This window comes from Acidovorax sp. GW821-FHT11A03 (assembly GCF_058809075.1).
The window spans coordinates 55694-110987 of record NZ_JBXASG010000013.1 but is presented as its reverse complement, the minus strand read 5'-3'; the positions used below and the strand labels follow the sequence as shown (position 1 = coordinate 110987).

General features: G+C 68.4%; 53 protein-coding genes and 2 riboswitches (2 of these 55 cut by a window edge). Of the genes, 30 read left to right on the top strand and 23 right to left on the bottom strand.

Annotation, left to right across the window (positions count from 1 at the left end; translation table 11 throughout):
• From AC1RVY_RS26225 to AC1RVY_RS26215, 3 genes are all read right to left on the bottom strand, one after another.
• Positions 1-30, bottom strand: partial view of an NAD(P)-dependent oxidoreductase gene (locus AC1RVY_RS26225; protein WP_492809059.1) — the 5' end (the start) only. Its footprint begins 915 nt before the window's first position; 30 of the gene's 945 nt are visible here — the first part of the coding sequence; its start codon is at positions 28-30; its stop codon lies beyond the left edge, outside the window.
• Complete coding sequence (locus AC1RVY_RS26220; protein ID WP_492244835.1) at positions 27-713, bottom strand: RraA family protein; 687 nt, start codon at positions 711-713, stop codon at positions 27-29. Before AC1RVY_RS26220 ends, AC1RVY_RS26225 begins: the two co-directional genes overlap by 4 nt.
• A gap of 273 nt (positions 714-986) precedes the next feature.
• A complete protein-coding gene (locus AC1RVY_RS26215) occupies positions 987-1994 on the bottom strand; it encodes a Bug family tripartite tricarboxylate transporter substrate binding protein (RefSeq protein WP_492809056.1) in 1008 nt (335 codons plus the stop codon).
• 133 nt (positions 1995-2127) lie between these two features.
• Between AC1RVY_RS26215 and AC1RVY_RS26210 the strand changes: the two genes are divergently transcribed.
• From AC1RVY_RS26210 to AC1RVY_RS26200, 3 genes are read left to right on the top strand one after another with little or no spacing between them, the layout of a single operon-like run.
• Positions 2128-2943, top strand: coding sequence for an IclR family transcriptional regulator (locus tag AC1RVY_RS26210; RefSeq protein WP_255594671.1), 816 nt, complete (start codon positions 2128-2130; stop codon positions 2941-2943).
• 52 nt (positions 2944-2995) lie between these two features.
• Positions 2996-3577, top strand: a complete 582-nt coding sequence (locus AC1RVY_RS26205) for a peroxidase-related enzyme (protein WP_218295207.1) — start codon at positions 2996-2998, stop codon at positions 3575-3577.
• Positions 3578-3581: 4 nt separating this feature from the next.
• A complete protein-coding gene (locus tag AC1RVY_RS26200; protein WP_492809054.1) occupies positions 3582-4292 on the top strand; it encodes a hypothetical protein in 711 nt (236 codons plus the stop codon).
• A 24-nt stretch (positions 4293-4316) separates the two neighbouring features.
• On the opposite strand, the gene AC1RVY_RS26195 is transcribed toward AC1RVY_RS26200, so the two are convergent.
• Entirely contained in the window at positions 4317-4736 is a 420-nt protein-coding gene (locus tag AC1RVY_RS26195; RefSeq protein ID WP_492255281.1) for an acyl-CoA thioesterase, read from the bottom strand.
• A gap of 142 nt (positions 4737-4878) precedes the next feature.
• Positions 4879-5661, bottom strand: coding sequence for an SDR family oxidoreductase (locus tag AC1RVY_RS26190; protein ID WP_218295210.1), 783 nt, complete (start codon positions 5659-5661; stop codon positions 4879-4881).
• Positions 5662-5801: 140 nt separating this feature from the next.
• Between AC1RVY_RS26190 and AC1RVY_RS26185 the strand changes: the two genes are divergently transcribed.
• Positions 5802-7502 carry an electron transfer flavoprotein-ubiquinone oxidoreductase gene (locus AC1RVY_RS26185; RefSeq protein ID WP_218295211.1) on the top strand — a complete coding sequence of 567 codons (1701 nt, stop codon included), beginning with the start codon at positions 5802-5804 and terminating at the stop codon, positions 7500-7502.
• 70 nt (positions 7503-7572) lie between these two features.
• On the opposite strand, the gene AC1RVY_RS26180 is transcribed toward AC1RVY_RS26185, so the two are convergent.
• The 7 genes from AC1RVY_RS26180 to AC1RVY_RS26150 form a co-directional block, all read right to left on the bottom strand.
• Complete coding sequence (locus tag AC1RVY_RS26180) at positions 7573-9234, bottom strand: methyl-accepting chemotaxis protein (protein WP_492809051.1); 1662 nt, start codon at positions 9232-9234, stop codon at positions 7573-7575.
• A gap of 101 nt (positions 9235-9335) precedes the next feature.
• Positions 9336-12998, bottom strand: a complete 3663-nt coding sequence (locus AC1RVY_RS26175; RefSeq protein ID WP_492809049.1) for a hydantoinase B/oxoprolinase family protein — start codon at positions 12996-12998, stop codon at positions 9336-9338.
• Between the two features lie 18 nt (positions 12999-13016).
• A complete protein-coding gene (locus tag AC1RVY_RS26170; protein ID WP_218295214.1) occupies positions 13017-13979 on the bottom strand; it encodes a TRAP transporter substrate-binding protein in 963 nt (320 codons plus the stop codon).
• An 82-nt stretch (positions 13980-14061) separates the two neighbouring features.
• Positions 14062-15372 (bottom strand): TRAP transporter large permease, encoded by a 1311-nt coding sequence (locus AC1RVY_RS26165; protein ID WP_218295215.1) that lies wholly within the window; start codon positions 15370-15372, stop codon positions 14062-14064.
• Positions 15373-15383: 11 nt separating this feature from the next.
• Positions 15384-15932, bottom strand: coding sequence for a TRAP transporter small permease subunit (locus AC1RVY_RS26160; protein WP_492809073.1), 549 nt, complete (start codon positions 15930-15932; stop codon positions 15384-15386).
• Between the two features lie 67 nt (positions 15933-15999).
• Positions 16000-16968: a TRAP transporter substrate-binding protein gene (locus AC1RVY_RS26155; RefSeq protein WP_218338719.1), complete on the bottom strand. Its 969-nt coding sequence runs from the start codon at positions 16966-16968 to the stop codon at positions 16000-16002.
• A 15-nt stretch (positions 16969-16983) separates the two neighbouring features.
• The gene (locus AC1RVY_RS26150) at positions 16984-17784 is read right to left on the bottom strand and encodes a putative hydro-lyase (protein ID WP_492809071.1); all 801 of its coding nucleotides are present in this window, start codon (positions 17782-17784) and stop codon (positions 16984-16986) included.
• Positions 17785-17829: 45 nt separating this feature from the next.
• On the opposite strand from AC1RVY_RS26150, the gene AC1RVY_RS26145 reads away from it, so the two are divergent.
• Complete coding sequence (locus tag AC1RVY_RS26145; RefSeq protein WP_492809046.1) at positions 17830-17973, top strand: hypothetical protein; 144 nt, start codon at positions 17830-17832, stop codon at positions 17971-17973.
• Positions 17974-18119: 146 nt separating this feature from the next.
• Here the strand turns inward: AC1RVY_RS26145 and AC1RVY_RS26140 are convergent, their stop codons facing one another.
• Positions 18120-19058, bottom strand: a complete 939-nt coding sequence (locus AC1RVY_RS26140; RefSeq protein WP_255590818.1) for a LysR family transcriptional regulator — start codon at positions 19056-19058, stop codon at positions 18120-18122.
• Positions 19059-19358: 300 nt separating this feature from the next.
• The gene (locus AC1RVY_RS26135) at positions 19359-19817 is read right to left on the bottom strand and encodes an Lrp/AsnC family transcriptional regulator (RefSeq protein WP_218338721.1); all 459 of its coding nucleotides are present in this window, start codon (positions 19815-19817) and stop codon (positions 19359-19361) included.
• A 448-nt stretch (positions 19818-20265) separates the two neighbouring features.
• On the opposite strand from AC1RVY_RS26135, the gene AC1RVY_RS26130 reads away from it, so the two are divergent.
• The 10 genes from AC1RVY_RS26130 to AC1RVY_RS26085 all read left to right on the top strand — a co-directional run bounded on the left by AC1RVY_RS26130 (position 20266) and on the right by AC1RVY_RS26085 (position 32480).
• Positions 20266-21240 (top strand): TRAP transporter substrate-binding protein, encoded by a 975-nt coding sequence (locus AC1RVY_RS26130; RefSeq protein ID WP_218295219.1) that lies wholly within the window; start codon positions 20266-20268, stop codon positions 21238-21240.
• A gap of 205 nt (positions 21241-21445) precedes the next feature.
• Entirely contained in the window at positions 21446-21958 is a 513-nt protein-coding gene (locus AC1RVY_RS26125) for a TRAP transporter small permease (protein ID WP_218295220.1), read from the top strand.
• A complete protein-coding gene (locus tag AC1RVY_RS26120; protein WP_218295221.1) occupies positions 21955-23250 on the top strand; it encodes a TRAP transporter large permease in 1296 nt (431 codons plus the stop codon). Before AC1RVY_RS26125 ends, AC1RVY_RS26120 begins: the two co-directional genes overlap by 4 nt.
• Positions 23251-23280: 30 nt before the next feature.
• A riboswitch (glycine riboswitch) is annotated at positions 23281-23378 on the top strand.
• A gap of 13 nt (positions 23379-23391) precedes the next feature.
• A riboswitch (glycine riboswitch) is annotated at positions 23392-23513 on the top strand.
• Positions 23514-23559: 46 nt separating this feature from the next.
• Positions 23560-24693 (top strand): glycine cleavage system aminomethyltransferase GcvT, encoded by a 1134-nt coding sequence (gene gcvT / locus AC1RVY_RS26115; protein WP_492809042.1) that lies wholly within the window; start codon positions 23560-23562, stop codon positions 24691-24693.
• A gap of 84 nt (positions 24694-24777) precedes the next feature.
• Positions 24778-25152: a glycine cleavage system protein GcvH gene (gene gcvH / locus AC1RVY_RS26110; protein WP_218295223.1), complete on the top strand. Its 375-nt coding sequence runs from the start codon at positions 24778-24780 to the stop codon at positions 25150-25152.
• Between the two features lie 70 nt (positions 25153-25222).
• Positions 25223-28132 (top strand): aminomethyl-transferring glycine dehydrogenase, encoded by a 2910-nt coding sequence (gene gcvP / locus AC1RVY_RS26105; protein ID WP_492809040.1) that lies wholly within the window; start codon positions 25223-25225, stop codon positions 28130-28132.
• Positions 28133-28306: 174 nt separating this feature from the next.
• Positions 28307-28711 (top strand): FKBP-type peptidyl-prolyl cis-trans isomerase, encoded by a 405-nt coding sequence (locus tag AC1RVY_RS26100; RefSeq protein WP_218338724.1) that lies wholly within the window; start codon positions 28307-28309, stop codon positions 28709-28711.
• Between the two features lie 8 nt (positions 28712-28719).
• On the top strand, positions 28720-29781 hold the full coding sequence (locus AC1RVY_RS26095) for a MerR family transcriptional regulator (protein WP_492809038.1): 1062 nt from the start codon (positions 28720-28722) through the stop codon (positions 29779-29781).
• A gap of 49 nt (positions 29782-29830) precedes the next feature.
• On the top strand, positions 29831-31120 hold the full coding sequence (locus AC1RVY_RS26090) for an acyltransferase family protein (protein ID WP_492809036.1): 1290 nt from the start codon (positions 29831-29833) through the stop codon (positions 31118-31120).
• On the top strand, positions 31110-32480 hold the full coding sequence (locus tag AC1RVY_RS26085) for an MFS transporter (protein ID WP_255590821.1): 1371 nt from the start codon (positions 31110-31112) through the stop codon (positions 32478-32480). Before AC1RVY_RS26090 ends, AC1RVY_RS26085 begins: the two co-directional genes overlap by 11 nt.
• 108 nt (positions 32481-32588) lie before the next feature.
• Here the strand turns inward: AC1RVY_RS26085 and AC1RVY_RS26080 are convergent, their stop codons facing one another.
• Positions 32589-33251, bottom strand: coding sequence for an NAD(P)H-dependent oxidoreductase (locus AC1RVY_RS26080; protein WP_492809033.1), 663 nt, complete (start codon positions 33249-33251; stop codon positions 32589-32591).
• 357 nt (positions 33252-33608) lie between these two features.
• On the opposite strand from AC1RVY_RS26080, the gene AC1RVY_RS26075 reads away from it, so the two are divergent.
• Both AC1RVY_RS26075 and AC1RVY_RS26070 read left to right on the top strand, forming a co-directional pair.
• Entirely contained in the window at positions 33609-35825 is a 2217-nt protein-coding gene (locus AC1RVY_RS26075; protein ID WP_492809031.1) for a hybrid sensor histidine kinase/response regulator, read from the top strand.
• Positions 35812-36525 (top strand): RluA family pseudouridine synthase, encoded by a 714-nt coding sequence (locus tag AC1RVY_RS26070; RefSeq protein WP_492255266.1) that lies wholly within the window; start codon positions 35812-35814, stop codon positions 36523-36525. Before AC1RVY_RS26075 ends, AC1RVY_RS26070 begins: the two co-directional genes overlap by 14 nt.
• A 24-nt stretch (positions 36526-36549) precedes the next feature.
• Here AC1RVY_RS26070 and AC1RVY_RS26065 read toward each other — a convergent pair whose 3' ends face one another.
• The gene (locus AC1RVY_RS26065) at positions 36550-37443 is read right to left on the bottom strand and encodes an EamA family transporter (RefSeq protein ID WP_492255265.1); all 894 of its coding nucleotides are present in this window, start codon (positions 37441-37443) and stop codon (positions 36550-36552) included.
• A 77-nt stretch (positions 37444-37520) separates the two neighbouring features.
• On the opposite strand from AC1RVY_RS26065, the gene AC1RVY_RS26060 reads away from it, so the two are divergent.
• The 4 genes from AC1RVY_RS26060 to AC1RVY_RS26045 all read left to right on the top strand — a co-directional run bounded on the left by AC1RVY_RS26060 (position 37521) and on the right by AC1RVY_RS26045 (position 41261).
• Complete coding sequence (locus tag AC1RVY_RS26060) at positions 37521-38036, top strand: MarR family winged helix-turn-helix transcriptional regulator (RefSeq protein WP_218295240.1); 516 nt, start codon at positions 37521-37523, stop codon at positions 38034-38036.
• Positions 38037-38064: 28 nt separating this feature from the next.
• The gene (locus AC1RVY_RS26055; RefSeq protein ID WP_492809028.1) at positions 38065-38826 is read left to right on the top strand and encodes an SDR family NAD(P)-dependent oxidoreductase; all 762 of its coding nucleotides are present in this window, start codon (positions 38065-38067) and stop codon (positions 38824-38826) included.
• Between the two features lie 93 nt (positions 38827-38919).
• Positions 38920-40104 carry a beta-ketothiolase BktB gene (gene bktB / locus AC1RVY_RS26050; RefSeq protein ID WP_218338730.1) on the top strand — a complete coding sequence of 395 codons (1185 nt, stop codon included), beginning with the start codon at positions 38920-38922 and terminating at the stop codon, positions 40102-40104.
• Positions 40105-40277: 173 nt separating this feature from the next.
• The gene (locus AC1RVY_RS26045) at positions 40278-41261 is read left to right on the top strand and encodes a tripartite tricarboxylate transporter substrate binding protein (RefSeq protein ID WP_218295243.1); all 984 of its coding nucleotides are present in this window, start codon (positions 40278-40280) and stop codon (positions 41259-41261) included.
• Between the two features lie 198 nt (positions 41262-41459).
• Here the strand turns inward: AC1RVY_RS26045 and AC1RVY_RS26040 are convergent, their stop codons facing one another.
• The 3 genes from AC1RVY_RS26040 to AC1RVY_RS26030 form a co-directional block, all read right to left on the bottom strand.
• Positions 41460-41897 (bottom strand): universal stress protein, encoded by a 438-nt coding sequence (locus tag AC1RVY_RS26040; RefSeq protein ID WP_218295244.1) that lies wholly within the window; start codon positions 41895-41897, stop codon positions 41460-41462.
• Between the two features lie 123 nt (positions 41898-42020).
• Entirely contained in the window at positions 42021-42800 is a 780-nt protein-coding gene (locus AC1RVY_RS26035) for a 2OG-Fe dioxygenase family protein (RefSeq protein WP_218295245.1), read from the bottom strand.
• 109 nt (positions 42801-42909) lie between these two features.
• Positions 42910-43404 carry a hypothetical protein gene (locus AC1RVY_RS26030; protein WP_218338732.1) on the bottom strand — a complete coding sequence of 165 codons (495 nt, stop codon included), beginning with the start codon at positions 43402-43404 and terminating at the stop codon, positions 42910-42912.
• 266 nt (positions 43405-43670) lie between these two features.
• Between AC1RVY_RS26030 and AC1RVY_RS26025 the strand changes: the two genes are divergently transcribed.
• The 3 genes from AC1RVY_RS26025 (at position 43671) to AC1RVY_RS26015 (ending at position 45756) form a co-directional block, all read left to right on the top strand.
• Entirely contained in the window at positions 43671-44045 is a 375-nt protein-coding gene (locus AC1RVY_RS26025; protein WP_218295247.1) for a PilZ domain-containing protein, read from the top strand.
• Positions 44046-44249: 204 nt separating this feature from the next.
• Positions 44250-44543: a DUF2249 domain-containing protein gene (locus AC1RVY_RS26020; RefSeq protein WP_218295248.1), complete on the top strand. Its 294-nt coding sequence runs from the start codon at positions 44250-44252 to the stop codon at positions 44541-44543.
• A 22-nt stretch (positions 44544-44565) separates the two neighbouring features.
• Positions 44566-45756: an NnrS family protein gene (locus tag AC1RVY_RS26015; protein WP_492809024.1), complete on the top strand. Its 1191-nt coding sequence runs from the start codon at positions 44566-44568 to the stop codon at positions 45754-45756.
• Positions 45757-45861: 105 nt separating this feature from the next.
• Here AC1RVY_RS26015 and AC1RVY_RS26010 read toward each other — a convergent pair whose 3' ends face one another.
• Both AC1RVY_RS26010 and AC1RVY_RS26005 read right to left on the bottom strand, forming a co-directional pair.
• On the bottom strand, positions 45862-46953 hold the full coding sequence (locus AC1RVY_RS26010) for a helix-turn-helix transcriptional regulator (RefSeq protein ID WP_218295250.1): 1092 nt from the start codon (positions 46951-46953) through the stop codon (positions 45862-45864).
• Between the two features lie 265 nt (positions 46954-47218).
• Entirely contained in the window at positions 47219-47500 is a 282-nt protein-coding gene (locus AC1RVY_RS26005; RefSeq protein ID WP_492809021.1) for a hypothetical protein, read from the bottom strand.
• Between the two features lie 325 nt (positions 47501-47825).
• Here AC1RVY_RS26005 and AC1RVY_RS26000 point away from each other — a divergent pair, with 325 nt between their 5' ends.
• Positions 47826-47948 carry a hypothetical protein gene (locus AC1RVY_RS26000; RefSeq protein ID WP_255590824.1) on the top strand — a complete coding sequence of 41 codons (123 nt, stop codon included), beginning with the start codon at positions 47826-47828 and terminating at the stop codon, positions 47946-47948.
• A 241-nt stretch (positions 47949-48189) separates the two neighbouring features.
• Here AC1RVY_RS26000 and AC1RVY_RS25995 read toward each other — a convergent pair whose 3' ends face one another.
• Both AC1RVY_RS25995 and AC1RVY_RS25990 read right to left on the bottom strand, forming a co-directional pair.
• Complete coding sequence (locus AC1RVY_RS25995; RefSeq protein WP_492809019.1) at positions 48190-49287, bottom strand: helix-turn-helix transcriptional regulator; 1098 nt, start codon at positions 49285-49287, stop codon at positions 48190-48192.
• A gap of 37 nt (positions 49288-49324) precedes the next feature.
• Positions 49325-50446 (bottom strand): helix-turn-helix transcriptional regulator, encoded by a 1122-nt coding sequence (locus AC1RVY_RS25990; protein WP_492809017.1) that lies wholly within the window; start codon positions 50444-50446, stop codon positions 49325-49327.
• A gap of 312 nt (positions 50447-50758) precedes the next feature.
• On the opposite strand from AC1RVY_RS25990, the gene AC1RVY_RS25985 reads away from it, so the two are divergent.
• The 5 genes from AC1RVY_RS25985 to AC1RVY_RS25965 all read left to right on the top strand — a co-directional run.
• Complete coding sequence (locus AC1RVY_RS25985; RefSeq protein WP_369644013.1) at positions 50759-51193, top strand: hypothetical protein; 435 nt, start codon at positions 50759-50761, stop codon at positions 51191-51193.
• Between the two features lie 237 nt (positions 51194-51430).
• A complete protein-coding gene (locus tag AC1RVY_RS25980; protein WP_492809015.1) occupies positions 51431-52681 on the top strand; it encodes an IPTL-CTERM sorting domain-containing protein in 1251 nt (416 codons plus the stop codon).
• A gap of 74 nt (positions 52682-52755) precedes the next feature.
• Complete coding sequence (locus AC1RVY_RS25975; RefSeq protein ID WP_492809013.1) at positions 52756-54303, top strand: IPTL-CTERM sorting domain-containing protein; 1548 nt, start codon at positions 52756-52758, stop codon at positions 54301-54303.
• Positions 54304-54748: 445 nt separating this feature from the next.
• A complete protein-coding gene (locus tag AC1RVY_RS25970) occupies positions 54749-55060 on the top strand; it encodes an HU family DNA-binding protein (protein ID WP_492809011.1) in 312 nt (103 codons plus the stop codon).
• 145 nt (positions 55061-55205) lie between these two features.
• Positions 55206-55294: the 5' end (the start) of a DMT family transporter gene (locus AC1RVY_RS25965; RefSeq protein ID WP_492809009.1), read on the top strand. The gene runs 823 nt beyond the window's last position; only the first 89 of its 912 coding nucleotides appear in the window; its start codon is at positions 55206-55208; the stop codon falls past the right edge of the window.

Genomic DNA, 55294 nt, shown 5'->3' with positions numbered 1-55294 from the left:
CGTGACGATGATGGTGGGGTTGGTGCTCACAGCGACTCCCCTTCCTGGAGGACACCTGCCGCACGCAGCGCGGCGGGCAGCCACTTGGAGGCCGTGTCGCCCCGGGCGATGGCGTCGATGCGGGCGGCCTCGTCGGCCACCTTCTTGTCGGCCAGGGCCATCATGCCGGGGGCCTTGGCGCGCTCGATCACGACCACGCCGTCGGCATCGCCCACCACCAGGTCGCCGGGGTTCACCGTGGCGCCGCCGGCGGAGATGGGGTGGTTGATGCGGCCGGGCACGTACTTGGTGGGCCCGGCGGGGTTGAAGCCCGCGCTGAACACGGGGAAGTCCAGTTCCAGGATCTCGAGCTTGTCGCGGATGGCCGCGTCCACGATCACGCCGGCCAGGCCGCGCTTCTTGCAGGCGCTGAGCATCAGCGTGCCCATGAGGGCGGCGGTCAGGTCGCCCTTGCCGTCGATCACCAGCACGTCGCCCGGCTGGGCCAGCGCGATGGCGGCGTGGATCATGAGGTTGTCGCCGGGGCGCACTTCCACGGTGAAGGCCGGGCCGGCCACCTTCATGCCCTGGTGCACCGGGGCCACGCGGCCATGCATCGTGCCGCGGCGGCCCGCCACGTCGGCCAGGATGGCGGCCTGGAAGGTCGCGGCTTTGTGCACGACCTCGGCGCTCACGCGGTCGATGTCACGAATGATGTCGGGGGGTTGGCTCATGGTGAATTCCTTGTAGAGAGCACGAAAAACGGTGGGGCCTGCGCGGCTGCGGCGGTGGCACGGTGTCAGCTGCGCAATGCCCATGCCGCAGCGCGACCGCGGACGTGGAGCGGCTGCAGGCAATGCGGTTGGAAAAAGATGGACGGGCGACGTGTGGGGCCCGGGCGTGGGGCGCGCTTGGCATTTCAACGGATCGCTGGGCGGGGAGCCGCAGGCAGTGCGGTACACGGCAAGGCTCCCCAAGGAGACAGGCCTGTTGAAGGCAAAGCCGTATCAGTCCAGGCTGGCGCCCGAGTCCTTGACGATCTTGCCCCAGCGCGGCACTTCGGTGCGCAGCAGCTGGCCGAACTGATCGGCCGAGCCGCCCAAGATATCGCCGCCTTCGGAGCGCAGCTTCTCGGCCACTTCAGCGTGCTGCAGTGCCTGGTTGATGGCCTTGTTCAGCTGCGCCACGATGGGTGCGGGCGTGCCGGCGGGCGCCAGGATGCCGAACCAGGTCACGGCCTCGAAGCCCTTGTAGCCGGACTCGGCCAGCGTGGGCACATCCGGCAATTGCGACGAGCGCTTGGCCGACGTGATGGCCAGCACCTTGAGCTTGCCGTTGCGCACCTGGCCCAGCAGCGTGGGCACGGACGACATGTACAGATCGATCTGCCCGCCCATCAGGTCGGTCATGGCCTGGGCCGCGCCCTTGTAGGGGATGTGGCGCAGCTTGATGCCCGCCGCGTTCTCGGCCAGCTCGCCGGCCAGGTGGGCCACCGTGCCGTTGCCCGAGTAGCCCAGCGTGAGTGCGTCAGGCTTGCCCTTGGATGCGGCCACCACGTCGGCAAACGTCTTGTAGGGCGAATTGGCCGGCGCGGCGATCACGATGGGCGACGACGACACCAGCGCCACGGGCACCAGGTCCTTGATGGGGTCGTAGGGCAGCTTGGGGTACAGCGTGGGGTTGATCGCCAGGTTGCTGGTCTGGCCCATGACCAGCGTGTAGCCATCGGGGGCCGACTTGGCCGCGGCGTCCACGCCCAGGTTGCCGCCCGCGCCGGGGCGGTTGTCCACGATCACGTTCCACTTGTTCTGGTCCGTGAGCTTTTGCGCCACGGTGCGCGCGATCATGTCGGTGCCGCCGCCGGGCGGGAACGGCACGATCAGGCGGATGGGCTTGTTCGGGTAGGCGGCCTGCGCCAGGGCTGCGCCTGCGGGTGCGGCCAGGGCGGCAAGGCCCAGCACCGCGTGGCACAGGTGCGCGCCGACGGCACGCGAAAGCGATGAAAAAGCTGGCATGGATTTGTCTCCGTTTATGGTGGTGCTTCACGCCGGTCCGCAGAACCTGCGAGGGCCCGGCGCCGTGGCCGCGACTTTACGCAGACGTTTCAACCCATACAATGCAGTTGCATACAGTGAAACGAATGGCACCATGAGCAACAGCCCCCGCCAGCCCGCACACCCTCCGCTGCCCCGCGCGCCCCAGCCTGCCGCACCGGCCTCCGCAGGCGAGGCCGAGCCCTCCGGGGGCGTCATCGCCGTCACCCGGGCCCTGCAGGTGCTGGAGGCCTTTGCCCTGGGCGAGTCCAGCCTGCCGCTGGCCGAACTGAGCCGCCGCTGCGGCCTGCACAAGACCACAGTGCTGCGCCTGGCGCGCACGCTGGCGCAGTCGGGCTTCATGGTGCAGCGCGAGGACGGCGACTGGCGCCTGGGCCCGGCCGCGGGCTGGCTGGGCGCGCGCTACCAGGCGGGCTTCGATGTGCAGAACGTGCTGGAGCCCGCGCTGCGCGAACTGACCCACGCCACGGGCGAAAGCGCGGCTTTCTACGTGCGCGAGGGGAACGTGCGGACCTGCCTGGTGCGCGTGGAGGGCCCCCAGGCGCTGCGCCACCACGCCCGCATGGGCGAAGGCCTGCCGCTCGACAAGGGCTCGCCGGGCCGCGTGATCCTGGCGTTCTCGGGCGAGCCGGGCAAGGCGTACGAAGACATCCGCAGGAAGGGCTACCACTGGTCCATCGGCGAACGCGAGCAAGGCGTGGCCACGGTGTCGGCGCCGGTGTTCGGCATGCACTGGCGCCTGATGGGCTCGGTGTGCATCTCCGGCCCCGCATCGCGCCTGCCGGCCGAAAAGCTCGAAGCCCTGGCCCAGACGGTGATCGGCGCCGCGACGCAGCTGTCGTATGCGCTGGCGGGCAACACGGCAGCGCCCGCGCAAAGCCCCGTGCGCGCCACGCAGTGGCATCCCTGAATCCCGGATACTGATGCCTGCCACCTACTGAAAAATCGACAAGGAGACCCCTGTGACCCGCTACCCTGTGCCCTCGCTCGACAGCCTGCCCGAAGACATCCGCGTCCGCATCCTCGAAGTGCAGGAGAAGGCTGGCTTCATCCCCAACGTGTTCCTGGCGTTTGCCCGGCGCCCGGCCGAGTGGCGCGCGTTTTTTGCGTACCACGATGCGCTCATGCTCAAGGAAGAAGGCAGCCTCACCAAGGGCGAGCGCGAGATGATCGTCACCACCACCAGCGCCGCCAACCAGTGCCTGTACTGCGTGGTGGCGCATGGCGCCATCCTGCGCATCTACGAAAAGAAGCCTTTCCTGGCCGACCAGGTGGCGGTCAACCACCGCAAGGCCGACATCACGCCGCGCCAGCGCGCCATGCTCGACTTCGCGATGAAGGTCTGCGAACGCTCGCACGAGATCGAGGATGCCGACTTCGCCGCGCTGCACGCCCACGGCTTCGACGACGAGGACATCTGGGACATCGCGGCCATCACCGCGTTCTTCGGCCTGTCCAACCGCATGGCCAGCTTCGCGGGCATGCTGCCCAATCCCGAGTTCTACCTGATGGGCCGCGTGCCCAAGGCCAAGCCGGCCGCCTGACGCCATGCGCGCCGCGCCCGGAGCCTTGCTGCTGGCACTCGCCTTCACGGCGGGTGCGGCGCGGTGCGCCGGGTTCGGGCCTCCCGCCGGAACGCTGGCCGTGCACCCACTGCCCTTGGCCGTGCCCCCCGGTGCGCTGTCGCCGCTGCTGTCGTCCACGCTCTACCGCAGCGGGGACGAGGCACCGGCCTACTACCTGGGCGCGGGCGTGGGCATACCACGGCTGCAGATCGCGGACTCCCCCGGCGCCACGGCATGGAAGGTGGTGCCTGACACGGACTGCGCCCACCTGGAACCGGTGCCCGTCGCAGCGCTGCAGGCACCGGCCGTGCAGCCCGTCATGGTGCGGCAGAACCCGCTGCCCATGGACTGCGCGGCCGTATTCGAGGGCAGTTGCACCAGCCGCGACGGCCAGCTGCGCATCGCCACCACGTTCCAGGGCACGCACCGCAAGGCCCGCGTGGGCGGCGGCTTCTTCGGCACCGAAGGCCGCATCGACAGCACTTTCTATACGGGCGTGCGCACCCTGGCCATCGAACACCGGCCAACGGGCCGGATGCTGCGCATGCAGGAAAGCCTGTCCGACACCAATGGCTACAGCGCACCACAGACCGCGGTCCGCTACCTGCCCGAGTTGCGGCGGGTGCTGCTGCTGGGCGCAGCGCAGGAGCGCGGCGTGCCGCTGGCCCACTGCATCGCGCTGCCGGCCGATTGAGCCCGCGGGCCGTCCGCCACCGCCTCAGCTGACCATCGCCCGCATCCAGTCAGGCAGTTCCGTGGCCTTCTGCTGCGGAAAATCCACCCAGATCGTCGTGGCGCCGCCCGCGGCGCAGACCACGCCCGGCTGGTCCGCCCGCTCCATCGTGCCCCAGGTCTCGAACGTGGTGCGGCCCGGATCGCTCACATAGAGCTTGAGCAGCACGTCGGCCGGGTATTCGAGCTGGCGGTAGAAGTTGCAGAAGGCGTTGACGATCACCGGGCCCTGCCCGCGCGGGTCGGGGTTGCAGCCCACGGACACCATCCAGTCGATGCGCGCCGTTTCCAGGTAGCGGAAATACACGGTGTTGTTCACATGGCCCATGGCGTCCATGTCGCCCCAGCGCACGGGAAAGCGCATTTCATGGACGAGTTTCTTGACCTCAGGGATTTCGATCTTCATCGTTGACTCAGTTGTTTGCACGATCACGGCCTACGCAGCTGGCGCGCCCCACCCAACACCCATGCCACCGTGGAACTGGCCCCGCCAGACCGCGGGGTGGAGTCTCCCTCAGGGAGAAGGCGCGCAGCGACTCAGGGGGAACCTATACCGCAAAACCGTCGTCCGCCGCAATGACCGCGCCGTTGATGAAATGGCTCTGGTCGCTGGCCAGCATCACCAGCAGCGCGTCCAGGTCTTGCGCGTTTCCCACGCGCTTGCGGGGCAGCATGTCGATGAGCTTCTTGCCCTGCTCGGTGTTCCAGTGGTGGTGGTTGATCTCGGTGTCGATGTAGCCGGGGCAGATCGCGTTCACGTTGATGCCGAACTTGCCCCACTCCATGGCCATGGCCTTGGTCATCTGCACCACGGCGGCCTTGCTCATGCAGTAGGCGCCGATCTGCGGCAGCACCTTGAGTCCGGCCATCGAGGCGATGTTGATGATGCGCCCGCCCGTGAAGCTGCCTGGCGCGGCGCCGCGCGAGCGGGCCAGCATGCGCTTGCCCACCTCCTGCGCGACGAAGAACGCACCCTTCACGTTGGTGTCGAAGATGAAGTCGTAGTCCTCGGGCGTCACGTCCTGGATGCGCTGCGTGGTGCTCACGCCCGAGTTGTTCACGAGGATGTCGATGGAGCCCATCTCCGTCTCGGCATGCGCCACGGCGGACTTGATCGAGGCATGGTCCGTCACGTCGAGTTCGATCACATGGGCATCGCCGCCCTCGCCTTCGATGCGTGCGCGCAGTTCCTTGAGCTTTTCGACCCGGCGGCTGGCCAGCACGACACCCGCCCCTGCACGCGCCAGCGTGCGCGCAAACTGTGCGCCCAGGCCGCTGGAGGCGCCCGTGATGAAGGCCACGCGGCCGGACAAGTCGATGCTGTAAGCCATTTAGAGTTTCCCCACTGATCAAAATAGAACGGTCGTTCGATTGTCTCTATTCCGTGAATACAATCAGTCGCCAGCCAGACAGGGCATTGCACCCTGCTCTGTAGAAAATAGCCCATTATCAAACGCCCGACGAGAAGCCCATGACAAACGAAGAAATCATCGCCCAGTATGGTCCCCGTGAATCGATGGAATACGACGTGGTGGTCGTTGGCGGCGGCCCCGGCGGCCTGGCCACCGCGATCCGCCTGAAGCAGTTGGCCGCTGAAAAAGGCCAGGATGTCTCGGTGGTGGTGCTGGAAAAAGGCTCCGAGCCCGGCGCGCACATCCTCTCGGGCGCCATCATGGACCCCAAGGCGCTCTCCGAGCTGATTCCCGACTGGAAAAAGCGCGGCGCCCCGCTGAACCAGCCGGTGACCGATGACGCCTACATCTTCCTGTCGGAAAAGTCGGGCTTTCGTGTCCCCAACGTCTTCCTGCCGCCGTTCGCGCAGAACCACGGTAACTACATCGTTCGCCTGGGCGACGTGACCAAGTGGATGGCCGAGCAGGCCGAGGCGCTGGGCGTGGAGATCTTCCCCGGCTTCGCAGCCGCCGAGGTGCTCTACAACGACAACGGTTCCGTCAAGGGCGTGGCCACCGGCAACATGGGTGTCGGCAAGGACGGCGAGCCCACCGAGAACTTCCAGCTGGGCATGGAACTGCTGGGCAAGTACACCGTGTTCGCCGAAGGCGCACGCGGCCACCTGGGCCGCCAGCTGATCGCGCGCTACAAGCTGGACGCAGACCGCGACCCGCAAAGCTTCGGCATCGGCGTGAAGGAGCTGTGGGAGATCGACCCCAAGAAGCACCAGCCCGGCTTCGTGATGCACACCGCCGGCTGGCCCATGGAGAACGATACCTACGGCGGCGCGTTCCTGTACCACCTGGACGACAACAAGGTCGCGCTCGGTTTCGTGACCGGCCTGGGCTACCAGAACCCCTACCTCAGCCCGTTCGAGGAATTCCAGCGCTGGAAGACGCACCCGAACGTCCGCTACTACTTCGAGAACGACAAGGGCGAGATCACCGCCAAGCGCCTGTCGTATGGCGCGCGCGCCATCAACGCCAGCGGCATCAACGCCCTGCCCAAGACCATCTTCCCGGGCGGCGCGCTCGTGGGCTGCAACGCGGGCTACCTGAACGTGGGCCGCATCAAGGGCAGCCACGCCGCCATCAAGACCGGCATGCTGGCCGCGGAGGCAGCCTACGACGCCATCGTGGCCGGCCGCCAGCACGACGAACTCAAGGCCTACCCCGAGGCATTCGAGGCCAGCTGGCTCTACACCGAGCTGAACAAGGACCGCAACTTCAAGAACTGGTTCAAGTACGGCCTGACCACGGCCACGCTGATGAACGGTTTCGAGCAGTTCGTGCTGCGCGGCCACATCCCCTGGACCCTGCACCGCGACAAGCCCGACCACGCCTACCTGAAGCCCGCGGCAGAGTGCAAGCCTATCGTCTACCCCAAGCCCGATGGCAAGCTCACGTTCGACCGCCTCTCCAGCGTGTTCATCAGCAACACCAACCACGAAGAGAACCAGCCGGCCCACCTCACGCTCAAGGACGCGAGCGTGCCGGTCAACATCAACCTGGCCAAGTACGCCGGCCCCGAGGCCCGCTACTGCCCGGCGGGTGTGTACGAGTTCGTGCCCGACACCGCCAAGGGCGGCGATGCGCAGCGCCTGCAGATCAACGCGCAGAACTGCGTGCACTGCAAGACCTGCGACATCAAGGACCCGACGCAGAACATCGTGTGGGTCACGCCCGAGGGCGGCGGCGGCCCCAACTACTCGGGCATGTAACTATAAAAATCATAGCGCCTTACGCTTGATGGGCCTGCGCTGCAGGCCTTTTTTATTGGATTTTCCAAACTCAAACCGCTGCACGAACGAGCTGGAACTGCCCCATGGCCTGCGCCAGCCGGTGCGCCTGGTCCTGGAGGCTCTGCGCGGCCGCCGCGCCCTCTTCCACCAGCGCGGCGTTCTGCTGCGTCATGTGGTCGAGCTGGTCCACCGCCTGGCTCACCTGGCCGATCTGCGTGCTCTGTTCGGTGCTGGCCTCGTTGATCTCGGACATCAGCGCGGTCACGCGCTCCACGCTGCGGACGATGTCGTCCATGGTGGAGCCCGCGGTCACCACCAGCCTCGCGCCGTCGCTCACCTTGTCCACGCTGTCGGCGATCAGCGCCTTGATCTCGCGCGCCGCGTTGGCGCTGCGCCCGGCCAGGCCCCGCACCTCGCTGGCCACCACGGCGAATCCGCGGCCCTGCTCACCGGCACGGGCCGCCTCCACCGCCGCGTTCAACGCCAGGATGTTGGTCTGGAACGCGATGCCGTCGATGATGCCCACGATGTCGGCGATCTTCTGGCTGCTGGCATTGATCTCTTCCATCGTCGTGACCACCTGGCCGACCACCTCGCCACCTTTGCTGGCCACCCCCTTGGCATTGCGCGCCAGCGCATGGGCCTGGCCGGTGCTGTCGGCATTGGCCGCCACCATCTGCGCCAGCTGGGCAATGCTCGCCGCCGTCTGCTGCAGGCTGCTGGCCGCATGCTCGGTGCGCGCGCTCAGGTCGGTGTTGCCCGCCGCCACCTCGGAGCTGGCCACGTGGATGGAATCGCCCGCGTCGCGCACCTCGGTCACCACATAGTGCAAGGACTCGACCATGGCGTTGAGCGCGGTGAGCAACTGCCCGATCTCGTCCGTGCGGCGGGTCTCCAGGTGCACCGTGAGATCGCCGTTCGCCACCTGCGCGGCGGCCTCGCACGCCTGGCGCAGCGGCAGCACGATGGAGCGCCGCAGCAGCCACCCGAACAACCCCGACAGGCCCACCACCACCAGCACGGCGATGGCGCTGATCCATTGCGCGCGCAATGCGTCGGCGACCATGGTGTCGGCCGCCGCCAGCGATGACTGCTCCGACGCATCGAGCAACAGGTCGATCGCCTGCAGGTAGCGCGTGAGCGCTGCGGCATGGTCCTGCAGCTCCTTCTGGCTGATCACCTTGGACTCCAGGGCGTTCTGCACCAGCGTGTCGCGCAGTGCCGCGTATTGCTGGCGCTGCGCCTGGGCCGCCGCCCACAGGGGCTTGGTGTGCTCGGCGGTGGAAGCACCGGCCAGCGCCGCCTCGATGCGCCCGCGCATGGCGTCTTCATCCGCCAGCTGCTTGCGCAGCTCGGCCACCAGGGGGAAAACGTCGGACGACACCGTGGCGCGCAGCGCGATCTGGCCGATGGTGACGGACTGCGTCTTCCAGTCGCGCACCGAGCGCTCGATGGGCAGCTGCTCACCCGCAAGCAGAGCGGCCTGGCGGCGGGTGCCCTCGCCTGTCATCCAGGTCATCGCACCCAGCAGGGCCACCGCGCAGCCCAGCAGGCCAAAGCTGGTGGCGAGCTTCTGGCCCACGCTCAGGTTGCGCCGCCGGGGGGGCGCCGCGGTGCCGCCGCCGGCGGTGCGCGCCGACGCCTGGGCCCGTGGCGAAGCCCTTGCCTGGGCGGGCAATGCCGACGCGGTGGTGGCAGGCAGATAGCTCATGAAAATCCCTTCCCTGGTTCAACATGCGCCCCACGGGGGCGGCTGGCGTGCAGGAACGCAAGCGCCGTGCCTGCCCCTGGCCGCTGCGTTCCTGCCCCGGCTCAATGCGCCGCACATTCCCCATAGCCGCCGCCGCCGGGCGTGGAGATCTCGAACACATCGCCCGGCTCCATGAGCGCGGCGCCGATGTGGCCCAGTTCCTCAACCTGACCATTGGCGCGCAGCACCCGGTTGGACCCGGCGCGGCCCGGCTGGCCGCCTGCCATGCCAAAGGCGGGATTGAGCCGGCCGTTGGACAGGATGCTGGCGGTCATGGCCTGCAGAAAGCGCACGCGCCGCACGCCGCCATCGCCGCCGGCCCAGCGCCCGGCGCCGCCGGACCCGCGCTGGATCTCGTAGCTGTCGAGCACCACCGGGAAGCGGAACTCCAGCACCTCGGGGTCGGTCAGGCGCGAGTTGGTCATGTGGGTCTGGACCACGCTGGTGCCGTCGAACCCGCGCACCGTGCGGCCCGAGGCATCGAACACCGCGCCCGCGCCGCTGCCGCCGGCGATGGTTTCGTAGTACTGGTACTGCGCGTTGCCAAAGGTGAAGTTGTTCATGGTGGGCTGGCTGCCCGCCATCACGCCCAAGGCGCCGAACAGCGCATTGGTGATGCAGGTGGAGGTCTCCACATTGCCCGCCACCACCGAGGCCGGCGGGTTGGGGTTGAGCATGGAGCCCTGCGGGATGAGGACCTGCAAGGGCTTCAAGCACCCGGCATTGAGCGGAATGTCGTCGTCCACCAGCGTGCGGAACACGTACAGCACCGCGGCCATGCACACTGCACGCGGCGCGTTGAAGTTGTTGGTCTGCTGCGCGCTGGTGCCCGCGAAGTCGATCACCGCGCTGCGCTCGGCCACGTTGACCTTGACCGATACGCTGATCTGCGCGCCGTTGTCGAGTGGCAGGGTGAACTGCCCGTCATTGAGCTGCGTGATCACGCGGCGCACCGATTCTTCGGCGTTGTCCTGCACATGGCGCATGTAGGCCTGCACGACGGGAAGGCCGAACTGCTCCACCATCTTCGCGAGCTCCTGCACGCCCTTTTCGTTGGCCGCGATCTGCGCGCGCAGGTCGGCCAGGTTCTGCTCTGGGTTGCGGCTCGGGTACGCCGTGGTGCCGCCGCCCGTGGCCAGCAGGGTGCGCACCTCCTCTTCCAGGAAGATGCCGCGGTCCACCAGCTTCACGTTGTTGATCTGCACGCCCTCTTCGTCGATGCGCGTGGAAAACGGCGGCATCGATCCCGGCGTGGTGCCGCCGATGTCCGCATGGTGGCCCCGGCTGCCGACGTAGAACGTGGGCTCAGCGCCTTCGGCCACGTACACCGGCGTGATCACCGTCACATCGGGCAGATGGGTGCCGCCATGGTAGGGGTCGTTGAGCATGAACACATCGCCGGGGTGCATCTTGCCGGTGTTCTCGCGGATCACCGTCTTGATGCTCTCGCCCATCGAACCCAGGTGCACCGGCATGTGCGGCGCGTTGGCGATCAGGTTGCCGGTGGCATCGAACAGCGCGCAGCTGAAGTCCAGCCGCTCCTTGATGTTCACCGAGTACGCGGTGTTCTGCAGCTGCAGGCCCATCTGCTCGGCGATGTTCATGAACAGGTTGTTGAACACCTCCAGCAGCACCGGGTCCACCGTGGTGCCGGCGGCGTACTGCACCTTGCGCGCGGTCACGCGGTCCAGCACCAGGTGGTCCAGGTCGGTCAGGCGCGCCGACCAGCCCGGCTCCACCACGGTGGTGGTGTTCTTCTCGGCAATGATGGCGGGGCCGGGGACCACGTCGCCAGGGCGCAGGTCCTCGCGCACCACCAGGGCTGCGTCGTGCCACTCGCTGCCCGAATACATCTTCACCGTCTCGCGCAGCGGGTGCTTGCGGTGGGCGTGCACCGGCAGGCGCGGCTCTGCGGGCGCATCGCCGGCGATCACCGCCTCGACCGACACGGCCTCCACCACCAGGCCCTTGCCCACCATCAGGAAGGCAAAGCGCTGGCGGTACGCCGCTTCGAAGGCGGACTGGATGGCCGCCATGTCGCCGAAGGGCACGATCAGCGCCGAGTCGGTGCCCTCGTAGCGCACATGCACGTTGTGGCGCACCTGCACGGGGTTGGCGCTGACCTGCTGGCGCTCCAGCTCGGCCTGGGCGGCAGAGCCCAGCGTGTCCAGGCGCTCGGCGATCAGGGGCAGCACCTCGGCGGCCAGCGGCATCTCCACCGCCTGCTCGCGGATCACGTTCTGGTCCGCCAGGCCCATGCCGTAGGCGCTGAGCACCCCCGCCAGCGGGTGCACGAACACCCGCGTCATGCCCAGGGCGTCGGCCACCAGGCAGGCGTGCTGGCCGCCCGCGCCGCCAAAGCACTGCAGCGTGTAGCGCGTGACGTCGTAGCCGCGCGCCACGCTGATCTTCTTGATCGCGTTGGCCATCTGCTGCACGGCGATCTGGATGAAGCCTTCGGCCACTTCCTCGGGCTTGCGCCGGGTCTGCGTGGCGATGTCCTGAAACCGTGCGCGCACCGCGTCGGCGTCCAGCGTCTCATTGGCGGCCGGGCCGAACACGCTGGGGAAGTAGCGTGGCTGCACCTTGCCGACCATCACGTTCGCGTCCGTCACGGCCAGCGGGCCACCCCGGCGGTAGCTGACGGGGCCGGGGTTGGCGCCCGCGCTCTCCGGGCCCACGCGGAACCGCGAGCCGTCGTACGCCAGCACCGAGCCGCCGCCGGCCGCCACCGTGTGGATGCTCATCATGGGCGCGCGCATGCGTACACCCGCCACATGAGTCTCGAACTCGCGCTCGAACGCACCGGCGTAGTGGCTCACGTCGGTGGACGTGCCGCCCATGTCGAAGCCGATGACCTTCTCGTGCCCCGCCAGGCCCGCCGTGCGCGCCATGCCCACGATGCCGCCCGCGGGGCCCGACAGGATGGCGTCCTTGCCCTGGAAGGTGCCCGCATCGGTCAGGCCGCCCGACGACTGCATGAAGAACAGCTTGACGCCCGGCATCTCGCTGGCCACCTGGTCCACGTAGCGGCGCAGGATGGGCGAGAGGTATGCATCCACCACCGTGGTGTCGCCCCGGCTCACGAACTTCATCATGGGGCTGGTTTCGTGCGATGTGCTGATCTGCGTGAACCCCACCGACAGGGCGATGCGCTGCGCCGCCTTTTCGTGCTGCGCGTAGCGGTAGCCGTGCATGAACACGATGGCCACGCTGCGCAGGCCGCGCCCATAGGCGGCCAGCAGGTCGCCCCGGAGCGTGGCTTCATCCAGCAGCTGCAGCACGTCCCCCCGGGCGCCCATGCGCTCGCGGGCCTCGATCACGTCGCTGTACAGCAGCTCGGGCAGCTGGATGTGGCGGTCGAAGAGGCGTGGGCGGTTCTGGTACGCGATGCGCAGCGCGTCGCGAAAGCCGCGCGTGGTGACCAGCAGCGTGGGCTCGCCCTTGCGCTCCAGCAGCGCGTTGGTGGCCACCGTGGTGCCCATCTTCACGCACTCCACTTGCGCTGGCGTGACCGGCTCGCCGGGTTTCAGCCCCAGCAGGTGCCGTATGCCCGCCACCGCCGCGTCCTTGTACTGCTCGGGGTTTTCGGACAGCAGCTTGTGGGTGGTGAGCGACCCATCGGGCCGCTTGGCCACGATGTCGGTGAAAGTGCCGCCCCGGTCGATCCAGAACTGCCAGCGGTTGCCAGCCGGTGCGGTGGTCACTGTAGAGGGAACTTGCATGGTGATGAGACTCACTGGTTAACGTTGAAAGTAGTACGGAATGAAAATCTTGTTGGCCTCATTGCCGACGGACTGCACCCACTCGCGGGAGAAGCGTTCTCCCAGGCGCCGGAGTTCGGAGTCCAACTCGGCAGGGGCGCGGTCCACCTTGATGCCCCTGCGCTGAAGTTCGGCCACCGACTCTTCGGCCACCGCCGCGCTCAGGGCCCAGCCGCGCGCCTCGGCCTGCGCGGCGGCCTGGACCACCGCCTCGCGCACGCTGGCGGGCAGCGCATCGAAGGCCTGCTGGTTGACAAAAACGATGTTCTTGGGAAACCAGGCGTTGATGCCGTAGTACTGCCGGATCTGGCCCCAGACCTGGTTTTCCACCCCGGTCAGGGCCGAGGTGATCATGGAGTCGAGCTTGCCCGCCGACAGCGCCTTGTTGACGTCGACCATGGGCACATCCACCGGCGTGGCGCCCAGCATTTGCGCGATGCGCACCGTGGCGGGGTTGTACGTGCGCATGCGGGTGCCCTTGAAATCGGCCGATGAGCGCACGGGTGCAACGCTCAGGAGCCCCTGCGGCGGCCAGGGCACGGCGTACAGCGCCTTGATGCCCTTGGCCGCAAGGTGCGTGTCGATCAAAGGCCGCTGCAGGTCCCACAGGCGGCGCGCATCGGCATAGCTGTGCACCACGAAGGGCACGGCATCGGCCCCGGCGATGGGCATGTCTGCCACCAGGCTGGTCATGATGGTCTCGCCCGCCTGGGCCTTGCCGCCCTGCACTGCGGCCGGAATGTCCGCCAGCCTGGCCAGCGTGTTGTTGGCGTGCACCTCGATGCGCAGGGCGCCTGAGGATGCGCGCTCCACATCCTGCGCAAACTGGACGATGTTGCGCGTGTGGAACGACTCCACCCGGTAGCCGGTGGCCAGCTTCCACTGTGTCTGGGCGTGCAGCGCCGGGGCCACGGCGAGCGCGGCCAGCAAGACCATCTTCATGGCAAGCTCCTGTTGGGGGATGAGGGGCCGGCGCGGGGGCCGGCAGACACAGGGGAAAACGGGCCGACGCAGGCCGCGGTTGCTACTTCGGCTGGCCCATCACGAGGTCAGGGACGATGGTGACGATCTGCGGGAAGACCGTGATCAGGCCGATGCACACCACCAGACACAGGAAGAACGGTATGGCCGCCTTGGCGATCAGGTTGCTGTCCTTGCCGGTCATGTTCTGCAGCACGAAGAGGTTGAAACCGACGGGCGGCGTGACCTCGGCGATCTCGACCAGCAGGATCACGAAGATGCCGAACCAGATGAGATCGAACCCGGCCTTCTCGACCATGGGCATCACGACCGCAGCGGTCAGCACGATCATGCTGATGCCGTCGAGCGCGGTGCCCAGCACCAGGTACACGCCCACCAGGCAGGCGATCAGCGCGTAGGGCGACAGGTGCATCGAATCGACCCATTCGGCCAGCTCGCGCGGTATGCCGGTAAAGGCCATGGTCTTGGTGAGGAACGCGGCGCCCGCCAGGATGAACATGATCATGCAGCTGGTGCGCGCCGAGCCCGCCAGGCCTTCCTTGAAGTTCTGCCAGGTCAGCGCCCTGCACCATGCGGCCAGTGCCAGGGCACCCACCACACCGTAGGCCGCGCACTCGGTGGCCGTCGCCCAGCCGGCCACCAGGGACCAGCAGATGAACACGATCAGCAGCGCACAGGGAATCAGGTTGCGCGACAGATACAGCTTTTCGCGGAAGGTGGTGGGCGGCTCGTCGGCAGGCATGAGCTGCTTGTTGCGCACGGACCACCAGGCGATGTAGCCCGAGAACAGCAGCATCAGCAGCAAGCCGGGCAAGAAGCCCGCCAGGAAGATGCGGATGATGGAGGCATCGGCCGCCACGGCGTACACCACCATGGTGATGGACGGCGGAATCAGGATACCGAGCGTGCCTGCCGTGGCCAGCGAACCGATCGCGATGCTCTCGTTGTAACCGCGCTTCTTGAGCGCAGGCAGCGAGACCTTGGCGATGGTGGCGCAGGTGGCCGCCGACGAACCCGACACCGAGCCGAAGATGCCGCAGCCCAGGATGGTGGTGTGGAACAGCCGGCCGGGCACACGGCTCAGCCAGGGGGCGAGGCCGCTGAACATGTCCTCGCTCAGCCGGGTGCGAAACAGGATCTCCCCCATCCAGATGAACAGGGGAAGCGCCGCCAGCTCCCAGCTCGCGTTGCTCTCCCAGAAGGCCGAAAAGAGGTTCAGCCCGGGCTGGCTGCTGGTGAAGAAGGCCTGGCCGACCCAGCCGCAGATGGCCAGCGTCATGGCGATCCAGACACCGCCGGACAGCATGAGCAGCATGAGCAGCAGCAGGAAGGCGCCGATGGAAAGAATGTCCATGGGGATGCTCCTTAAAGATCCGAAGAAAAGTCGCCCTTGGCGTGGCGCTCTTCCACCAGCCGCACAAAGGTAGGCACGCCGCCCTGCACCACGATCCACCACTCATCGACCACGGCGACGAGAAAGAGCACGGAGCCCAGCGCAAAGCTCATCTGCGGAATCCAGATGGGAATCGCCCACAGGCCCTGGGCCAGTTCCTTGAACTGCCAGCTTTCGTAGGTGAAGACACAGGCCCACCAGGTGAGGTAGCCGATGGCCACGGCCGCGACGGTCAGGCAGGCCACCTCGTACTTGCGGCGCGTGGCGGGAGACAGTTTCTCCAGCACCAGCGTCACGCGCACGAAATCGCCGTGCTTGAAGGCATGGGCCATGGTCAGGAAGGCCGCTGCGGCACACAGCCAGGCCACCACATCGTTGATGGCGCCGGTCGGAAAGCCGAACTGGCGCCCGAGCGACTGGACCACCATCAGCACGCAGATGATGGCGATGCAGGCAGCCCCGACGGCGCCGGCGGCCAGGTACGCGCCGTCCAGCGCGCGCCGCAGCACGTGCGGCGGCATGGCCAGGGCCGGGGGAGCATCGCCCGCAATGGCCGATGTAGGAGGCATGAGGGACATGGCGGCCTGCTCACTTCTTGCCGTTGTAGGCATCGATGACAGCCTTGCCGTCATCGCCCGCGGTCTTGATCCAGTCGGCCGTCATGCGCTCACCCACGGTCTTGAGCTCCTTCTTGAGGTTCTCGGCGCTCACGTCCACCTGCATGCCCTTGGCGGCCAGTTCCTTGAGGTACTCCTGGTCCTTTTGCTCGCTCAGCGCCCAGCCGCGCTGCTCGGCAATCGCGGCCTGCGCCAGCACCGCGTCCTGGGTGGCCTTGTCCAGGCTGTCGAAGGCCTTCTGGTTCACCACCACGGCATTGCGCGGCAGCCAGGCCGCCACGCCGTAGAAGTACTTCACGCTTTCGTAGAGCTTGCTGTCCACGCCGCTGGCGCTGGAGGTGAGGAAGTTGTCCACGGTGCCCGTGGCCAGCGCCGCCGACAGCTCGGCCAGCTGGATCGTCACCGGCTGCGCGCCGATGAGGTTGGCGATGACCGACGTGGCCGGGTTGTAGGCCCGCATCTTGGTGCCCTTGAGGTCCTTGAGGGCCGTGACAGGCTTCACCGAATACAGGCTCTGCGCCGGCCATGGCACGGTGTAGAGCAGCTTCATGCCCTGGGCCCCCAGCGTCTTGACCAGCAGCGGGCGCGAGGCCTGGTCCAGGCGCTTGGAGTCCGCATAGCTCGTGGCAAGGAACGGAATGGAGTCCACACCGTAGACCGCCGCCTCGTTGGCAGCGCCGGAAAGGATGAACTCGCCGATCGCCACCTGCCCGGACTGCACGGTGCGCTTGATTTCATTGGCCTTGAACAGCGATGCGTTGGGGTGCACCGTGATCTTGAGCTTGCCGCCGCTGGCCTTGCCCACGTCCTGCACGAACTGCTGCAGGTTCTGCACCTGGAAGGTGTTGACGGCATAGCCCGAGGGCAGGTCCCACCTGGTCTCGGCATGGGCCAGGCATGCGGCGGCCGCGGCGCACAGGCCGAACATCATTTTCTTCATGGGGAAACTCCTTGGTTAAAAGCTGGCGAGGTGGTGATTGAGAAGGTCGGTGACCAACATGCACCCTGGGGAATGGGTGATGCAGAACGCGGGCTGGGCGTTCAGGATGGCGGACTGTGGCGTGACGCCGCAGGCCCAGAAGACAGGAATCTCGCCGGGCATCAGCGGCACGGCGTCGCCGTAGTCGGGTTCTGCGATGTCCGCAATGCCGATGAGCGCAGGGTCGCCGATGTGCACCGGCGCGCCATGCACGTTGGGAAAGCGCGATGTGACCTGCACCGCACGGATCACGTCGGCCGCAGGCATGGGCCGCATGGAGACCACCATGGCGCCCCCGAAGGGCCCTGCCGGCTGCGTGGCAATGTTCGTGCGGTACATCGCCACGTTCTTGCCTTCGTTGATGTGGCGCAGGCTGATGCCGGACTCCTGCAGCGCGGACTCGAACGAGAACGAGCAGCCGAGGATGAAGGTCACGAGGTCGGGGCGCCACAGGTCGGCGATGTCTGAGACCTCCTGCGTGAGCTCGCCGTGGCGCCAGACGCGGTACTGCGGCACGTCGCTGCGGATGTCGATGCCGCCCCCGAGCGTGGGCAGCGCGAACTGGCCGGGCTCGCTCACCGCCAGCACCGGGCAGGGCTTGGGGTTGCGCTGACAAAAGCGCAGGAAGTCGCCCGCCTGCACTTCAGGCAGGATCACCAGGTTGCCCTGCACCCGGCCATGGGCCAGGCCGCTGGTGTGTGATGCCCAGCCGCCGCGCCGGATCACGCTGCGCACATGGACGGGGTCGTCGATGCCCTCGGACCCAAAAACCGCCAGCGCTTTTTCTTGAACTGAATCCACCGTGTTTCCTTGTCGTGGGAAATGCCATTCGTCTGGCGTTGGGCGGATTGTGTTGGGGGGTGGCAGGCGCTGGCAAATTCAAAAAATTTTGCTCAGGTCATCGATTTTTTCGATGCACTTCATTGGGGCAAGGAGAACCAAGTTGGTGCCAAGGGATTACCCTGATATCCGCTTCAGGGTTAACCCCAGGGTGTTGTGGAGCGCCCGCCACGGGGACGGTTGCGATGGCGACACCGAGGCACTGCGGCATCCGCAGATGCATGGCCCTGGGCCGTGAAGTGGCACGCCTGTGCTCGGGTGCCCTGTGCCTCTCAGGACCGCGGGGCGCTGCTTCTTTTGCGGGGAGTGCGGGTGGGCCCCTTGGGCCCCGGCTGGATGTTCTCGATGAAGTCGATCGAGGAGCGAACGATGGCTTCCATCGCGGGCGAGGAAGGATCCTCGCGGTAGCTCACGTGGATGGGCAGGGGCTTGAGCACGGTGTCGCACGCCAGGGCGCGCAGGTCTGGGAACGCCAGCATGCGTTCCACCGCCAGGCGCGGCAGCGTGGCCACGCCGAAGCCGCCCTGCACCAGCTGCACCATCGCCGAAATGGACGACACCGTGTGCACGCGGCGCGGCTCCACCTGCGCATTGCGAAAGGTGTCGAGCAGGTACACGTGCGGCTGCGAGCCGCGCTGGAAGGTGAGGATGTCCGTGTCGGCAAAATCATCGAGCACATAGCGGCGCTTGCGGTGGATATTGCCGTTGCCCACGAACACCATCTCCATGGGCGTCACCGCCTGGCTGCGCATGCCGTCGGCCGATGCAGGCAGCGCCGCGAACACGACGTCGAGCGAGCCCCGCCGGATCTGATCGAGCAGCACGGGCGTGGACTCGACCGTGAGCTCGAGCTCCAGCAAGGGGTTGTCCTTGCGCAGCTGCTCCACCCATGGAATGAGCCAGGAGTGCAGCACCGATTCGATGGCGCCCAGCCGGATCGACACCTCCAGCGGCCCGCCCGATCCCATCTCGGTCTTGAGCTGGCGCTGCAGCTCCAGCATGCGCTTGGCGTAGGTCAGAAACCGTGTGCCGGCCACGGTGAGCTTGAAGTGCTTGTCGCGCCGGTCCAGCAGCAACACACCCAGCTCCTCCTCCAGCGCGGCGATGCGGCTGGACATGGCCGACTGCGTGAGAAACAGCTTTTCCGCGGCGCGCGTGACACTTTTGAGGGAGGCCACCCAGTAGAAGGCTTCGACGAAACGCAGGTTCATGGCGAGGGGTCCCAGGGCATCACTGACGAATGGCTGACGGGGCGCGCGCACCGCCTTGGTGCGCAGGAGCGCGCCAGGCTGGGTGGCGTCATGCCGTCCGGTGCAAAAACGGCGCCATTCTGCAACGGCCGACTCCACAGCACTTTTTGCCGGCAGGAAAAAAGAGGCCACGGCGCAACGCCTGGTGACCCAGGGCATGGCGCGCCGTGCGCGCCGCCAGCGCAGTGCATGGACGACACGGATCAGGACCATCGATGTCCGAACCCCTCCCTCTGCACTGCAGCGCCACGCTGAGGCGAATCAGCCCGCAAACAGTGGCAGGTCTGCCTTCTTGAGCGTGCGCAGCACGAAGCTCGAGCGGCTGTGGCGTATGCCCTTGATCTTGTAGAGCTTCTCGCGCAGCAGGCGCTCGTAGTCGCGCGTGTCCTTGACCACGATGCGCAGCAGATAGTCATAGTCGCCGGAGACCAGATGCGCCTCGATCACCTCGGGAATGCTGGCCAGCGTTTCGCCAAACTTTTCAAGCGTGTTGTCCGAATGGCTGTCCAGCGTGACCTGCACGAGCACCGTGTCCGCCAGGTCCAGCGACTGCGGGTTGATGCGCACGGTGTAGCCCTGGATGACACCGGCCTCTTCCATCTTCTTGATGCGGCCCCAGCACGGCGAAGCGCTCAGGCCCACCGCCTGGCCGATCTCCTGCAGGCTGGCACGGGCGTTTCCCTGAAGCACAGCGAGAATTTTTCTGTCAAGACGATCCATGGCCACAATTATTCATGAATATCACCATATGCAGCAAATTTTTCTGCAAATTTGAAAATTCAAGCGAAACATGGAAAGAACTGCTGCGCCTCGCAGCGCATACTTTGGACATCAAGGCGCTCTTACCGGAGCGCACAAACTGACAGGGCCCCGGAATGGTTACCGCCAGACCGGGGCGCTTGACAAGCAAGCACCTACCTTCGCGGCCGCCCGGCTGCCCCTCCCCCCCTCCCCCTTGCCTGGCCCAGGCCAGCAGCCTGCCTTTGTCGCCCCGGCGACGATTGCCTCCTTCCAGCGCGTTAATAAGCACGCTTACCAGCACAAACCCCGATGCCCGGGGCCATGCTGCAGCGCCATAATTTTCAGGACCGCCAACCCATGCTGCCAGCACCCTTTCCGCTGGTGCGTGCAAGGGGGCGCGGCAAGAAACATACTCACAGGAGACACCATGCAATTGACTTCCCTCGCTGCGGGCCTGGGCCTTGCGCTCGGCTTGATGGCCACCGCCAGCGCGCAGACCACCACGCTCAAGATCGGCTACGCCACGGCGCCCGATTCGCACTACGGCGTGGGCTCCAAGGTCTTCTGCGACGAAGTCGAGAAAGGCACGCAGGGGCGCTACAAGTGCCAGTACTTCCCCAACTCCGCGCTGGGCGGCGAGCGCGAGCAGATCGAGGCCATCCAGCTCGGCACGCAGGACCTGGTGAACACCTCCACCGGCCCCGTGGGCAATTTCGTGCCCGAAGTGAAGATCGTGGACATCCCCTTCCTGTTCCGCGACTACGACCATGCGCGCAAGGTGATGGACGGCCCCATCGGCCAGGACATCCTGACCAAGTTCCCGAGCAAGGGCATCATCGCGCTGGCCTGGACGGAGAACGGTTTCCGCCACATGACCAACAGCAAGCGCGACATCGTCAAGCCCGAGGACGCCAAGGGCCTGAAGATGCGCACCATGGAGAACAAGGTGCACATGGACGGCTACCGCACCTTCGGCATCCTGCCCACGCCCATGGCCTTCCCCGAGCTGTTCGGCGCCATGCAGCAGGGCACGGTGGACGGCCAGGAGAACCCCATCCCCGTGATCCTGTCGGCCAAGTTCTCGCAGGTGCAAAAGCACCTGTCGCTCACCGGCCACGTGTACTCGCCGGCGCTGCTGCTGCTCTCGCCCAAGGTCTGGAACAAGCTCAATGACGCGGACAAGAAGGTCTTTACCGATGCCGCCAAGAGCGCCTCGGTGGCCCAGCGCAAGAAGGTCAACGACGACGAGAACAACGGCATCGCCCTGCTGGAGCAGCAAGGCATGAAGGTCACCAAGACGGTGGACGGCGCGGCCTTCCGCGAAGCCCTCAAGCCCGCCTATGTGGGCTACGCCAAGGAGTTCGGCGCCGACAACATCAAGAAGATCCAGGACGTTCGTTAACTCTTTTGAGCGACTCACACAGCCCTCCTGGCGTCGTTGTTGCGTCTTGCCGTACTGGTTGTACTGTCTGCGACGCAACGCCTAGCCAGGACCGCTTCGCTGGGCTGTGTGAGCCGCTCTTGACCCGCGCCCCGCATCGCCCGGCCCACACAAGGCGCCGGGCGCTTTTGCTTTGACCCTGCACGCCCTTGTCCAAGACCGTCCCGTGAAAACCTTCGAACGCTATTTTCTGGCCGCCAACCGCTGGGCATTGATCCTGCTGCTGGCGGCCATGTCCATCATCATCTTCACCAACGTGGTGATGCGCTACGTCACCCACAACTCGCTCGAATGGGCCGAGGAGGTGTCGCGCCACATGATGATCTGGCTGACCTTCCTGGGCGCCGGCCCCGTGCTGCGCTATGGCGGCCACATCGCGGTGGAGAACCTGCAGGATGCCCTGCCCCGCGCGGGCGCCATCGCCCTGCGTGCCGTGGTCGCGGCCTTGCTGTTCGCCTTCTTCGGCTTCATGGTCTGGTACGGCTGGCTGTACATGCAGCGCACCATGTTCCAGATGACGGCCGTGACGCAGATCCCGTTCGCCTACATCTACAGCGCCATGCTGATCGGCGGCGTGCTGCTGATCGTGCACTTTTTGTTCATCGTGCGCGGCTACGTGCTCGACCGCAACTTTGCGGCCGATGAACACTTCGATGCGAATGCGAGTGCCTCCCTATGAGCGCGTCCATCATCCTCATCGTTTCGGCCTGCCTGTTCCTGGCCATGGGCGTGCCCGTGGCGTTTGCGCTGGGCCTGGCCACCGCGGCCACGCTGATCCTGGCCGAGAGCTACCCGCTGATGGTGCTGCTCAAGGAAACCTTCACCGGCATCGACAGCTTTCCACTGATGGCCGTGCCCTTCTTCATCCTCGCGGCCGAACTCATGAGCGGCGGCTCGCTGACCGAGGTGCTGCTGAGGTTTGCCGGGCAGTTCGTGGGCCACAAGCGCGGCGGGCTGGGCTACACCAACGTGGTCTCGCTGACCTTCTTCTCAGGCATCTCGGGCTCGGCGCTGGCCGATGCGGCGGGGCCGGGGTCGATGCTGATCCGCATGATGGACAAGGCCGGCTACGACCGTTCGTACGCGGCGGCTCTCACGGCCTCGACGGCCATCGTCGGGCCCATCATCCCGCCGTCCATCATCATGATCATCTATGCGCTGCAGGATGAAACGGTGTCGGTGGGTGCGCTGTTCGTGGCCGGCCTGCTGCCGGGCCTGCTGATCGCGGTGGCCATGTGCGTCGTGAACTTCCACGTCTCCAAGAAGCGCAACTACAAGGGCGACGGCCGGATGCCGCCGCTGGCCGAGATCCTGCAGACCACCTGGAAGGCGCTGCCCGCCATTTTGCTGCCGGTGGTGATCCTGGGCGGCATGCGCGCCGGCTGGTTCACGCCCACCGAGGCCTCGGTGGTGGCGGTGTTCTATGCGCTGGTGTGCGGCAAGTTCGTCTACCGCACGCTGCAGTGGAAGGCGCTGCCCGACATCCTGGCACGCTCGGCCCTGCTGTCGGCCTCGGTGCTGATCATCATCGGGCTGTCGGCCGCGTTCGCGTGGATCCTGACCATCGAGGGCATTCCGCAGCAGATGGCCGACTGGCTGGTGGGCATGAACCTCTCGCCGTGGATGTTCCTCATCATCGTGAACATCTTCCTGCTGCTGTTCGGCATCTTCATCGAGCCGCTGCCGGGCGTGATGGTGCTGGCGCCCATCCTCGCGCCCGTGGCCGTGAAGCTGGGAATCGACCCCATCCACTTCGCGATGGTGGTGATCTACAACCTCACGCTGGGGATGATCACGCCGCCCGTGGGCGGGCTGCTGTTCGTCACCTGCAACGTCTCGCGCGTACCGATGTCGCAACTGGTGCGCGAGCTGGTGCCCTTCCTTTGGGCGCATGGCGTGGTGCTGGTGGTGCTGACCTTCATCCCGCAGCTGTCGACCTGGCTGCCGAAGGTGCTCGGGTTCATCAAATAGCGTCTGCGCGGCTTCAGCCAGCGGATATACTGGCGACCGTCAGGAGAGAGCCCCTTCCTTCAACGAAAGGGGCCGCCGAAGGCGCAGGCAGCAGCCGAACGCTCAGGCAAAAGGACTGGCAACCGCCCGCAGTGATGCGGGCGTTCCCTTGCTGGAGAGAGATGGACCGTGCAGCACGGCACCCATCCACCGAAGGAGCAAGCCGCGCGGCCAGCCAGGGCGCTGCGGTGAATCTCTCAGGTAAAGCGGACAGCAGGGCAAATCCCGCGACCCATGGGGCCGCGGCCACCATTTGCCCCGGAGTCCGCCTTGACCACCCCTACCGCCCCGCTGCTGACCACCCCTCTCAACGCCCTGCACACCGAGCTGGGCGCCCGCATGGTGCCGTTTGCGGGTTACTCCATGCCCGTGCAGTACCCTGCCGGCCTGATGGCCGAGCACCTGCACACGCGCAACGCGGCGGGTTTGTTCGACGTCTCGCACATGGGCCAGCTCAAGCTTGTCGGCCCCGGCGCCGCTGCCGCGTTCGAAACCCTGATGCCCGTCGACGTGATCGACCTGCCCGTGGGCAAGCAGCGCTACGGCCTGCTGCTCACCGACGAAGGCACGGTCATCGACGACCTGATGTTCTTCAACCAGGGCAATGACACCCTGTTCGTCATCGTCAACGGCGCCTGCAAGGTAGGCGACATCGCGCACATCCAGGCACGCATCGGCCAGCGCTGCGACGTCATCCCCATGCCCGACCACGCCCTGCTTGCGCTGCAAGGCCCGCAGGCAGTCACCGCCCTGGCGCGCCTGGCACCCGGCGTCGAAAAGCTGGTATTCATGACGGGTGGCGACTTTTCCATTGCGGGCTGCGACTGCTTCGTGACCCGCAGCGGCTACACCGGGGAGGACGGCTTCGAGATCTCGGTGCCCGCGTCCCAGGCCGAAACCCTGGCGCGCGCGCTGCTGGCCGAGCCCGAGGTCAAGCCCATCGGGCTGGGCGCCCGCAACTCGCTGCGCCTGGAAGCCGGCCTGTGCCTGTACGGCAACGACATCGACACCACGACCACCCCGCCCGAGGCGGCGCTGAACTGGGCCATCCAGAAGGTGCGCCGCACCGGCGGCGCGCGCGCGGGCGGCTTCCCCGGTGCCGACAAGGTGCTGTCGCAGATCGACAACCCCGCCAGCCTGCAACGCAAGCGCGTGGGCCTGGTCGCGCTGGAACGCGTGCCCGTGCGCGAGCACACCGAACTGCAAGGCCCCGACGGGCAGAAGATCGGCGAAGTGACCAGCGGCCTGCTGGGTCCCACCGTGGACAAGCCGGTGGCCATGGGCTACGTGGCGCCAACCTTTGCCGCCGTCGGCACGCGCGTCAACGCCATCGTGCGCGGCAAGGCCGTGCCCATGGAGGTGGTGTCCATGCCGTTCACGCCTGCGCGCTACCACCGCGGCTGACCCTCTGCAACCGCCCCAGCCCGGCTAAAGTGGCGGCTGGCATCGGCACTTTTTCTGTTTACCCCTTTTTTTGGAGCTTCCCCCATGACCATCAAGTATTCCAAGGACCACGAGTGGATCGACATCTCCGACCACGAAGCCGCCACCGTGGGCATCACGCTGCATGCCCAGGACGCCCTGGGCGACGTGGTCTTCGTGGACCTCCCCGAGGTCGGCACGACCTTCACCCAGGGTGACGTGGCCGGCGTGGTCGAGTCCGTGAAGGCCGCGGCCGACGTGTACATGCCTGTCACCGGCGAAGTCGTCGAAGTGAACGAAGCACTGCGCGCCGACCCCTCGCTGGCCAACAGCGATCCCATGGGTGCCGGCTGGTTCTTCAAGGTCCATGTGACGGACATGCTGCAGTTCGATGCGCTCATGGACGAACCCGCCTACGCCGAGTTCGCCAAGAACGCCTGACCCTCCGATGCCCCGCGGCCCGGCACCTCCCCGCCGGGCCAATGTGTTTCCTTGCACTGTGCCGCCGCCGATGACCTCCCAAGCCCCCCTGCCCACCCTCGCCGCACTCGAGAACACCACCGAGTTCCTGCCCCGCCATATCGGCATCGACGCAGCCGACGAAGCCCACATGCTGTCCGTGATCGGCGAAGCCTCGCGCAGCGCGCTCATCGAGAGCATCGTGCCGCGCTCCATCGCGCGCAGCCGCGCGATGTCGCTGCCCCGGCCCGCCACGGAAGCCGCTGCGCTGGCCGAACTCAAGGCAATGGCGTCCAAGAACAAGGTTCTGCGGAGCTTCATCGGCCAGGGCTACTACGACACGCACACGCCGGGCGTCATCCTGCGCAACATTCTCGAAAACCCCGCCTGGTACACCGCCTACACGCCCTACCAGGCCGAGATCTCGCAGGGCCGCATGGAGGCGCTGGTCAACTTCCAGACCATGGTGTGCGACCTGACCGGCATGCCGATCGCCAACGCGTCCATGCTGGATGAAGCCACGGCCGCCGCCGAGGCCATGACCCTGGCCAGGCGCTCGGTCAAGAGCAAGAGCAATGTGTTCGTGGTGGCCGGCGACGCGCACCCGCAGACCATCGAAGTCATCCAGACCCGCGCCAGGCCCCTGGGCCTGGAAGTGCGCCTGGCCAACTCCGCCGAGGAATGGAACGACCTGCTGGCCGGCGACTACTTCGCCGTGCTGGCCCAGTACCCCGCCACCAGCGGCCGCATCGACGACCTGCGCGCCGATGTGGACAAGGCGCATGCCAAGCAAGCCGCCTTCATCGTGGCCGCCGACCTGCTGGCCCTGACGCTCATCACGCCCCCGGGGGAATACGGCGCCGACATCGTGGTCGGCACCACCCAGCGCTTTGGCATGCCCATGGGCGCGGGCGGCCCGCACGCCGCCTACATGGCCTGCCGCGACGAGTTCAAGCGCAGCCTGCCCGGCCGCCTGGTGGGCGTGAGCGTGGACGTGCACGGCCAGCCCGCCTACCGCCTGGCGCTGCAGACGCGCGAGCAGCACATCCGCCGCGAAAAGGCCACGTCCAATATCTGCACTGCGCAGGTGCTGCCTGCCGTGATCGCCAGCATGTACGCCGTGTACCACGGCCCGGACGGCCTGAAACGCATCGCGCAGCGCGTGGCCAGCTACACGGCCATCCTGGCCAGGGGACTCACGCAGCTAGGCGCCCCCGTGCGCCCCCAGGGCTGCTTCGACACGCTCACGCTCAAAACCGACGGCGCTACCAAATCAATAGCTGCTCGCGCAGTGCAGATGGGCGCCAACCTGCGAATTTACTTCGAGAACTACCTCTGCATCTCGCTCGACGAGACAACCACGCGCGCCGATGTCGAACTGCTGTGGAAGATCTTCGCCCAGGACGGCCAGGCCCTGCCCACCTTCGAGGCGTTCGAGCACGGCGTGGAGCCGCTGATTCCCGCCGGGCTGCGCCGCGCCAGCAGCTACCTCACGCACCCGGTGTTCAACACCCACCACTCCGAAACCGGCATGCTGCGCTACATCCGCCAGCTGTCCGACAAGGACCTCGCGCTCGACCGCAGCATGATCCCGCTGGGCAGCTGCACCATGAAGCTCAACGCCACGAGCGAGATGATCCCCATCACCTGGCCCGAATTCGCCGGCGTGCACCCGTTTGCCCCCGCCGACCAGCTCCAGGGCTACCGCGAACTGGATGAACAGCTGCGTGCCTGGCTGTGCGAAGCGACCGGCTACGCGGGCATCAGCCTGCAGCCCAACGCCGGCTCGCAGGGCGAATATGCCGGCCTGCTGGCCATCAAGGCCTACCACGAGGCCCAGGGCGAGGGCCACCGCAACATCTGCCTGATCCCCAGCAGCGCGCACGGCACCAACCCCGCCAGTGCCCAGATGGTGGGCATGCAGGTGGTGGTGACGGCCTGCGACGCCAATGGCAACGTGGACCTGGCGGACCTGAAGGCCAAGTGCGAGCTGCACAGCGCGCACTTGGCCTGCGTGATGATCACCTACCCCAGCACGCACGGCGTGTTCGAGACCCAGGTGAAGGAGCTGTGTGCCCTGGTGCACAGCCACGGCGGGCGCGTCTACGTGGACGGCGCCAACATGAACGCCCTGGTGGGCGTGGCCGCCCCCGGCGAGTTCGGCGGCGACGTGAGCCACCTGAACCTGCACAAGACCTTCTGCATTCCCCATGGCGGCGGCGGCCCCGGCGTGGGCCCCGTGTGCGTAGTGGAAGACCTCGTGCCCTACCTGCCCGGCCAGCCCGGCCGTGGCGACCAGCCCCTGGAGCCGAGCGCCGGCAAGGTCGGCCCCGTCAGCGCCGCCCCGCTGGGCAACGCCGCGGTGCTGCCCATCAGCTGGATGTACTGCCGCATGATGGGTGCCGAGGGCCTGCAGGCCGCGACCGAGACAGCCATCCTCAGCGCCAACTACATCAGCGCGCGCCTGAAGGACCACTACCCCACGCTCTACGCCTCGGCCAACGGCCATGTGGCGCACGAGTGCATCCTGGACCTGCGCGGCCTCAAGGACACCAGCGGCGTGATGGCCGAGGACGTGGCCAAGCGCCTGATCGACTACGGCTTCCATGCGCCCACGCTGTCCTTCCCCGTGCCCAACACGCTGATGGTGGAGCCCACCGAAAGCGAAACGCTGTTCGAGATCGACCGCTTCATCGACGCGATGATCGCCATCCGCGAGGAAATCCGGCAAATCGAAAATGGCGCGCTGCCGCAGGACGACAACCCGCTCAAGAACGCGCCGCACACGGCGCAAAGCCTGCTGGGCGCGCAGTGGACCCGCCCCTACGCCCGCGAGACCGCCGCCTATCCCGTGGCCGCCCTGCGCAGCAGCAAGTACTGGTCGCCCGTGGGGCGCGTGGACAACGTGTGGGGCGACCGCAACCTGGCGTGCAGCTGCATCCCGGTGTCCGACTACGCCTGATCCCAGCGGGCAGGCGCCCGGCGCCGTTCCTCCCCGCCCACCACAAGCCTTCGTGCGGCCTGCCCGCACGAAGGCTTTTTTATTGCCCGGCCCCCACCGGCGGCCCACGGGCAGCCGCCGGAACGCGACTAAGATCGCGGGCTGTCCGATACCCCCACCTCCAAGGAGACCCCTTTGCGAAACCTTTTTTGCGCACTGCTTGCCGGCTTTGTGATCGCCCCCGCCGCCATGGCGCAGGCCAAGCCCGTCACCACGGCCAGCGGCCTGGTCTATGAGTCCCTCAAGGAAGGCACGGGCGAATCGCCCAAGGCCACCGACACGGTGAAGGTGCACTACAAGGGCACGTTCCTGGACGGCAAGGAATTCGACAGCTCCTACAAGCGCGGCGAGCCCACCGAGTTCCCGCTCAACCGCGTGATCCCCTGCTGGACCGAAGGCGTGCAGCGCATGAAACCCGGCGGCAAGGCCAAGCTGACCTGCCCGGCAGCGATTGCCTATGGCGAGCGCGGCGCTGGCGGGGTGATTCCGCCCAACAGCACGCTCAACTTCGAGATCGAGCTGATCTCGGTGCGCAAGTAAGAAGACCCATGCTGCTGAAGGTGGGTGACCTCGCGCGGCGCACCGGCCTCACGGTGCGCACGCTGCACCACTACGACGAAATCGGGCTCCTCAAGCCCTCGGGCCGGTCGGACGCCGGCTACCGGCTGTACAGCCAGGCCGACGTGCAGCGGCTGCATGGCATCCAGACCATGCGGCAGATGGGCCTGCCGCTCAGCGACATCGGCGACCTGCTGGTGGGCGACACCATGGCGCCCGAGCGCATCATCGGCCAGCAGATCCGCGCGCTCGACCAACAGATATCGCAAGCCACCGAACTGCGCGGCCGCCTGACCATGCTGCGCGATGGCCTGATGGCAGGGGCCGAGCCCGACATGGGCAACTGGCTCGAAGCGCTGGCGCTCATGACGACCTATGGCAAGTACTTCAGCTCGGCCGAGCTCAAGCAGATCTTCACCAACTGGAGCCTGATCGAAGCCGACTGGCTGGTCGTGAAGGACCTGGTGCAGAGCGCCATGGACCGCCAGCTGCCGCCCGACGCCCCGGAGGTGCAGGCGCTGGCGTACCGCTGGATGGCGCTGATGCTGCACTGGATGGGCGGCGACATGGACCTGCTGGAGCGCTGGGGCCACATGTTCCGCACCGAGCCCACCACCCACGGCCGCAACCATGCGCCGCCGGGCGAAATGATCGAGTACGTCGAAGTCGCCATCAAGCTGCGCATGAACCTGCTCGACAAGTACCTGACCCGCGACGACCTGCGCGCGCTGGGCCATGTGCCCCACACCCAGTGGGCGGCGCTGGAGTGCTCGGTGCAGCAACTGCTGGCGCGCGGAGTGGCCCCGCAGCACGCCGACGCTGCGGCGGCGGCACGGCGCTGGGATGCGCTGTTCGGCCAGCTGACACGCAACGACGCGGCGCTGCGCCAGAAGCTGCTCACCGCGTCGATGCAGGAGCCCTTGCTGCAGGCGGGCTCGCCACTGAGCGCGCCCGTGCGTGCGTACCTGCACGCTGCCCTCGCCCACGTGCATGCCGCCGCTGCGGGGCCAGCCGCGCCACCCATCCGTAAAAAAACAGTAAAAATCGCTTGACCCTCACGCAACGTGAGGCTTGACAGTCGGTCTTCTGACAGACCGACCCATGACTGCCGACCCTTCCTCTCCCGTTCTCCCCGCATCCCCTGCCGCCGCAGGGCGCCTGCACGCGCTGGACCACCTGCGCGCCACCATGATGTGGCTGGGCATCGTGCTGCACGCATCCATCGCGTACATGGCAGCCCCCTCGCCCCTGCCCTGGCACGACGACCTGTCCACGCCCGTGGCCGACCTGCTGGTGGCGGTGATCCACGCGTTTCGCATGCCGCTGTTCTTCATCCTGGCGGGGTTCTTCGTGGCACTGCTGGTGCAGCAGCGTGGGCTGGCCGGCATGGCCCGCCACCGCGTGCGCCGCCTGGGCCTGCCGTTCGCGGTGTTCTGGCCGCCGCTGTTCATCGCCACCACCCTGCTCGGGCTGATGTTCCTGCACCGCATGGCGCACGGCACCTGGGGTATGGACCGCAGCCTGCTGCCCCGGGGCCCCAACGTGCCGCAAGGCCCGCCCACCATGCACCTGTGGTTCCTGTGGATGCTGCTGTGGCTGACCTTGCTCACCCCACCGGTGTGGGCCATGGCCCGGGCGCTGCCACAGTCCGCGCAGCGCGCCCTGCAGGCCATCGCGGCATGGCTGTGCGCATCGCCGGTGGGTGGGGTGGTGCTCACGCTGCCGCTGGCCTGGATCGGCGCGCACTACGACCACGGCATCGTCACACCCAGCGGGTCCTTTCTGCCGCCGCTTGCGGAATGGGTGCACAACGGCCTGTTCTATGCATTCGGCCTGTGCCTGTACGCCCAGCGGCGACGGCTGATGGCGCGCTACGAACGGCTGTGGCCGGTGTTCGCCGCCGCGGGTCTTGCGTGCTTCGTGGTGACCGGGTTTCTGTCGGAGATATTGGCCCAGCCCGAAGCATCGGCCTTTGCGCTGGTGCTGCTGACCGGTGGCTTCACCGACGTGCTGGCCGCGCCCGTGTCGGCCACCCGGCACCTCCAGTTCTGGATGGCGCTGGCCTACAACGCCGCGTCCTGGCTGTGGAGCTTTGCGCTCATCGGCCTGTTTCTGCGGCATATGGCGCGGCCCAGGGCCTGGCTGGCCTACCTGGCAGACAGCGCGTACTGGGTGTACCTGGTGCACCTGCCGCTGACGGTGGGCTTTGGCGCGCTGCTGTACGGCGTGCCGATCCCCGCGACGGCCAAGATCTTTCTCAACGTGCTGGCGACCACGGCCCTGTGCCTGGCCAGCTATCACTTGTGTGTCCGCTTTACCGCGGTGGGCCAGTTGCTCAACGGCCACCGCCATTCCCGCCCCTACCCTGGAGAACCTGCCCATGCCCACTGACACCCCCACCCGCGACAATCCGCCGCCGCGCACCGAGCATGCCCAGCCCGCCCCGGCAAACGGGGACCCGCGCGCCGTGCTGCTCAAGGACCGCAACTTCCGCTGGCTGACCGGCGGCGCATTCCTCTCGATGCTGGGCGACCAGTTCACGCTCATCGCCCTGCCCTGGCTGGTGCTGCAGATGACCGGCGACACGCTGGTGCTGGGCACCGTGCTGGCGCTCATCAGCGTGCCGCGCGCGCTGTTCATCCTGATCGGCGGCGCGCTGGTGGACCGCCACTCGCCCAAGCAGGTGCTGATGATCACCAAGTACATCAATCTGGTGCTGCTGGCCGTGCTGGCCGCCCTGGTGCTGGCCGGCAGCCTGACGCTGTGGATGGTGTACGCGCTGTCGCTGGGCATTGGCCTGGCCACGGCGTTCAGCATCCCGGCGGGGGTCGCGATGATGCCGCACGTGGTGGCCCGCCACCAGCTGCAGGCCGCCAATGGCGTGAACCTGGGCCTGCGCCAGCTCACCATGTTCCTGGGCCCGCTGCTCGCGGGCCTGCTCATCGCGCTGTTTGGCGACGCCGCCACGGCCGGCGCCGGCGGCCATGGCGGCACCCGCGCCAACGCCACCGGCATTGGCCTGGCCTTCGCGCTGGACGCACTGAGCTTTGCGCTGTCGGCCTGGACGCTCTCCAAGGTGCGCACCCACGGCGGCACGCCGCAGCCCGCGGCGGCCCCGCAGGCCGTGCTGTCATCGGTGGCGCAAGGACTGGTTCATTTCTGGCGCGACGGCGAGCTGCGCACCTGCTTTCTCTACTGGAGCGCCATTGCCCTGTTCATCATGGGCCCCATCCACATCGCCATCCCGGTGCTGGCCAGCAGCACGCCGCAGCTGGGCGCGGCGGCCTTCGGCATCATGGTGGGCGCCCATGGCGCGGGAACATTGCTGGGCATGGTGGTGTCCGGCATGGTGCCCCGGCTGCGCATCGGCAGCCTGGGCATGACCATCCTCGCGTTCGATGCGGTCATCGGCGCCCTGTTCATGCCCATGGGCCTGATCACGGCCGTGTGGCAGGGCTCTGTGCTGATGCTCGCCATCGGCCTGCTGGGCGGCTTCATGCAGGTGAGCGTGTTCACCTGGATCCAGCAGCGCGTGCCTCCCGCGCTGCTGGGCCGCGCGATGAGCCTGTTCATGTTCATCTTCATGGGCCTGGCACCCATCTCCGCCGCCGTCACGGGCTGGGTGATGAAGAGCATCACGCTGGCCCAGCTGTTCGCGGCCAGCGGCGGCACGCTGGTCGTGCTGGCGGCGCTGGCCTTCGTGCTGACGCCCATGCGCCGGGTGAGCGATGCACCTGCGGCGGTGCGCTGAAATGCCAGAACCCGGCCGCACCCAAGGAAGGGGGCGGCCGGGAGGGTCGGTGCACGAGGCCTGGGACAACCTGCCTAGCGCAGGCGCACGCGGGAAACCCCGCCGGGCTCAGACCTCGGTCACGAACTGCTCGCGGGGGCGGCGCACCTTCTTCAGGCTCACCAGCCAGTCGCCCTCCTCGGCACGATAGCCCAGCGGGAGAATCGAGACGCTGCGCAGGCCGCGTGCACGCAGGCCCAGGATCTCATCGAGCGCGCTGGGGTCGAACCCCTCCATCGGCGTGGAGTCCACCTCCTCGAACGCGGCGGCAATCAGGGCCGCGCTCATGCCGATGTAGGCCTGGCGCGCCGCGTGCTGGAAGTTCACCTCCGCATCGCGCTGGGGGTAGCTGGAGAGCAGCATCTGGCGGTAGTTTTCCCAGCCCTCGTTCTTGAAGCCGCGCTGGTCATTGGTCAGGTCGAACATCATGTTGATGCGCTCGGCCGTGTAGTTGTCCCATGCCGCGAACACCAGCAGGTGGGAGCCGTCGGTGATCTGCGCCTGGTTCCATGCGATGGGCTGGATGCGCGCGCGCACGGCGGGGTCGGTCACCACGATGATCTCGAAGGGCTGCAGTCCGCTGGAGGTGGGGGCGAGGCGCGCGGCTTCGAGAATGCGCTCGACCTTGTCCTGCGGCACCGCCTTGGCGGGGTTCATCTTCTTGGCGGCATAGCGCCATTGCAGTTTGTTCAGCAGGGGCTGGGCGGCCGCAGTGGTATCAAGGGTGGTCATGGTCGAATCCTGTGGTGAAAGGGTATTTGCAGGGCATGGGTGACAAGGGCCCGGTGTAATGAACTGTAGGCAAACACCCCCGGTTCGGTAAGCCATCCCCGGGAAAAGCATTGTTCCCATTTGGCCAACAATCGGCCCTTGAAATGCGGGTTACCGGTCCGTGCCCGCTCGCGTGCGCCGCTTCGCGGGGGGTGCCCTGCGGCGGCTCCCTTGTGCGTCCAGGGGTTACGCCGTGGGCCCCCCAGGGGCCAGGCCTCACGGGCGTACACTTGCGCGCATGCGCCCCGGGCGGCCCCGGCTGGGCGCCCCACCACGCCCGCGCCTGCCTCTCCTTCACGTTGACGCCACGCCCCCTTCATGAGCGAACCCGACCTGTCCTTTCTGGATCCTGCCCGCCGGATGCCAGCCCATGCGGCGGACACCGCGGGCCCACCCGTCGTGCGGACGGCGCCGCCTGCCGCGCGGGAGGGCTCGCCGGCCGACAGCCTGGTGGCGGAGCTGCGGGCCTACCAGGCCGAACTCGAGAGCCAGAACAAGGTCCTGCGCTACAGCCAGACGGTGGCCGAAAGTGCCTACGAGCGCTTCGAGACGCTGTTCGCCAGCGTGCCGCTGGCCCTCATGGTGGTGGACGAGCACGATCTGGTGGTGCAGGCGAACTCCATGGCGCACCGATCATTCCAGCCCACCGAGCGCGACCGCCCTCTCTCGGCGCTGATGCCCTTCGTGCGCGCGCAGGACGCCAGGCGCGTGCGCGAGGCCTTCGCGCTGGCGCGGGACCTGGGCCGCAGCGAGGCCAAGGAGGTCGTGTTTTCCATCAATGCGGACACGCGCATCACCGGCGACCTGCACATCGCGCACATCGAGGCACCACAAAGCAACGGCCCGCCGCTGCCGCAGTTCCTGTGCGCGGTGATCGACCAGGGCCCGCTGCTCGCGGAACGCCAGGCGCTGCAGCACAGCGCGGCCACATTGCAGCAGCGCAACGAGCAGCTGCACGCGAGCGAAAGGCGGCTCGAAGCCGTCATCAACTCGGCGCTGGACGCCATCATCTGCGTGGACCAGCACCGGCGCATCACGGTCTTCAACCCCACAGCGGCCGCGCTGTTCCAGTGCAGCGCGAGCGATGCGCTGGGCAGCACCCTCGACCGCTTCCTGCCCGATGCCGCCCAGGCCCTGGCGTTTGCGCAGCTCACCACGCAGGCCATGCTGGGCGAGATGACCGCCCTCACCGCCAGCGGCAAGGAGCTGGCCGTGGAAGTGAGCGTCTCGTTCGAGCGCCACGCCGAAGGCGAAACCACCACCGTCTTCGCCCGCGACCTCACGGGCCGCAAGAAGGCCGAGGCGCACCGCAACGAACTCGAGGCGCAGCTGCGCGAGTCGCAGAAGATGCAGGCCGTGGGCACCATGGCCGGCGGCATCGCGCACGATTTCAACAACATCCTGGGGGCCATTCTGGGCAACGTGGCGCTGGCCCAGGCCGACTGCGCGCCGGGCTCTCCCGTGCTGGTGAGCCTGGGGGAAATCGACAAGGCCGGCCGCCGCGCGCGCGACCTGGTGCGCCAGATCCTCACCTTCAGCCGCAACGAACCGCCACAGCGCTCGGCTGTGTCGCTGGCCGAGGTCGTGCACGACACCGAGCGCCTGCTGCGCGTGACCCTTCCACCCGCCATCGAGCTGCACATGCAGCTGCAGGCGGGCCTGCCGCCTGTTCTGGCGGATGCCACGCAGGTGGAGCAGGCGCTGCTCAACCTGTGCACGAACGCGGTCCACGCCATTGGCACGGAGCGCGGCAGCATCCATGTGGAGGCGGCCACCGTGCAGCCCGACCAGCGCCTGAGCGAACGGCTGGGCCTGGCCCCCGTGGACTACGTGGCCCTGTCGGTGCGCGACAGCGGCCCGGGCATGGATGCGGCGACGCTGGAACGCATCTTCGAGCCGTTCTTCACCACCAAGCCGGTGGGCCAGGGCACCGGCCTGGGCCTGGCGGTGGTGCATGGCGTGATGCGCACCCATGAGGGCGGCGTGGACGTGCACAGCGCGCCGGGCCAGGGCAGCCGGTTCACGCTGTATTTCCCGGTGGCCGCCGCAAGCGCCGCCGCCGAGCCCCCGGTGCCGATGCCGGCAGCGACGGCCCCCGCCCCCGCCGCCGCGCCGGACACACCAGAGCCCCCAGGGTGCGAGCCGCCCCCGAGAAAGCCCCATGTGATGTACGTGGACGATGACGAGGCCCTGGTGTTCCTGGTGCAGCGCCTGCTGCGCCGCCGCGGCTACGAAGTCAGCGGCTTCACCGACCCGCACGAGGCCAAGGCAGCGCTGAACGCGGCGCCCGATTGCTACGACCTGCTCGTGACCGACTACAACATGCCGGGCTTTTGCGGCGTGGACCTGGTGCGGGAGGCCCGCCTCATCCGGCCCGACCTGCCGGTGGCCCTGGCCTCGGGCTACGTCACGGCCGAGATCGAACAGGCCGCGCTGGCCGAGGGAGCGCAGGCGCTGATCCACAAGCCCAACGACGTGGAAGAGCTTTGCGCCACCGTGCAGCGCCTGGTGGGCGGCGACGATGCCGCCCGGTGAAGGCCCCTCCGCGCCCGCGGCCCAGGCGTGCGCGCCTGGAGCCGCCGCCTGCCCCGCCCCACGGGCGCTGTACGAGGACGCGGACCTGCTCGTGCTCTGCAAGCCGTCGGGCCTGCTGTGCGTGCCCGGGCGCGGCCCGGACAAGCAGGATGCCTTGAGCACCCGCGCCCAGCAGCACTGGCCAGGGGCGCTGATCGTTCACCGGCTGGACCAGGCCACCTCGGGCCTCGTGCTGATGGCGCGCCACCTGGAGGCCCAGCGCCGCCTGAGCCGTGCCTTTGCCGAGCGCACGGTGCACAAGCGGTACCAGGCGGTGGTGCGGGGATGCATGGACCAAGGCACTGCCGACCCCGCGGCATGGCAGGAGATCGACCTGCCCATCGCCGCCGACTGGGCCCGGCGCCCGCTGCGGGTGATCGACGCCACGCAGGGCAAGCCCAGCCTGACCCGCTGGCGCGCGCTGAGCTGCGACCTGGCCGCCCGCACGACGCGGGTCGAGCTTGCGCCCGTCACCGGCCGCACCCACCAGCTGCGTGTGCACCTGGCGGCCGTGGGCCACGCCATCCTGGGAGACGCACTGTATGCCGACGCGGCCACCCAGGGCCTCGCGCCGCGCCTGCTGCTGCATGCCAGCCACCTGGCCTTTGCACACCCGGCGACCGGAGCGCACCTTGCCCTCGAATGGGCGGCGGATTTTTGACCCCGCGGCCGGAGCCGCCCGCCGCTACAGCCGCGCCGGCGCCACGGGCCGCGACATCGCCCATTGCACCGCCAGGATGCTGGCCAGCACCACCAGCATGCCGGCCAGCGACACGCCCGTCATGGCCTGGCCCAGCAGCACCCAGCCCAGCAGCACGGCCGTGACGGGGCTGAGCAGCCCGAGCGACGACACCGCCACCGACGGCAGTCGCGCTATGCCGCGAAACCACAGCGCATAGGCCAGCAACGCGCCCGCGATGCTCAGGTAAAGATACCCGCCCACCTGGGAGGCGGTGAGCGCGGGCAGCGGCGGGTCCACCAGCCAGGCCACGGGCGCGAGCATGATGCCGCCGGCCAGCAGTTGCCACCCCGTGAACGCCAGCACCGGCAGGTCGGACCGCCAGCGCCGCGACCAGAAGGTGCCTGCCGCCATGCACACGGTGCCGACCAATGCCGCGCCGACGCCCACCATGTCCCACCGCGCACCGGGCGACAGCAGCAGTGCGGCCATGCCGAGCACGCCGGCCGCGCCTGCGCCCAGGGCCAGGGCGGGCGGGCGGCGGTGATCCAGTGCCCAGGCCAGGCCCATCACCACCAGCGGGCCCACCGCGCCCACCACGGCGGCCACGCCGCCCGGCAGCCGGTAGGCGGCCACGAACAGCAGCGCCTGGAAAACGCCGATGTTGAGCGCCGCCAGCACCATCAGCCGCCGCCAGCCCACCCAGTCGCCCCACGCCGGCCAGCGGCGGCACCACAGCACTAGCAGCAGGCCCGCGGGCAAGGTGCGCAGCAGCGCGGCGGTGAAAGGCCGGTCGGGCGGCAGCAGCTCGGTGGTGACGATGTAGGTGGAGCCCCAGATGACCGGGCCCACGGCCGTGGCGAGCGCATCCAGCCAGGGAGAGGTGCGGGTGCTTTGCATGGCAATTTATCTTCAAATCAAGATAAAAATACTCTACCATACAATCTTGAAATCAAGATAAATCGATCACAAAGCCCATGGCCACCCCACGCCAGCCCGACGCCGTAGACGCCATCCTGGCCCAGTGGAGCCGCGAGCGCCCCGACCTGGATGTGAGCCCCATGGGCCCCATCGGGCGCATCAAGCGCTGCGCCGCGCTGCTGCAGCGCAGGCTCGACGAGACCTTTGCCGGGTTCGGACTGAGCTTCTGGGAGTTCGACGTGCTGGCCACGCTGCGCCGCAGCGGCGCGCCCTACTGCCTGGCGCCGACCACGCTGTTCTCCACCCTCATGGTCACCTCGGGCACCATGACGCACCGCATGGGCAAGCTCGAGGCCCAGGGCTGGATCACGCGCCTGCCCAACCCCGACGATGCGCGCAGCTCGCTGGTGCAGCTCACCGCCGAGGGGCTGGCGCTGATCGACCGCGCTGTCGAGGCCCACGTCGCCAACGAGCACCGCATCCTGGCGCCGCTCAAGGCCGCCGACCTTGCGGCGCTGGACGCGCGGCTGTCGCTGCTGCTCGCGGCGCTGGAGCCTGCCGGAGACAGCTGAGCCGGGCGTCCCGCAGTACGATGGGGGGATGCCTCATACCCACCTCTACCTCCTCACCGGCGCATCGCGCGGCATGGGGCTGGCCATGGCCCAGCAACTCCTGCGCAGCGGCAACACCCTCATCTGCATCGCGCGCAGCGCCAATGCGGACCTGGCCACCGAAGCCAAGGCAGCGGGCGTCACCCTCGAACAATGGCAGCAAGACCTCTCGCAGGGCGAGCAGGCGGCGCACAGGCTGCAAAGCTGGCTCGCGGCGCAGGGCCCGCAGGTGTTCGCGAGCGCCACGCTCATCAACAACGCGGGCGTGATCCCGCGCATCGCCCCCCTCTCGGGCAGCGATGCCGCCGACCTGGCCCATGCCCTGCGCGTGGGCCTGGAGGCGCCCATGCAGCTCACCGCCGCCTTCCTGGGCGCGACGGATGCCTGGACGGTGCCGCGCAAGGTGCTCAACATCTCCTCGGGCCTGGGCCGCCGGGCCATGGCCTCGCAGGCCGCGTACTGCGCCGCCAAGGCGGGCATGGACCATTTCACGCGCTGCGTGGCGCTGGACGAAGCCATCAAGCCCCAGGGCGCCAAGGTATGCTCGCTGGCCCCCGGCGTGATCGACACCGACATGCAGGTGCAGCTGCGCGGCGCCGCCCCCGAGGCGTTCCCGGACCAGCAAAATTTCGCCAACCTCAAGACGGGTGGCCAGCTCACATCGCCTGCCGACGCCGCCACCCGCGTGCTCGCTTGGCTGGAACGCGCAGACTTCGGCACCAACCCGGTGGCCGATGTCCGGGACGCCTAGAGCCCCAAAACTCCTGTTTTTATAGCTGCCAGCGCTTTATGGACAAGCGCCAGCGGCCAATTTGATCTGAAACTCATCTGAAAGGACCTCCCCATGACCCGTGAAGTCGTCGTCGTTTCCGCAGTGCGCACCGCCATCGGCACCTTTGGCGGCAGCCTCAAGGACGTGCCCCCCACCGAGCTGGGCGCGCTCGTGGTGCGCGAATCGCTCGCGCGTGCCAACGTGGAAGGCAAGGACGTGGGCCACGTGGTGTTCGGCCACGTGGTCAACACCGAGCCCAAGGACATGTACCTCTCGCGCGTGGCCGCCATCCACGGCGGCTGCGGCGAGGGCACGCCCGCCTACAACGTGAACCGCCTGTGCGGCTCGGGCCTGCAGGCCATCGTCAACGCCAGCCAGTCCATTTTGCTGGGCGACACCGACGTGGCCATTGGCGCCGGTGCCGAGAACATGAGCCGCGTGCCCTTTGCCAGCCTGAACATGCGCTGGGGCGCCCGCATGGGCGACACCAAGATGGTGGACATGATGATCGGCGCGCTGCACGACCCCTTCCACAACATCCACATGGGCGTGACGGCCGAAAACATCGCCGCCAAGTGGGGCATCAGCCGCGAAGACCAGGACAAGTTGGCCGTGGAAAGCCACAACAGGGCCGAGCGCGCCACGCAAAACGGCCTGTTCAAGGACCAGATCGTGCCCGTCACCCTGAAAAGCAAGAAGGGCGACGTGTTGTACGCCACCGACGAGCACTTCCGCCCCGGCGCCACGATGGAGGACCTGGCCAGGCTCAAGCCCGTGTTCCAGAAGGAGAACGGCACGGTGACGGCCGGCAACGCCTCGGGCATCAACGACGCCGCCGCCGCCGTGGTGCTGATGGAAGCCGGCGCCGCCAAGGCCCGTGGCGCCAAGCCGCTGGCACGCCTGGTGGCCTATGCCCACGCGGGCGTGGACCCCAAGTACATGGGGATCGGCCCCGTGCCCGCCACGCAACTGGCGCTGAAAAAGGCAGGCCTCACGGTGAACGACCTCGACGTGATCGAAGCCAACGAGGCCTTTGCCGCGCAGGCCTGCGCCGTCACCAAGGACCTGGGCCTGGACCCGGCCAAGGTCAACCCGAACGGATCGGGCATCTCGCTGGGCCACCCCATCGGCGCGACCGGCGCGCTGATCACCGTGAAGGCGCTGCACGAATTGCAGCGCGTGCAGGGCCGCTACGCGCTGGTGACCATGTGCATCGGCGGCGGCCAGGGCATCGCCGCGATCTTCGAGCGCATCTGACCCGTGCCGCCCGGCCTTGCCATCGCCAGTGGCGATGTTGCCACCCTGTATCGGCAAGGCCAGCCCCGCGCAGGATCGGCGATCATCCGTGGGTGCTGGCACCAAGACCAGCAGAGCGGAGCGCGCCTGCGCGGCCGCCTGTCCATATTGAACCGACGGAGACATCTCTCACCATGATTCGCACCCTGCTTTCCTTCACCGCCCTCGCCTTCGCCGTGGGCACCACCGCGCACGCCCAGGCCCCCGCACCGGCTGCGGCCTACCCCACCAAGCCCATCCGCCTGATCGTGCCCTTCCCGCCCGGCGGCGGCACCGACATCCTCTCGCGCCTGGTGGCCACCAAGCTCACCGAGAGCGCCAAGTGGACCGTGGTGGCCGACAACAAGGCGGGCGCCGGCGGCACCATCGGCATCGGCGAGGCCGTCAAGGCGGCCCCCACGGGCTATGACCTCGTGATGGGCCAGAAGGACAACCTCGTGATCGGCCCCTGGCTCTACAAGAACCTGCCCTGGGACCCCACCAAGGACCTGACCGCCGTGGCCCACGTCGCCTACACGCCCGTGGTCATCGCCACCAGCGTCAACTCCAAGTACAAGACCCTGGCCGACGTGGTGGCCGCCGCCAAGGCCGCGCCCGGGACCATCACCTATGGCTCGCCCGGCAACGGCACGTCCATCCACCTGGCGGGCGACCTGTTCGAGAAGGCCGCGGGCGTGAAGCTGAGCCACATTCCCTACAAGGGATCCAATCCCGCGCTGATGGATGCGCTGGCGGGCAATGTGGACCTGCTGGTCTCGTCCCTGCCCTCGGCCATGGGCCAGATCAAGTCCGGCAAGCTGCGCCCCCTGGCCGTGACCTCGGCCAAGCGCAGCTCGTCCCTGCCCGAGGTGCCCACCGTGGCCGAGTCGGGCTTCAAGGACTTCGACGTGAGCACCTGGTACGGCGTGTTCGCCCCCGCCGGCACGCCGGCCGCCGTGGTGAGTGCCATCAACGCCGAGATCAACAAGCTCCTGGCCACGGCCGACATGAAGGCCGCCATCCATGCCCAGGGCGCGGAGCCGGAAGCCATGTCCGCCGCGCAGTTCGGCACCCTGCTCAAGACCGACTACGCCAAGTGGAAGGGCATCGTCGAAGCCTCGGGCGCGAAGATTGAGTGACCCCCTGAGGCGCTTCGCGCCTTCCCCCTGAAGGGGGACGCAGCCGGTGGCCTGGCAAAGCCAGATCCACGGGTGCACTGGCGAAGGGCGTGCCTGTTCCACGAGCTGTGGAATGTGGGATGCGCTGGTGCGCGGCGCCATCGAGAACTGAAATGAAGAACGGCTCCTTTCGGAGCCGTTCCTCATGGGGGATGGCGCTCAGTCCCTCACGACCAGCACCGGGATGTGCACCACGCCCAGCACGCGCTGCGTGACGCTGCCCAGCACCAGCTTTTCAAGCCCGCGGCGGCCGTGCGAGCCCATCACGATGAGATCGGCGCCCGTGCTTTCCAGCGCGCGCAGGATGCCTTCATGCACTGCGTGGCCTTCGCCCACCACGGTGGTCACCGGCACGCCAGCCTCGGCCATGGCCTTCTTGGTGGCATCCAGGGCGCTGTTGGCCTCGGCGGTGGCCGCGTTGATGTACTGGGCCTGGCCGTAGGCGAAATCAGCCCCCACGCCCGTGAAGGGATAGGGATCGACCACGTAGACCGCCGTCACGGCGCTGCCAAAGGTCTTGGCCAGGGCCGCGGCCTTGGAGACCGCGAGCATCGAGGTGTTGGAACCGTCGACTGGAACCAGAATGTGCTTGAACATGGTGCTTCTCCTTGAGTTGAGTGTGGGACCTGGCTTGTGGCCCGGCCATGGACATCAGTTTGAACGCCCACCATACCGCGCATCTTGATTCGCATCAAATCGGACGCACTCCCTTGCCGGCGTTCAGCGGCCCGCAGGGGCCTGCCCGACCACATCCGCCCCCTGGAAACCACCCCGGCGGCAGGTGACCACGAGGGTGTCGCGATACCCCCCCTCGGCCAGGGGCTGGATGGGTGTGGATTCATGGATCATGCGCGCGTCGTCCAGCAGCAGCAGGGACCACGGCTCGGTCAGCGTGAAGCGCTGGCCGCTGGGGCCCGCCGCCTCGAACACCCGCGTCTCGCCGCCCTTGATGCCCTCGCGCCCCACGAGGAACACGGCCACCAGGTCGACGCCGTCGCGGTGGGCGCCCTCGGGGGTGGGCCGGCCAATGCCGTCGGTGGTGTCGATGCGGAACTGGTGGGCCTCGACGAACCAGGATGCAGGCGCCTCGGAGCGCGCAAACACGGCATCGGACACCCCGGCCAGCGCTGCCAGCAGCTGCTGCCACACCGGCCGGGCGACGGTGGCGGGCTCCATGGGGGCAAACCAGCGCTCCATGCCGCCATGCAGCGCGTTGTACTCCACAGGCTGCCAGTGCGCGCGGTGCGGCACCTGCCGCACCTGCCCGTCCTGCACCACAAAGCAGGCATGGCGGCGGCGGCGGTAGCGCCCGCCGTCCTTGAGGAAATCATCGGGGGGCAGCCCCGCCCAGTCGCCGTTCAGGCCCAGCAATTCCGGCAGGGCGCAGCCCGTCCAGCGGGCCACGTCCGCCGGCGACAGGACGGCAAAGCCGTTCTGCCGCAGCTGGCTGGCGACATCCTGGGGGGCGGTGAAGGGGGGAGAAAAAGTGACTTGGGCCATAGAGGCCCGAGCTTAACCGCTGGTGCCGGCACCGCGTCTGCGATGGCGCAAACGCGGTGCAGCGCGGCGCGGCCTTGCAGGAAGGTGCGCCGCGCGGTCCGTCAGTCAGTCAGTCGCGGTGGCCATGTCCATGGCCCTTGCCATTGTTGCCGCGGCCCCGGTCATGGTCGCGGTCCTGCTTGCCGCCGTGGCGATGGTCGTCATCCCACCGGCGGTCATCGCGGCCAGGGCCCCGGTGCGGAGGGCCACGGCGTGGTGGCGGCTCCTGCACGAAGTACACCGGCTGGCTGCACGCGTTGTAGCGCGCACAGTGCTTGCCCCAGTTCTTGGCATGGCCGGGCGGCACGTAGAGGTAGATCGGCGAGCGCGGCACCACGACCGCGGGGCGGTGGATGATGACCGGCTCGGCATACAGCAGCGGCGGCGGTGGCGCATTGCCGATGTTGATGCGGCCGTACACGCCGGGGGCCAGCTCGCCGCCCACCGTGGCATTGATGTAGGTCTGCGCATGCGCGCCGCCCGCCGCGGCGAGCAGCAGCGCGGCCGCCGCGCCAGACAGGAGGAGACGGATCGTGGACATCGTGGTCATGGTTGTGGTTTTCATCGGGAACTCCTTGCTTGTACCGCCCGGAACAGCACACGATGTGCGGCTGCGGTGCGCGGACCCTGATTTGTAACAAAGCCCGCCCTACCCTAAACCCGAATCCGCGCAAAAGATGTAAGCAAATGGCGACAGAACCGGGCTGCCCGCCGCCGCCCCACGCCGCCTGAAGCAGGTTCATCCGGCGGCCCGGCGTGCCCGGCAAATGCGTGCAGCCGCCGGGCTTGGAGTAGCATGTGCCACCACCCGCTTCGGTCCAGGAGACAGCGATGCCCCACGAACGCCGCCACTTTGTCCGCGTCGGCTTTGACGCGCCGGCCTTGCTGACCACGTCCACCGACGCCTTCAGCGTCCACGTGCAGGACCTTTCGCTCAAGGGCGCGCTGCTGGTGGCACCCGCGCAGGCGAACCTGCAGACCGGCATGCTGTGCCAGCTGACCATTCCCTTGGCCGAAACCGGCAACCACATCGCCATGTCCACCGAGGTCGCGCACGTGGAGGGGCTGCACACCGGTCTGCTGTGCCGCGGGATCGACCTGGACAGCGTGACCCACCTGCGCCGCCTGATCGAGCTGCAGCTGGGCGACCCCGCACTGCTCGAACGCGATCTGGGCGAGCTGACCGCGGCCTCCTCCCTTTCCTGAACAAGCGACGGCCCCCGGCGCCGAAGCCGGCCGGGCTTGCGGCAGGCGCAGGCACAGGCAGGCCCCGCCCTTGACCGCGCCGTGCCTGCCCGGGCTCGGCATGGCGACGGCATCCATCACGGCATCCATTCATTGACACTCATCAATTGACGTTCCGGCGGCACGCGCCATAATAGATTCATAAAACATGAATCTTTAAGCGCCATGCAAGACCAAGCAACTACCGCAGCCACCATCGACGTGCGCGCAATCGCCCCCCGCGAGCGCCATCCGTCCATTTTTCTCGCCTTTGGCAAGCTGGCTGCCGGGCAGGCCATGGACCTGGTCAACGACCACGATCCCCGGCCGCTGTACTACCAGTTCCAGGAAGAACTGCCGGGCCAGTTCACCTGGAGCTACCTGGAGAACGGGCCCGCACAATGGCGCGTGCGCATCCAGAAACAACGCGCCCCAGGCCACGGCAGCGGGCAATGCTGCGGCGCCTGCGGCGGTGCGTAGCCCGGGCCGGGGCCCTACCGCCATGGCACTCCCTATCGGCATGGAAGAACCGCGCCCCGCCCCGTCCCGGCGGTTGGCCCTGTTCGCGCTCGGTTTCCGGCCGTTCTACCTGCTGGCAAGCGTGTTCGCAGCGCTGTCCGTTCCCTTGTGGGCGCTGCAGTTCTCCGGCGCGCTGGGCCGCCCCTATCTGGCGGGCCCGCTCTGGCATGCCCACGAGATGCTGTTCGGCTTCGCGCTGGCGGTCATCGTGGGCTTTCTCTTCACCGCCGGCCGCAACTGGACCAACCTTCCCACCCCGACGGGATGGCGCCTGGGTGCGCTGGCCGCCCTGTGGGTGGCGGGACGGATTCTGGTGCTCACACCCTTCGCAGCCACGGCCGCCGTGGTGAACGTGGCGTTTCCGCTGGCCGCGGCGGCCAGCCTGGGCATTGCGTTCTGGAAGGCGCGGAACCAGCGCAACTATTTCTTTGTGGCGCTGCTCCTGCTGCTGGGCGCCGCCATGCTGCTTTTCCATCTGTCGCAGCTGGGCGTCTTTCCCGTCCCCGCAGGGCTCGGCATCCGGATCGCGCTGGACGTGGTTCTTTTCATCTTGGCCGTCATGGGCGGGCGCGTGATCCCGATGTTCACCAACAACGGCGTGGCGGGCGCGCAAGCAACCCGGCGGCCTGCCGTGGAAAAGGCCGCGCTGGGATCGGTGCTGGCCCTGCTCGCCGCGGACGCCACGGGCCTGGGCGGATGGCCACTGGCCACCATCGCGGCATTCGCCTGTCTGGCTCACACCTGGCGCTGGGCGCTGTGGCAGCCCTGGACGGCGCTGCGCGTGCCGCTGGTCTGGGTGCTGCACATGGCCTATCTCTGGATTCCCGTGCACCTGCTGCTTCGCTGCCTGGGCGACCTGGGCCTGGCGGCCTCCTCCCTGGCCACCCACGCCCTGACGGTGGGCGCGGTGGGCGGTCTCATCATCGGAATGATGACGCGCACCGCGCGCGGCCACACGGGGCGGCCCCTGCGCGCGGACCGCTGCGACACCGCCTGCTACCTGCTGGTGCTGCTGGCCGCCGCCGTGCGTGTGGCGGTGCCGCTCGCCAGCCCCGCGCAGACGGTGCACGCCAGCCTGCTGTCCGCCGCCCTCTGGTCGGCAGGCTTTGCGCTGTACGCCGTGCGCTACTGGCCGGTGCTGTCCCGCCCACGGGCCGACGGCTATCCGGGGTAGCGGCCGTGCGCCGCGCCGCCGTCAAGGCCATCTCCACTCCGGCGCCAGCCCACCGGGTCCGTGGTGCGTGCGTGGGCGCGTGCGCGCGGCTGGCCGTGCCCTCCCTCATGCCGGTGCGAAGAGGTAGTCCTGCAGCTCCAGCCGGCTTTGCACGCCCAGCCGTGTGTAGATCTGGCGGCGGTGGTAGGTGGTGGTGTTCTCGCTGATGCCCATCCGCGTGGCGATCTGCGCCTCGGGCAGGCCGCGCGCGAGCCAGTACGCAAGCTCGTGCTGGCGCTGCGGCAGGCCCAGCGCGCGCAACGCGGGCAGCAGCTGCGCCACGCGCGAGACCCGCTGGGTGATGTGGATGCCCGCCGCCCGGCCTTCGCCGGCCGCGGCGGCCATCAGTGTCGCGCGCAGCGAAAACGCGCCGCTGGCGTTGCGCAGGTCCAGCTGCGGCGGCGCGCGGACGCTGCCCCCCTGGCGGGCATGTTCCAGGCGCTGCAGCAGCGCCTGGAGCGCGGGCGGCAGTTCGGCACGCCGGTACCAGCGCGGCCCGAACGCCAGCGCCATCAGCCGGTCGGCCTGGGGCGATGTCCACAGCAGCTGCCCTTGCGGCGAGGCCACCAGCATGGCGCTTTCATGCACCACGCTGTCGTGCGCATCCACTTCGCCGGGCTGCAGGATGCGCGCCAGCCACGGCTCCAGCCGGGCCAGCAGGGCTGCGTCCTCGGCCCCGAAGCGCGGCGCCTGCGGCCTGCGATACAGCTTGAGCGCGCCCACGCCCGCCCCCTGTGGCGTGCGCAGCACCAGGCTCAGGCAGTCCAGCAGTTCCGCAGGGCGCAGCGCCAGGTTGTAGAAGTCGCTGCGCAGCAGCTCGCCCATCGGCACGGTGATCAACTGCTCCATCACCTGCGGCCCATGGTCGTCGCGCACGGCGGCGGCGAAATCGTGGGCGCTGCGGCGGATCACCTTGTGCTCGCTCGCCCTCACCTGCGGCTCGAAGTACAGGTGCATCAAGTCACGCGCCAGCGATGGCTCGATGTACACATCCAGCGCGCCGTCGCTGCCAGGGTGGAAGTAGCCGCTCGTGTCGAAGGCGATCAGGTGGTGCAGCTCATGCAGCAGGGGTTCGATGAGCTGCGGACCGTTGACGTCCAGACAGGCCAGCTGTTGCAGGCGCGCCAGGGCGCGCCGCTGAATACGGGAAAAAGGCATGGAGTAGTTGAGTTATGTGCCACAGCGCATCCAGGCAATGCGTGGAGGCAAAGCTAGCACACCGGCCCCCCACAGCAACCCACCCCCAGGGGTGGGGCGCGGCGCCCCGGGGACGCATGGCCTCTGCTTTTTGGCGCCGGGCCCGTGGTGGCGCGGCGCCCCGACCGGGCCGCCATGCAAGGTTTCAGCGCGGCCACGAACCGCCGCGTGTCTCTTTGGGGGTACCCGCCCCCCCCGCAAGCCGCGCAGCATCCTCGCGGTTTCTTTAGAACAGGGATGAGGGTGACTGCCGTTCCCACTGGGGGGAAGGCTGCAGCTCGCCAAAATGGCTTGTCTCGGATTCAATCGCATCCTCGACCAGATGCAGCAGGTGCGCTGCCCGCAACTCATCGTGCGGGTCGCGCACACCGGTGAAGTCGTGCCGCTCCACGCGGATGGACAGGCCTTCGAAGTTGGGATCGGTTTCTGGCAACCCCTGGGCCAGGGCCTCTATTCGCTCGAAGGCCTCGTGGGCGACCGTCGGCGCGACGGTGATGGTGATGGACATACCGCACCTTCCATTCTGGGCGCTGCGGTACTTACGGCGAACTGCCCAGCTCCGGTCGCAACCAAGGTTTGTCCCCATCATGCGCGGACAGGGCGAACAATGGTTTCCCCCATACCCCTGCGGACAGCGTGGTCGGCCTTCCAGAGGCAAAGCATCCACCGTCCGCTGCAAGGGTCCCGCCCTGCGGACAGGCCCGGCTTGCTCTCGCTGATTGCGCGCGCCACCAAACCCGCTCCCGCCAGGCCTTCCCTTCGCGCCGCTGCGGGACATATCCATCCAAATACTGTATATTTACACAGTATTCGTATTTCCCTGGAGCGAAAACATGAAAACCGCCGCGCTCAGCCACGCCCTCCCCTGCTGGCTTTTTGCCGGAGCCACGACGCCCCTGCTCGTGGGCCTGTTCGCCGTTGCCCTCGTGCTGCGCAGGATTTGGAAATGGGCATGACCTCCGCACGCCCGGCCCTCCCACGTCATGGCTTGTTGTGCGGCGCCTTGGGGTCGTCCTGAGCCTGGTGGACCGGGTTCACGCCCCGACGGACCGCTGAGCCCTGCCGCCGGCTCTGGCCGCCGGCCTGCTGTTGCTGGCCTGACTGACTGACTGGCTGGCTGACTGCCGAATGGCCAGGATGCTCCTAATTTGATAGCTTATGGCGCTTGATGCACAAGTGCCAGCGTGCCAAAACACCTCAGACAATATCGCCCACCGCCAGGCACTCGAGCAGCTCCGCCCGGCTCGCCACGCCCAGCGCCGCATAGAGCTGCCGCCGGTGGTAGACCACCGTGTTCGCGCTGATGCCCATGCACCCGGCGATGCGCGATTCGGGCAGGCCGCGCGCAAGCCAGTAGGCCAGTTCGCGCTGGCGCGGAGGCAGGCCGGTGCGGCCGAGCGCCTCCAGCAGGCGGGCCGCGGGGGCCACGCGCTGGGTGATGTGCAGGGCCACGGCCTCGCCGGGGCCGGTGGCCGCGGCCAGGGGCGCGGCGCGCAGGTGGAACGCGCCGTGGGCGTTGCGCAGCGCCATTTCCGGCGCGGGCGCACCGGGCAGGCGCAGGCGCTGGATGAGCAGCTGCAGCGCATGCGGCAGCGGCGCGCGGCCCGCGCCGCGCCAGCGCCAGCCCAGCGCCTGGGCCATGAGCGCCTCGGCCTCGGGCGAGGCCCACAGTGGCTGGCCCAGGGGCGTGGCGACGAGCACGCCCTCGCGCAGCACCTCGCCGCCCGCGTTCACGCCGCCGGGCCACAGCGTGCGCGCCAGCCACGCCTGCAGCCTCGCGAGCATGGCGAGGTCCTCGTCGGCAAAGGGCCGCGCCCCGGGAGGGCGGAACAGGAACAGCATGCCCACACCCTGGCCCATGCCCTGGCCTTGCGGCGCGCGCAGCGGCAGGCTGAGCCAGTCGGCCACGCCGGCGGGGCGCATCACCACGTTGTAGTAGTCGCTGCGCAGCAGCTCGGCGGCGGGCACGCGCAGCATCTGCGCCAGCGACTGCGGGCCGCGCGGGTGGCGGGCGATGTCGTCGCCGTGCTGCAGCACGTTGTGAAAGACCCGCGCCTCGCTCGCCAGGATGCGCGGGTCGAAGTGGTCGGGCACGGCGGCCTGCACGGCGGGGTGTTCCATGTGCACGTCCAGCTCGCCGCCCGCACCGGGGTAGAAGTAGCCGCTGGAGTCGAAGCCGATGAGCGCGTGCAGCGAGGCGAGCACGGGCGCGATCAGCTCCGGCCCGCTCGCATCCAGGCGGGCGAGGTGGCGCAGGTGCGCAATGGCGTTCGTCGCCTGGTGGTGCGTGGGCATGGAGGGCCGAATCTATCGGCCCCGCGCGCCGCGCGGCCTACCCCAGGGGGGTAGTTGTCGATGGGGGTGGCAGCAGCCGCTCGGCCAGCCCCTGGCGGCCCTGCACGCCCAAAGCGTCGTAGAGCTGGCGGCGGTGGTAGGCCACGGTGTTGATGCTCACGCCCATGCGCTCGGCGATCTGCGACTCCTGCGCACCGCGCACGAGCCAGTAGGCCAGCTCGGCCTGGCGCCGGGGCAGGTCCTGCGCGCGCAGGTGGGCGAGCAGCCGGGTGCCGCGCGGCACCCGGCGGGTGATGTGGATGGCGGCCGCCTCGCCCGCCCCCGCCACGCCCGCCAGGCGCGTGGCGCGCAGCGAGAACGCGCCGTGGGCATTGCGCACCGCCACGTCGGGCAGCGGCGCCTCGCCGTCCGTGGCGGGCCAGAACAGGCGCTGCACCAGCAGGCGCGCCACGTCCGGCAGATCACTGCCGCCGCCCGCGCGCCAGCGCGTGCCCAGGGCCAGCGCCAGCAGCGCCTGCGCCTCGGGCGACATCCATTGCAGCCGCCCATCGGGCGACACGACGAGCAGGCCCTGACCGCAGACCTCGCTGTCGCCGCCGGCCTCGCCCGGATCCAGCGGCTGCAGCGCGCGCGCCAGCACGGGTTCGAGGCGGCCCAGCGCGGCGGCGTCCTCGGGCGTGAAGCGCCGGTCCGCCTCGCGGCGGTACAGCCACAACATGCCGACACCCTGGCCCGCGCGCGTGTGCAGCGGCAGCTTCAGGCCATCGCCCACGTCGCCGGGGCGCAGCACCGCGTTGAAGAAGTCGCTGCGCACCAGCTCGGACAGGGGCACCTTGGCCATCTGCGGCAGCATCAGCGCGCCGCGTTCCACGCGCAGCGCCTCCTGAAACAAGCGCGCACCCCGGTGCATCACCCGCGCCTCGCTCGCCAGGATGCGCGGGTCGAAATAGTCGGGCATCGCGGCCTGCAACACGGGGCTCTCCACGAACACCTCCATCTCGCCGCCCGCGCCGGGGTGGATGAGGCAGCCCGCGTCGAACCCGATCAGGTGGTGCAGCTCGCCCAGCACGGGCGCGATGGCGTGCGGCCCGGTGGCATCCAGGCAGGCCAGTTGCCGCAGATGGGCGGCGGCTTGGGTGGCGCGGCGGGGCGTGGGCATGGTTTTTTTCACGAAAGCGCGAATGTAGCGCGCCGCGCCGCCGCACGACTACCCCGCCGGGGTGGGGCCGCACGGGCGGTGCGCCCCTAGCCTTGCGCGCATCCCCACGGCGGGCCGGCCCGGCTGCCTGGATACATCGACAGGACGTGCGCAAACAAGGATGCCACAGCGGCCTTGCCATGGTGCAAACGTCTTTCCGGAACCCGTTCTTGCGTAAATCCTCATCGAATTTGATAGCTGCCAGCGCTTGTACAGCAAGCGCTTCCGGCCATTTTTACTTCAAACCAAAACCTTGTCCTCGTGAACACTGCCATGCCCCTTGCCATCACCCACACCCTCGCCGCGCTGGCGCTGGTCGCCACCACCGCCAGCGCCTGGGCGGCGGGCGCCGCCGACCCGGCGCACTTTCGCCTCACGCCCGCGCTGCTGGACCGCATGGAAGCGGCGGCGGCCGAGCTGCGCAAGCTGCCGCAGGCGCCCGGGAGCAGCGGCGATGAGGACGACGACGACGCCGAGTCGGTCGAGGACCTCGCCCGCAAGCTCGACGCCCACCCCCAGGTGCGCGCCGCGCTGGCGCGCCAGGGCCTGACCAGCCGCGAATACGCCACCGCCACGCTGGCCGCCCTGCACGCGGGCATGGCGCTGGCCGTGGAGAAGGCGCCCGGCGCCCAGCCCGCGCCAGGCTTCACGCCCGAGCAGCGCGCCAACGTGGAAGTGATGCGCGCGCGCCGCAAGGGGCGCCCTTGAGCGCTCTGTTTCACGTCCTGTTCCCAACGACAGCACATCCAGAGGAGTGCTTCTTTCCACGCCCGGCCACAGCCAGCCCTGGTGGCGCGCACCCGACGCCCCCGTCACCTACCTCGGCGACGAGGACGAACGCTCCATCGTCGCCAAGGACCAGCGGGCGCGATTGGAATCACTCCTAATTCGATAGCATCCAACGCTTGACAAATAAGCGCCGGTGGCACTTTTCAACCACAACCCATGACATACACCATGCACCACCCCCTGCGCCACTGGCTCGCAGCCGTGCTGGCCACTGCCGCGGCCTGCGCGGCGCAGGCCGCGCCGTTCGCCATCACCAGCACCGGCACCATCGACCAGTCCACCTTCGCCGAAATCCGCGATGGCGAGCGCTACGCCGTCACACTGGTCTACGACAACGGGGGCAATACCGCCCAAAGCCAGACATGGCGGCCCGCCGACCTCAGGTGCGTCATCTGGCGCATGAACAACGCCGCCAACGTGGTCTACACGCAGGCCAGCTTCAACGGGGCGCAGTTCTCGGGCCCCTTTACCGCCACGGATGCCAGCGGAGCGCTGCTGCCCAACGGCTTGAACATCACCAGCCTGGCCAGCAACAACAACCCCTACACCGTCGATGGCTTGGTGCTCGCCACCGCCCCGAGCTGGAATGCCGAGTTCAGTGGGAGCATCAATACTTTCAGCGAGGGCATATCGGGCGGTCGGAGCTTCCGGCAGCTCAATCTGGGCCTGCGCATAGGCACCACCAACCCCGTCGCCGTCGCCAGCGACTGCGAGGCGCCGCCGCTGCCGCCCGGCGTGCCCACCCAGGCCGCCGCCACGCCCGGCGATGGCGAAGTGACCGTGCGCTGGCAAGCACCCGTGGGCGGCGCGGTGAGCGCCACGCCGGTGAGCTACACCGTCACCGCCCTGAACCTGAGCGCCGTCAGCGGCACCTGCACCGCGCCGCACCCCGCCACCAATTGCACCGTGAGCGGCCTGAGCAACGGCACCAGCTACCGCTTCCTCGTGAGGGCGGCCGCAGCGGACGGGTCCATCTCCCCTCCTTCATTGGCCTTCGCGACACCCAGCGCCAATCCCGCCCCTGGCGCCCCCACGGGCGTGACGGCCCAGCCCGGCAACGGCCAGATCACACTGAACTGGCAGGCACCCGTGGGCGGCACGCCGCCCGTGAGCTACACCGTCACGGCCAGCCAAGGCGGCGCCAGCTGCACCGTGCCAGCGCCCACCACCCGCTGCACCGTGCCGGGCCTGACCAATGGCACGGCCTACACCCTCTGGGTGACGGCCACCGGAGCCAATGGCAGCGTGTCCGCCACCTCGTTCCCGCTGGTCATCGCCACGCCCCGCGCGATGCCTCCAGGCCCCGGTGGGGCGCAACCCGTGCCCACCCTGTCGCAGTGGGGCGTGCTGCTGCTGAGCGCGCTGGTACTGCTGGCAGTCGTTCGCCGCCGTGCCATCCACTCCTGATTCGATAGCTGCCAGCGCCTTTCCAGAAAAGCGCTGGAGCCACTTTTGACCACAAAAAAGAGGATCTCACCCCCATGCACTCACCCACCCACCACCACCGCAGAGCCCTGCGGCGCCTGCTGCATGCCAGCGCGCTGTGCCTGGGCATGGCCGCCGCCCATGCGGGCTGGACCCCCATCGCGCCCATGGACGAGGCCCGCACGCTGCACACCGCAACCCGGCTGGCCGATTCCACCGTGCTGGTGGCGGGCGGCGACACCGGCAACGTGGATGGCGGAAACAACCCCATCGCCCTCGCCACCACCCGCCTGTACAACCCCGCGGCCAACACCTGGAGCAGCGGCCCCGACCTGCCCAGCCCCCGTTTCGGCCACACCGCCACCCCGCTGCCCGGCGGCAATGTGCTGCTGGTCGGCGGGCGGGAGGCCGGCCCGGTGAACAGCGCCAACGCCAACAGCCTCCTCTACAACCCCCTGACCAACACCTTCGCCGCCAGCACGGGCCAGCTGACGCTGCGCCGCTCCCACCACACCGCCACGCTGCTGCCCAATGGCACCGTGCTCGTGGTGGGCGGCCGGGGCATCGCGGGGCAGGAGGCGCTGTCCTCCGTGGAAATCTTCGACCCCGTCACCGGCACCTGGTCCAGCGGCATCGACCTGCCCGCCCGCAGGCGCGAGCACACCGCCACGCTGCTGCCCGATGGCCGCGTGCTGGTGGTGGGCGGCTACGACAACGGCAACATCGCCGCCCAAAGCGCCTACCTGCGCGACCCCGCCACGGGCGCATGGACGGAGGTGCCCGTGCCCGCCCTGAACACCTTCTACCGTGCGCGGCACACCGCCACGCTGTTGCCCGATGGCCGGGTGCTGGTGGCAGGCGGCAACAGCCACGTCACGACCACCCTGGTGTTCAACCCCGCCGACAGCACCTGGGCGGCGGGCCCGAATCTCCCCGCTTTCGAGTTCGGCGGCAACAGCGCCACCCTGCTGCCTGGTGTCCCTGGCAACGTGCTGGTGGCAGGGGGCGACAGCGCGGGTGGCGCCAGCGTCATCGCCTCGACAGTCTCCTTTGCCTCCGGCCCGGGTCAAGCCACCCGGCAGCCCGACTTGGTCACCGCCCGCCGGGGCCACACCGCGACCCTGCTTGCTGGCGGCCAGGTGCTGGTGCTGGGCGGGGAAACCACTGGCGACGCCGTCACGAACACCGGCGAGCTGTACACCCACACCGCCCCCCTGCCCCCCGCCAACGTCACCGCCCAGCCCGGCAACACCCAGGTCACCGTGCGCTGGCAAGCCCCCGCAGGCACCGGAACCACGCCCGCCCACTACACCGTCACCGCCCAGCCCGGCGGCCGCACCTGCACCGCCAACTACCCCGCGACCAGCTGCACCGTGACGGGGCTGACCAACGGCACGCCCTACACCTTCACCGTTGTCGCTTCCGCCCTGGGCGGCATCGACTCGGCCCCCTCGGCGCCGCCCGCCGCCGCCACGCCCAGCGCGGCGGCCCCCGGCGGGCCGGGCAACGCACAGGCCGTGCCCACGCTGTCGCAGTGGGGCGTGCTGCTGCTCAGCGCGCTGATGCTGCTCGCAGGCGTGCGCCTCCGCGCTGTGGGCTCCTGATTCGATAGCTGCCAGCGCAGCCCCGACAAGCGCCGGCAGGGTTTCACAGGCCAGCAGCAGGGCGCCGGCAATTGCCAGCCCCCCTCACGCACAGGGGCGGCCGTGGCCACCGCGCAGAGCACGCCCGGAGGCTTGGCCAACCACCGCCGGTGTCGAGCAGACCCGCACTGGCCAGGCAGACCGGGCTCCCTGTGGGCTCTCTGTGAGCGCCTTTTCTTTTGCCTGGAGGGAAGCGGGTGTGCAAGCAGCCGCAAATCTGCGCGGATCCCGCTCAAGAGGGCTGGGAGGGAAAGACGGTCAACCAACCGATCAGCGGTCAAGCGCTGGCCGAGAGGACCGGGGTGGAGTGCTTGCCAAAGGTGCCGCCCGGCACCGAGCGACGGCGCTCCGGGTGTCTGCGCTATAACTCGGCTTTCCCCATCTCTTTGCATCGAGAGCCACCACCATGAACCGCGCCGAACTCGTTGACATCCTGGCCTCCAGGAACAACCTGTCCAAGACCGCTGCCAATGCGGTGCTGGAAACCCTGATCGAAGCCGTCCAGACTGCCGTCAAGAGGGGCGACGCCGTTCAACTGGTGGACTTTGGCACCTTCAAGTCCGCCAAGCGCGCTGCGCGCACGGGCAAGAACCCATCGACCGGCGCGGCGCTGAAGATCCCTGCCAGCACGGTGCCCAAGTTCGTGCCCGGCGCCAGGTTCAAGGCGGTGGTGGATCCCAGGGCGGCCCAGCGCAAGGCTGAAAAGGCGGGCAAGTAAGCCTGCGTCCGTCGCGCTGGCCCATGGCCGGCGCGGTCCTGTCTCTTCAGACGCCAGGAGTTTTGCGCGCAGTGCGCGCAACCCTTGCGCTTCCTTGTGTTGTGTGTCGAGACGACCGGACTCCTTCCATCCTGTGCCCCTTCCCATGAAGCTTTCCGCATTCCAGTCCATCCGGCGCGAGACCGCAGGTCTTTGGCTGGGGGTGCTGGGCGTGGCGTTTTTTGGCATCACGCT

Bases quoted from the DNA above. Each gene is read 5' to 3' on its own strand.
- AC1RVY_RS26220 (WP_492244835.1), bottom strand. From the start codon at position 713: ATGAGCCAACCCCCCGACATCATTCGTGACATCGACCGCGTGAGCGCC.
- AC1RVY_RS26215 (WP_492809056.1), bottom strand. From the start codon at position 1,994: ATGCCAGCTTTTTCATCGCTTTCGCGTGCCGTCGGCGCGCACCTGTGC.
- AC1RVY_RS26210 (WP_255594671.1), top strand. From the start codon at position 2,128: ATGAGCAACAGCCCCCGCCAGCCCGCACACCCTCCGCTGCCCCGCGCG.
- AC1RVY_RS26200 (WP_492809054.1), top strand. From the start codon at position 3,582: ATGCGCGCCGCGCCCGGAGCCTTGCTGCTGGCACTCGCCTTCACGGCG.
- AC1RVY_RS26195 (WP_492255281.1), bottom strand. From the start codon at position 4,736: ATGAAGATCGAAATCCCTGAGGTCAAGAAACTCGTCCATGAAATGCGC.
- AC1RVY_RS26190 (WP_218295210.1), bottom strand. From the start codon at position 5,661: ATGGCTTACAGCATCGACTTGTCCGGCCGCGTGGCCTTCATCACGGGC.
- AC1RVY_RS26185 (WP_218295211.1), top strand. From the start codon at position 5,802: ATGACAAACGAAGAAATCATCGCCCAGTATGGTCCCCGTGAATCGATG.
- AC1RVY_RS26180 (WP_492809051.1), bottom strand. From the start codon at position 9,234: ATGAGCTATCTGCCTGCCACCACCGCGTCGGCATTGCCCGCCCAGGCA.
- AC1RVY_RS26175 (WP_492809049.1), bottom strand. From the start codon at position 12,998: ATGCAAGTTCCCTCTACAGTGACCACCGCACCGGCTGGCAACCGCTGG.
- AC1RVY_RS26170 (WP_218295214.1), bottom strand. From the start codon at position 13,979: ATGAAGATGGTCTTGCTGGCCGCGCTCGCCGTGGCCCCGGCGCTGCAC.
- AC1RVY_RS26165 (WP_218295215.1), bottom strand. From the start codon at position 15,372: ATGGACATTCTTTCCATCGGCGCCTTCCTGCTGCTGCTCATGCTGCTC.
- AC1RVY_RS26160 (WP_492809073.1), bottom strand. From the start codon at position 15,932: ATGCCGCCGCACGTGCTGCGGCGCGCGCTGGACGGCGCGTACCTGGCC.
- AC1RVY_RS26155 (WP_218338719.1), bottom strand. From the start codon at position 16,968: ATGAAGAAAATGATGTTCGGCCTGTGCGCCGCGGCCGCCGCATGCCTG.
- AC1RVY_RS26145 (WP_492809046.1), top strand. From the start codon at position 17,830: ATGCCATTCGTCTGGCGTTGGGCGGATTGTGTTGGGGGGTGGCAGGCG.
- AC1RVY_RS26140 (WP_255590818.1), bottom strand. From the start codon at position 19,058: ATGAACCTGCGTTTCGTCGAAGCCTTCTACTGGGTGGCCTCCCTCAAA.
- AC1RVY_RS26135 (WP_218338721.1), bottom strand. From the start codon at position 19,817: ATGGATCGTCTTGACAGAAAAATTCTCGCTGTGCTTCAGGGAAACGCC.
- AC1RVY_RS26130 (WP_218295219.1), top strand. From the start codon at position 20,266: ATGCAATTGACTTCCCTCGCTGCGGGCCTGGGCCTTGCGCTCGGCTTG.
- AC1RVY_RS26120 (WP_218295221.1), top strand. From the start codon at position 21,955: ATGAGCGCGTCCATCATCCTCATCGTTTCGGCCTGCCTGTTCCTGGCC.
- gcvH (WP_218295223.1), top strand. From the start codon at position 24,778: ATGACCATCAAGTATTCCAAGGACCACGAGTGGATCGACATCTCCGAC.
- gcvP (WP_492809040.1), top strand. From the start codon at position 25,223: ATGACCTCCCAAGCCCCCCTGCCCACCCTCGCCGCACTCGAGAACACC.
- AC1RVY_RS26095 (WP_492809038.1), top strand. From the start codon at position 28,720: ATGCTGCTGAAGGTGGGTGACCTCGCGCGGCGCACCGGCCTCACGGTG.
- AC1RVY_RS26090 (WP_492809036.1), top strand. From the start codon at position 29,831: ATGACTGCCGACCCTTCCTCTCCCGTTCTCCCCGCATCCCCTGCCGCC.
- AC1RVY_RS26085 (WP_255590821.1), top strand. From the start codon at position 31,110: ATGCCCACTGACACCCCCACCCGCGACAATCCGCCGCCGCGCACCGAG.
- AC1RVY_RS26080 (WP_492809033.1), bottom strand. From the start codon at position 33,251: ATGACCACCCTTGATACCACTGCGGCCGCCCAGCCCCTGCTGAACAAA.
- AC1RVY_RS26075 (WP_492809031.1), top strand. From the start codon at position 33,609: ATGAGCGAACCCGACCTGTCCTTTCTGGATCCTGCCCGCCGGATGCCA.
- AC1RVY_RS26070 (WP_492255266.1), top strand. From the start codon at position 35,812: ATGCCGCCCGGTGAAGGCCCCTCCGCGCCCGCGGCCCAGGCGTGCGCG.
- AC1RVY_RS26065 (WP_492255265.1), bottom strand. From the start codon at position 37,443: ATGCAAAGCACCCGCACCTCTCCCTGGCTGGATGCGCTCGCCACGGCC.
- AC1RVY_RS26060 (WP_218295240.1), top strand. From the start codon at position 37,521: ATGGCCACCCCACGCCAGCCCGACGCCGTAGACGCCATCCTGGCCCAG.
- AC1RVY_RS26055 (WP_492809028.1), top strand. From the start codon at position 38,065: ATGCCTCATACCCACCTCTACCTCCTCACCGGCGCATCGCGCGGCATG.
- bktB (WP_218338730.1), top strand. From the start codon at position 38,920: ATGACCCGTGAAGTCGTCGTCGTTTCCGCAGTGCGCACCGCCATCGGC.
- AC1RVY_RS26045 (WP_218295243.1), top strand. From the start codon at position 40,278: ATGATTCGCACCCTGCTTTCCTTCACCGCCCTCGCCTTCGCCGTGGGC.
- AC1RVY_RS26040 (WP_218295244.1), bottom strand. From the start codon at position 41,897: ATGTTCAAGCACATTCTGGTTCCAGTCGACGGTTCCAACACCTCGATG.
- AC1RVY_RS26035 (WP_218295245.1), bottom strand. From the start codon at position 42,800: ATGGCCCAAGTCACTTTTTCTCCCCCCTTCACCGCCCCCCAGGATGTC.
- AC1RVY_RS26030 (WP_218338732.1), bottom strand. From the start codon at position 43,404: ATGAAAACCACAACCATGACCACGATGTCCACGATCCGTCTCCTCCTG.
- AC1RVY_RS26025 (WP_218295247.1), top strand. From the start codon at position 43,671: ATGCCCCACGAACGCCGCCACTTTGTCCGCGTCGGCTTTGACGCGCCG.
- AC1RVY_RS26020 (WP_218295248.1), top strand. From the start codon at position 44,250: ATGCAAGACCAAGCAACTACCGCAGCCACCATCGACGTGCGCGCAATC.
- AC1RVY_RS26015 (WP_492809024.1), top strand. From the start codon at position 44,566: ATGGCACTCCCTATCGGCATGGAAGAACCGCGCCCCGCCCCGTCCCGG.
- AC1RVY_RS26010 (WP_218295250.1), bottom strand. From the start codon at position 46,953: ATGCCTTTTTCCCGTATTCAGCGGCGCGCCCTGGCGCGCCTGCAACAG.
- AC1RVY_RS26005 (WP_492809021.1), bottom strand. From the start codon at position 47,500: ATGTCCATCACCATCACCGTCGCGCCGACGGTCGCCCACGAGGCCTTC.
- AC1RVY_RS26000 (WP_255590824.1), top strand. From the start codon at position 47,826: ATGAAAACCGCCGCGCTCAGCCACGCCCTCCCCTGCTGGCTTTTTGCC.
- AC1RVY_RS25995 (WP_492809019.1), bottom strand. From the start codon at position 49,287: ATGCCCACGCACCACCAGGCGACGAACGCCATTGCGCACCTGCGCCAC.
- AC1RVY_RS25990 (WP_492809017.1), bottom strand. From the start codon at position 50,446: ATGCCCACGCCCCGCCGCGCCACCCAAGCCGCCGCCCATCTGCGGCAA.
- AC1RVY_RS25985 (WP_369644013.1), top strand. From the start codon at position 50,759: ATGCCCCTTGCCATCACCCACACCCTCGCCGCGCTGGCGCTGGTCGCC.
- AC1RVY_RS25980 (WP_492809015.1), top strand. From the start codon at position 51,431: ATGACATACACCATGCACCACCCCCTGCGCCACTGGCTCGCAGCCGTG.
- AC1RVY_RS25975 (WP_492809013.1), top strand. From the start codon at position 52,756: ATGCACTCACCCACCCACCACCACCGCAGAGCCCTGCGGCGCCTGCTG.
- AC1RVY_RS25970 (WP_492809011.1), top strand. From the start codon at position 54,749: ATGAACCGCGCCGAACTCGTTGACATCCTGGCCTCCAGGAACAACCTG.